Annotated in this window: 49 protein-coding genes; 20 read left to right on the top strand and 29 right to left on the bottom strand. The window is 66.1% G+C overall.

Going from position 1 to position 57,000, the window contains the following annotated elements:
• Window positions 1–304 precede the first annotated feature (304 nt).
• The gene (locus tag AC6LJW_RS17385) at window positions 305–1,747 is read left to right on the top strand and encodes a DUF1254 domain-containing protein (protein ID WP_427988008.1); all 1,443 of its coding nucleotides are present in this window, start codon (window positions 305–307) and stop codon (window positions 1,745–1,747) included.
• Here AC6LJW_RS17385 and AC6LJW_RS17380 read toward each other — a convergent pair.
• The 3 genes from AC6LJW_RS17380 to AC6LJW_RS17370 all read right to left on the bottom strand — a co-directional run bounded on the left by AC6LJW_RS17380 (window position 1,740) and on the right by AC6LJW_RS17370 (window position 4,549).
• Window positions 1,740–2,426 (bottom strand): hypothetical protein, encoded by a 687-nt coding sequence (locus AC6LJW_RS17380; RefSeq protein ID WP_498087851.1) that lies wholly within the window; start codon window positions 2,424–2,426, stop codon window positions 1,740–1,742. The two genes, AC6LJW_RS17385 and AC6LJW_RS17380, sit on opposite strands and share 8 nt — an antisense overlap.
• A 1-nt stretch (window position 2,427) precedes the next feature.
• Window positions 2,428–3,234: a hypothetical protein gene (locus tag AC6LJW_RS17375; protein WP_498087850.1), complete on the bottom strand. Its 807-nt coding sequence runs from the start codon at window positions 3,232–3,234 to the stop codon at window positions 2,428–2,430.
• 127 nt (window positions 3,235–3,361) lie between these two features.
• Window positions 3,362–4,549 carry an alpha-hydroxy acid oxidase gene (locus AC6LJW_RS17370; RefSeq protein WP_056561491.1) on the bottom strand — a complete coding sequence of 396 codons (1,188 nt, stop codon included), beginning with the start codon at window positions 4,547–4,549 and terminating at the stop codon, window positions 3,362–3,364.
• A gap of 157 nt (window positions 4,550–4,706) precedes the next feature.
• On the opposite strand from AC6LJW_RS17370, the gene AC6LJW_RS17365 reads away from it, so the two are divergent.
• The 4 genes from AC6LJW_RS17365 to AC6LJW_RS17350 all read left to right on the top strand — a co-directional run bounded on the left by AC6LJW_RS17365 (window position 4,707) and on the right by AC6LJW_RS17350 (window position 8,534).
• Window positions 4,707–5,606 (top strand): LysR family transcriptional regulator, encoded by a 900-nt coding sequence (locus tag AC6LJW_RS17365; protein WP_056561492.1) that lies wholly within the window; start codon window positions 4,707–4,709, stop codon window positions 5,604–5,606.
• Window positions 5,607–5,738: 132 nt separating this feature from the next.
• Window positions 5,739–6,407, top strand: a complete 669-nt coding sequence (locus AC6LJW_RS17360; RefSeq protein ID WP_056561493.1) for an RraA family protein — start codon at window positions 5,739–5,741, stop codon at window positions 6,405–6,407.
• The gene (locus AC6LJW_RS17355; RefSeq protein WP_498087859.1) at window positions 6,401–7,447 is read left to right on the top strand and encodes a hydroxyacid dehydrogenase; all 1,047 of its coding nucleotides are present in this window, start codon (window positions 6,401–6,403) and stop codon (window positions 7,445–7,447) included. The genes AC6LJW_RS17360 and AC6LJW_RS17355 overlap by 7 nt, the downstream gene beginning before the upstream one ends.
• 97 nt (window positions 7,448–7,544) lie before the next feature.
• The gene (locus AC6LJW_RS17350) at window positions 7,545–8,534 is read left to right on the top strand and encodes a tripartite tricarboxylate transporter substrate binding protein (protein WP_498087849.1); all 990 of its coding nucleotides are present in this window, start codon (window positions 7,545–7,547) and stop codon (window positions 8,532–8,534) included.
• Between the two features lie 109 nt (window positions 8,535–8,643).
• On the opposite strand, the gene argC is transcribed toward AC6LJW_RS17350, so the two are convergent.
• Window positions 8,644–9,570: an N-acetyl-gamma-glutamyl-phosphate reductase gene (gene argC, locus AC6LJW_RS17345; RefSeq protein WP_498087848.1), complete on the bottom strand. Its 927-nt coding sequence runs from the start codon at window positions 9,568–9,570 to the stop codon at window positions 8,644–8,646.
• Between the two features lie 190 nt (window positions 9,571–9,760).
• Between argC and AC6LJW_RS17340 the strand changes: the two genes are divergently transcribed.
• On the top strand, window positions 9,761–10,669 hold the full coding sequence (locus AC6LJW_RS17340; RefSeq protein ID WP_498087847.1) for a LysR family transcriptional regulator: 909 nt from the start codon (window positions 9,761–9,763) through the stop codon (window positions 10,667–10,669).
• Window positions 10,670–10,743: 74 nt separating this feature from the next.
• Here AC6LJW_RS17340 and AC6LJW_RS17335 read toward each other — a convergent pair whose 3' ends face one another.
• On the bottom strand, window positions 10,744–12,549 hold the full coding sequence (locus AC6LJW_RS17335; protein WP_498087846.1) for a chloride channel protein: 1,806 nt from the start codon (window positions 12,547–12,549) through the stop codon (window positions 10,744–10,746).
• An 84-nt stretch (window positions 12,550–12,633) separates the two neighbouring features.
• Here AC6LJW_RS17335 and AC6LJW_RS17330 point away from each other — a divergent pair, with 84 nt between their 5' ends.
• The 5 genes from AC6LJW_RS17330 to AC6LJW_RS17310 all read left to right on the top strand — a co-directional run bounded on the left by AC6LJW_RS17330 (window position 12,634) and on the right by AC6LJW_RS17310 (window position 17,081).
• A complete protein-coding gene (locus AC6LJW_RS17330; RefSeq protein WP_156395096.1) occupies window positions 12,634–13,086 on the top strand; it encodes a MarR family winged helix-turn-helix transcriptional regulator in 453 nt (150 codons plus the stop codon).
• Window positions 13,087–13,205: 119 nt separating this feature from the next.
• The gene (locus AC6LJW_RS17325) at window positions 13,206–14,369 is read left to right on the top strand and encodes an HPP family protein (protein WP_498087845.1); all 1,164 of its coding nucleotides are present in this window, start codon (window positions 13,206–13,208) and stop codon (window positions 14,367–14,369) included.
• 56 nt (window positions 14,370–14,425) lie between these two features.
• A complete protein-coding gene (locus AC6LJW_RS17320; RefSeq protein WP_427987999.1) occupies window positions 14,426–15,865 on the top strand; it encodes a sensor histidine kinase in 1,440 nt (479 codons plus the stop codon).
• Window positions 15,862–16,476 (top strand): response regulator transcription factor, encoded by a 615-nt coding sequence (locus tag AC6LJW_RS17315; RefSeq protein ID WP_105239080.1) that lies wholly within the window; start codon window positions 15,862–15,864, stop codon window positions 16,474–16,476. Before AC6LJW_RS17320 ends, AC6LJW_RS17315 begins: the two co-directional genes overlap by 4 nt.
• Window positions 16,477–16,592: 116 nt before the next feature.
• Window positions 16,593–17,081, top strand: a complete 489-nt coding sequence (locus AC6LJW_RS17310) for a GlcG/HbpS family heme-binding protein (protein ID WP_056566538.1) — start codon at window positions 16,593–16,595, stop codon at window positions 17,079–17,081.
• Here the strand turns inward: AC6LJW_RS17310 and AC6LJW_RS17305 are convergent.
• The 6 genes from AC6LJW_RS17305 to AC6LJW_RS17280 form a co-directional block, all read right to left on the bottom strand.
• Window positions 17,074–18,228, bottom strand: coding sequence for a YeeE/YedE family protein (locus AC6LJW_RS17305; protein WP_498087858.1), 1,155 nt, complete (start codon window positions 18,226–18,228; stop codon window positions 17,074–17,076). The two genes, AC6LJW_RS17310 and AC6LJW_RS17305, sit on opposite strands and share 8 nt — an antisense overlap.
• A 36-nt stretch (window positions 18,229–18,264) precedes the next feature.
• Complete coding sequence (locus AC6LJW_RS17300) at window positions 18,265–19,191, bottom strand: sulfurtransferase (RefSeq protein WP_056561511.1); 927 nt, start codon at window positions 19,189–19,191, stop codon at window positions 18,265–18,267.
• A 161-nt stretch (window positions 19,192–19,352) separates the two neighbouring features.
• Window positions 19,353–20,918 carry a hypothetical protein gene (locus AC6LJW_RS17295; protein ID WP_498087844.1) on the bottom strand — a complete coding sequence of 522 codons (1,566 nt, stop codon included), beginning with the start codon at window positions 20,916–20,918 and terminating at the stop codon, window positions 19,353–19,355.
• A 141-nt stretch (window positions 20,919–21,059) separates the two neighbouring features.
• The gene (locus AC6LJW_RS17290) at window positions 21,060–21,599 is read right to left on the bottom strand and encodes a DsbA family protein (RefSeq protein WP_056561515.1); all 540 of its coding nucleotides are present in this window, start codon (window positions 21,597–21,599) and stop codon (window positions 21,060–21,062) included.
• Window positions 21,596–22,099, bottom strand: a complete 504-nt coding sequence (locus AC6LJW_RS17285; protein WP_056561517.1) for a redoxin domain-containing protein — start codon at window positions 22,097–22,099, stop codon at window positions 21,596–21,598. Before AC6LJW_RS17285 ends, AC6LJW_RS17290 begins: the two co-directional genes overlap by 4 nt.
• Before the next feature lie 64 nt (window positions 22,100–22,163).
• Window positions 22,164–22,682, bottom strand: a complete 519-nt coding sequence (locus AC6LJW_RS17280; RefSeq protein WP_105239085.1) for a Dps family protein — start codon at window positions 22,680–22,682, stop codon at window positions 22,164–22,166.
• 226 nt (window positions 22,683–22,908) lie between these two features.
• Here AC6LJW_RS17280 and AC6LJW_RS17275 point away from each other — a divergent pair, with 226 nt between their 5' ends.
• The 4 genes from AC6LJW_RS17275 (at window position 22,909) to AC6LJW_RS17260 (ending at window position 27,003) form a co-directional block, all read left to right on the top strand.
• Complete coding sequence (locus AC6LJW_RS17275; protein ID WP_200949365.1) at window positions 22,909–24,876, top strand: PAS domain-containing sensor histidine kinase; 1,968 nt, start codon at window positions 22,909–22,911, stop codon at window positions 24,874–24,876.
• Window positions 24,873–25,523, top strand: a complete 651-nt coding sequence (locus tag AC6LJW_RS17270) for a response regulator transcription factor (protein WP_056561523.1) — start codon at window positions 24,873–24,875, stop codon at window positions 25,521–25,523. Before AC6LJW_RS17275 ends, AC6LJW_RS17270 begins: the two co-directional genes overlap by 4 nt.
• Before the next feature lie 116 nt (window positions 25,524–25,639).
• The gene (locus AC6LJW_RS17265) at window positions 25,640–26,020 is read left to right on the top strand and encodes a response regulator transcription factor (protein ID WP_427987991.1); all 381 of its coding nucleotides are present in this window, start codon (window positions 25,640–25,642) and stop codon (window positions 26,018–26,020) included.
• A gap of 146 nt (window positions 26,021–26,166) precedes the next feature.
• The gene (locus AC6LJW_RS17260; RefSeq protein WP_056561527.1) at window positions 26,167–27,003 is read left to right on the top strand and encodes an alpha/beta fold hydrolase; all 837 of its coding nucleotides are present in this window, start codon (window positions 26,167–26,169) and stop codon (window positions 27,001–27,003) included.
• 69 nt (window positions 27,004–27,072) lie between these two features.
• On the opposite strand, the gene AC6LJW_RS17255 is transcribed toward AC6LJW_RS17260, so the two are convergent.
• From AC6LJW_RS17255 to AC6LJW_RS17205, 11 genes are all read right to left on the bottom strand, one after another.
• Window positions 27,073–29,310, bottom strand: a complete 2,238-nt coding sequence (locus AC6LJW_RS17255; protein WP_056566543.1) for a rhodanese-like domain-containing protein — start codon at window positions 29,308–29,310, stop codon at window positions 27,073–27,075.
• A gap of 113 nt (window positions 29,311–29,423) precedes the next feature.
• The gene (locus tag AC6LJW_RS17250; RefSeq protein ID WP_056561529.1) at window positions 29,424–30,353 is read right to left on the bottom strand and encodes a CysB family HTH-type transcriptional regulator; all 930 of its coding nucleotides are present in this window, start codon (window positions 30,351–30,353) and stop codon (window positions 29,424–29,426) included.
• Between the two features lie 10 nt (window positions 30,354–30,363).
• Window positions 30,364–30,714, bottom strand: a complete 351-nt coding sequence (locus AC6LJW_RS17245; RefSeq protein ID WP_427987988.1) for a VOC family protein — start codon at window positions 30,712–30,714, stop codon at window positions 30,364–30,366.
• A gap of 121 nt (window positions 30,715–30,835) precedes the next feature.
• The gene (metC, locus tag AC6LJW_RS17240) at window positions 30,836–32,050 is read right to left on the bottom strand and encodes a cystathionine beta-lyase (protein ID WP_498087843.1); all 1,215 of its coding nucleotides are present in this window, start codon (window positions 32,048–32,050) and stop codon (window positions 30,836–30,838) included.
• Window positions 32,051–32,137: 87 nt separating this feature from the next.
• Window positions 32,138–32,986, bottom strand: coding sequence for an amino acid ABC transporter ATP-binding protein (locus AC6LJW_RS17235; RefSeq protein ID WP_056561535.1), 849 nt, complete (start codon window positions 32,984–32,986; stop codon window positions 32,138–32,140).
• Entirely contained in the window at window positions 32,973–33,791 is an 819-nt protein-coding gene (locus tag AC6LJW_RS17230) for an amino acid ABC transporter permease (RefSeq protein WP_498087842.1), read from the bottom strand. Before AC6LJW_RS17230 ends, AC6LJW_RS17235 begins: the two co-directional genes overlap by 14 nt.
• Window positions 33,781–34,518, bottom strand: a complete 738-nt coding sequence (locus AC6LJW_RS17225; protein WP_498087841.1) for an amino acid ABC transporter permease — start codon at window positions 34,516–34,518, stop codon at window positions 33,781–33,783. Before AC6LJW_RS17225 ends, AC6LJW_RS17230 begins: the two co-directional genes overlap by 11 nt.
• Window positions 34,519–34,557: 39 nt before the next feature.
• Entirely contained in the window at window positions 34,558–35,394 is an 837-nt protein-coding gene (locus AC6LJW_RS17220) for a transporter substrate-binding domain-containing protein (protein WP_498087857.1), read from the bottom strand.
• Window positions 35,395–35,494: 100 nt separating this feature from the next.
• The gene (locus AC6LJW_RS17215; RefSeq protein ID WP_056561543.1) at window positions 35,495–36,517 is read right to left on the bottom strand and encodes a Bug family tripartite tricarboxylate transporter substrate binding protein; all 1,023 of its coding nucleotides are present in this window, start codon (window positions 36,515–36,517) and stop codon (window positions 35,495–35,497) included.
• Window positions 36,514–37,455: a TauD/TfdA dioxygenase family protein gene (locus AC6LJW_RS17210; protein WP_056561545.1), complete on the bottom strand. Its 942-nt coding sequence runs from the start codon at window positions 37,453–37,455 to the stop codon at window positions 36,514–36,516. Before AC6LJW_RS17210 ends, AC6LJW_RS17215 begins: the two co-directional genes overlap by 4 nt.
• 144 nt (window positions 37,456–37,599) lie before the next feature.
• A complete protein-coding gene (locus AC6LJW_RS17205) occupies window positions 37,600–38,433 on the bottom strand; it encodes a DUF4189 domain-containing protein (RefSeq protein ID WP_235512036.1) in 834 nt (277 codons plus the stop codon).
• A 303-nt stretch (window positions 38,434–38,736) separates the two neighbouring features.
• Between AC6LJW_RS17205 and AC6LJW_RS17200 the strand changes: the two genes are divergently transcribed.
• Window positions 38,737–39,303: a hypothetical protein gene (locus AC6LJW_RS17200; protein WP_056561547.1), complete on the top strand. Its 567-nt coding sequence runs from the start codon at window positions 38,737–38,739 to the stop codon at window positions 39,301–39,303.
• A gap of 199 nt (window positions 39,304–39,502) precedes the next feature.
• A complete protein-coding gene (locus tag AC6LJW_RS17195) occupies window positions 39,503–44,893 on the top strand; it encodes an autotransporter domain-containing protein (RefSeq protein WP_498087840.1) in 5,391 nt (1,796 codons plus the stop codon).
• 52 nt (window positions 44,894–44,945) lie between these two features.
• Here the strand turns inward: AC6LJW_RS17195 and AC6LJW_RS17190 are convergent, their stop codons facing one another.
• The 5 genes from AC6LJW_RS17190 to AC6LJW_RS17170 form a co-directional block, all read right to left on the bottom strand.
• Complete coding sequence (locus AC6LJW_RS17190) at window positions 44,946–46,595, bottom strand: PepSY-associated TM helix domain-containing protein (RefSeq protein WP_498087839.1); 1,650 nt, start codon at window positions 46,593–46,595, stop codon at window positions 44,946–44,948.
• Between the two features lie 17 nt (window positions 46,596–46,612).
• Window positions 46,613–46,903: a hypothetical protein gene (locus AC6LJW_RS17185; protein ID WP_056561553.1), complete on the bottom strand. Its 291-nt coding sequence runs from the start codon at window positions 46,901–46,903 to the stop codon at window positions 46,613–46,615.
• Entirely contained in the window at window positions 46,890–47,192 is a 303-nt protein-coding gene (locus tag AC6LJW_RS17180; RefSeq protein WP_498087838.1) for a hypothetical protein, read from the bottom strand. Before AC6LJW_RS17180 ends, AC6LJW_RS17185 begins: the two co-directional genes overlap by 14 nt.
• Before the next feature lie 88 nt (window positions 47,193–47,280).
• Entirely contained in the window at window positions 47,281–49,434 is a 2,154-nt protein-coding gene (locus AC6LJW_RS17175; RefSeq protein ID WP_498087837.1) for a TonB-dependent receptor, read from the bottom strand.
• A 198-nt stretch (window positions 49,435–49,632) separates the two neighbouring features.
• Window positions 49,633–50,520 (bottom strand): LysR family transcriptional regulator, encoded by an 888-nt coding sequence (locus tag AC6LJW_RS17170; RefSeq protein ID WP_056561559.1) that lies wholly within the window; start codon window positions 50,518–50,520, stop codon window positions 49,633–49,635.
• A gap of 97 nt (window positions 50,521–50,617) precedes the next feature.
• On the opposite strand from AC6LJW_RS17170, the gene AC6LJW_RS17165 reads away from it, so the two are divergent.
• The 3 genes from AC6LJW_RS17165 to AC6LJW_RS17155 all read left to right on the top strand — a co-directional run bounded on the left by AC6LJW_RS17165 (window position 50,618) and on the right by AC6LJW_RS17155 (window position 53,886).
• Window positions 50,618–51,367, top strand: coding sequence for an SDR family NAD(P)-dependent oxidoreductase (locus tag AC6LJW_RS17165; protein ID WP_056561561.1), 750 nt, complete (start codon window positions 50,618–50,620; stop codon window positions 51,365–51,367).
• 274 nt (window positions 51,368–51,641) lie between these two features.
• Window positions 51,642–52,976: an MFS transporter gene (locus AC6LJW_RS17160; RefSeq protein WP_056561564.1), complete on the top strand. Its 1,335-nt coding sequence runs from the start codon at window positions 51,642–51,644 to the stop codon at window positions 52,974–52,976.
• A gap of 169 nt (window positions 52,977–53,145) precedes the next feature.
• Window positions 53,146–53,886 carry an SDR family oxidoreductase gene (locus AC6LJW_RS17155; protein ID WP_056561566.1) on the top strand — a complete coding sequence of 247 codons (741 nt, stop codon included), beginning with the start codon at window positions 53,146–53,148 and terminating at the stop codon, window positions 53,884–53,886.
• Between the two features lie 23 nt (window positions 53,887–53,909).
• Here the strand turns inward: AC6LJW_RS17155 and AC6LJW_RS17150 are convergent, their stop codons facing one another.
• Both AC6LJW_RS17150 and AC6LJW_RS17145 read right to left on the bottom strand, forming a co-directional pair.
• Window positions 53,910–55,823: a B12-binding domain-containing radical SAM protein gene (locus AC6LJW_RS17150; RefSeq protein WP_498087836.1), complete on the bottom strand. Its 1,914-nt coding sequence runs from the start codon at window positions 55,821–55,823 to the stop codon at window positions 53,910–53,912.
• Window positions 55,824–55,902: 79 nt separating this feature from the next.
• The coding region (locus AC6LJW_RS17145; RefSeq protein ID WP_498087835.1) for an alpha/beta hydrolase family protein at window positions 55,903–57,000 on the bottom strand (1,098 nt) is incomplete at its 5' end.

Genomic DNA, 57,000 nt, shown 5'->3' with positions numbered 1-57,000 from the left:
CATCGAGGTCGACGACGCGCTTTAGATGCCTGCCTATGGCGACACCCTGCTGTGTTATGCATCATTGCTAGCCAAAAGAACTTCTCCAGACGTCGACTCTTGGACCTTCCTGAGGACGTCGCATTACGTGCGACCGGCCGCGCTTTGCCATACCCCCCTCGAAATCAGAAACCTTATCCGGAACGCTTTACCGGGTGTTTTCTACTCATATCGTCCTGTTGGCGATTCCGATAGAGTGTCGTTTCCATGACCAGTACTTTTCGTGCGGGCGTCGGAAAGCTCGCTCTGACAGGTGAGGCGCTCAATGACCACAAGACGAGAGTTTCTAGGCTCCAGTGCACTTGTAGCGCTCACTGGCGCGACGCTTGGTCCGGGCCGGGTACGGGCACAGGCAAGCGCGGATCGCCCTGGGTTCTTCGGGGCGAAGGACATCGCGGAGGCGGGGTTCATTTACGGCCTGCCTATCGTGATGAACTACGCCGTCATGCATGAGTACGCGGTGGATCGCGGCTCGGGGCAATTCAAGGCGCCTTTCAACCATATCAAGAACGAACCCAACGTATTCACCTACAAAGACACGGCGATTGTCACGCCCAATAGCGACACGCCGTATTCCTTCGTGTGGATGGACTTGCGGGCAGAGCCGGTGGTGCTTTCCGTGCCGGCGATCGACCCGAAGCGCTATTACTCGGTCATGCTCTGCGACGGCAATACCTACAACTACGGCTATATCGGCACTCGCACCACCGGAAACGAGGCGGGCGACTACATGGTGGTCGGACCAGACTGGAAAGGTGCCGTCCCGGCAGGCATCAAGCGGATGTTTCGGTCCAGCACACAGTTTTCGCTCGCTGGCTACCGCACCCAACTTTTTGGTCCAGACGATCTCGACGGCGTGAAGGCGGTCCAGGCTGGTTACCAGGTGCGAATGCTCTCGGCGTACCTGAACCAGGCGTCGCCACCGGCCGCAACAGCTATCAGCTTTCCCATGATCAACAAAGAGTTGGCGAAGACCAACTTCTTCGAGTTTCTGGACTTTGCGCTGCAGTTCGCGCCTCCACAAGCCAACGAGCTTGCAGTCCGCGCGGAACTCGCGCGCATCGGCGTGGGGGCAGGCAAGACCTTCAACTTCAGCGATTTGCCGCTGGACCAAAAACTGGAGATCGGTCTTGGCATGAAAGAAGGCCAGCGCAAAGTGGACGAAGCCGTCGCCAGCACCGGAAAGGCGATCAATGGCTGGCGGCTAAGCGGACTGCCGGGTAACAGCGAGCACTACAACGGCGACTGGCTCAAGCGCGCCGTTGCGGCTCAGGCAGGCATTTATGGAAATGACCCGGACGAGGCGACTTACCCCTTCACCCGCGTAGACGCAAATGGTCAGACGCTGGACTGCAGCAAGCACAATTACACTCTCACGTTTCCGGCCGGCGCGTTGCCGCCGGTTAATTCGTTCTGGTCGCTGACTATGTACGACGGCAAGTCGCAGCTACTGGTCAGGAACCCGATCGACCGCTACCTAATCAACTCGCCCATGCTGCCTGCGATGAAGGTTGACGCGGACGGGTCATTGACACTCTACATCCAGCACAAGACGCCGGGCGGCGACAGGCAAGCCAACTGGCTCCCCGCTCCCGATGGACCGGTCTACCTGGTAATGCGGCTGTACTGGCCAAAGGTCAATCCACCCTCGGTCCTGCCAGCCGGGGAAGGGACGTGGCAGCCGCCTGGGGTGCAACGCGTCATCTAGGTCCCGGAGAAGACAGTGCGTCAATGCCAGAGAAAAAGGCGCACTGCCCCGGAAACCCAGGTCGCGCATCACACGCTTTCAGGCATCCTGCCTTTCCTTCTGGAAACCCAGCCGCAACCGACATCCCAAACCCATACGTCGGCGTCGTCACATCAAACCGGCTCTCGCACACCATCTTCGTGCTGTAAGCAAACGTCATCCCTTCGCGCCGCCCATTGACCGCAAACGACACCTGGAAGCTATTCAAACTGCTCCACCCTGCCCTAGGCAAAACCACGAACCGGTAATGCGTAGCATCCAGGCGTTCACCAAAGATCTTCAGTTGCGCAGACGTCGTGCGTGTCGTAGGCGAGGGGTACGGCAAGGCCAGCAGCGTGCGCGGGTCACCTACCACGCCCAAGTCGAAGCCCACACCCTTCTGATAGAACGGAACGTCGATGCTGGGATAGCCGGAATACTCCACCCGCTTCACCGTCGATCCGTACTCCAGCGTCCGAGGCTCGTAGTCCGGCGCCCTTGCAAACGCCACATCCAGCGTCAACACCACCTCCGCCGGATTGGCATCTTCGGTGCGGATATGTTTTTCATATACGTCGGCGTTGCTTGCGCAGCCGGCAAGGGCCGCCGTGCACAGGAGCGTCAGCCACCGCAACCCACTCACCGTGGAAATCGGCGTCATTTCATTGCTCCTTTCTCGGTTGAACCGGCAGCGCAACGGGCTTTAACCCCTGCCCGATAAATTGCCAGCTGCCCTGCCCTTCCTGCCATCGGAAATTCCGGTTGATCCATTCCGCCTTCAGGTTGCCGTAGAGCCGCCGCTGGTCGATGTGTTTGCCTTCGTCGAGCGCCTTGCGCGCACGCGCGGCGCTTTGATCCCACGCTGATTTGAAGGCATCGCGCTGCATTGCCCGGGTGAACGGGACGCTGGCGTAGGGACCCTCGTCCGCCAAGCTCAGGCGGATCTCGTTGTCGAGCAGCACGGCGCCGTGGCGATTGTCTGGCGACACCGACACCAGCAGCGGGGTCGACTGCTGGCGCTCCTTGGGCTGCAAGTGTTCAAACCACAGGACCTTTCCCGTCGACGTCACCAGGGCCCGCGAACCGGCGGTGAACAGCAGCAAGTCCTGACGTCCGGGCTGCGCCAGACCCATGTCCGGGTCGCGCACATCGACGGAGGGACTCAACACCCGCGCGAGCGGCGTGTCGTTCTGCACCGCGATCAGGATGGTGCCCACGCCCATGAAATCGTTCGAGACCGCCAAAAGGATCGGCTGGCCGCCCTGGGTCGGACCCAGCGCCCTGACGTGCGCGAACTTGTACGCGTTCAGAGGCCGGTATGGCTTGCCGCGGAATTTGAGCTGGTGAAGGGTCGAACCCGGATCGCCTTCCAATTCAAAGTCGCCGCCCAGCGGCTGGACGGCGTTCGCCGAGGACGCCATGACGCTTGCTGGCTCCGCCTGCGCGTGGGTCAGCGTCGGCAGCACCATGAATAGCGACAGCCCTAGTGCGAAGGTCGTGCATACCCGCGCAATGCGCGGACCCGGCGGAACAGTTTTCGTAGGAGGCAGCAAAACGGCATCGGCGGCGGCGCCGCATGAAAGTGGTGCCGGCATTCTAGGTCAAATGCACTATCCGCCGCAGATCGCCGCCCGCGCGCTGCAGAAACCCCGCGCTCAACTCCTTCAAATCAACCACCCCCAACAGTCCCATGTTGCGCCGAACTTCTTCGGTGATCAGAGCGATTGCGTGCGCCACGCCGCGTTGGCCCGCGACCGTCGCGGCGTAGTTGAACGGACGGCCGACGAATACGCAGCGCGCGCCCAGCGCCATCGCCTTCAATACGTCCGTGCCTCTCCGCACGCCGCTATCCAGCATCACTTCCATCGGGCCCGCGGCATCCATGATGGCAGGCAAGGCGTGCAGGGGCGACACACTGCCGTCCAGTTGGCGCCCGCCGTGGTTGGAGACGATGATCGCGTCCATGCCCAACGTGCGGGCGGCGCGCGCATCGTCCGGATGAAGAATCCCCTTCAGCACCATGAGCCCTTTCCAGCGACGGCGGATGGCCGACACATGCTGCCAATTCAGGTGGCCTCGGTCGGAGAAGTCCCGCAGCACACTGGACGACATGATGGGCGCGCCGCGCGTGGCGTAGTTGTTCTCGAAGTGCGGCATGCCGTGGCGTGCCAGCGTGCGCAGGAAAGTGCCGAACAGCCAGCGCGGATGTGTCAGCCCTTGCCACGCCAGGCCAACGCTCGGCCGCAGCGGTGTGGAAAAGCCGGCCCGCACATTGTTCTCGCGGTTGGCGGCGACGGGCGTGTCGACCGTCAGGACCAGCGTGTTGACGCCGGCGGCCGCCACACGGTCGATGAGCGCGGCGATCTGCGCATCGTCGCCGGGAAGGTACGCCTGAAACCAGGTGTCCGGCGCCGCCTCCATCACGGTCTCCAGGCGGATGAGCGACGAGCCGCTCATGATGCAGGGCACCCCGGCCTCGGCTGCCGCGCGCGCCAGGACGACATCGCCGCGGTAGCTCGAGATTGCCGAAATACCCATGGGAGCCACGCCCACGGGGGCCGCATAATCGCGGCCGAGCACCGTGCACCGCGTGGTGCGAGCGGACACGTCCACCAGTACCTTCGGCCGAAAGGCGAATTCAGCAAACGCGTCGCGATTGGCGCGTTCCGATTGGCCGTCCTCCACGGCGCCCGACACGTACGCGTAAATGGGCGCGGGCAGAAGCGATTTGGCCGCGGCTTCAAAGTCGTGCAGGCTGAGCATGCGGCGCAGGGGATCGGACATGTCGGGCTCCTCCGGCGGCCACCCGGCGAGCGGCCGTCTCTTGTTGTCGGTATCGGCGGGGACTATAGGCGGCCCTGTCGTTTGAATAAAGTGACTTTATCGATAGTCTTCCATACACTTTTATTCACTCTCGATACGGATCCAGGCGACTGCCCCCATGACGCTCAAGCAACTCGAGGCCTTCTACTGGGCCGCCACGTGCAAGAATTTTGCCATCGCCGCGAATCGCCTCAATATTTCGGTTTCATCGCTGTCCAAGCGTATTGGCGAACTGGAATCGTCCATCGGGGCTGAGTTGTTCAGCCGCAGCGCGCGCAGCGCGACATTGACAGCCTTGGGCGAACAACTGGTGCCGCACGCCAAGGACCTGCTACGCAACGCCGACCAGTTCATGCAGCAGGCCAGCAACAACCTGAGCTATTCGGGCCGATGCCGGTTTGGCGCGGGCGAGCTGACGTCACTGACCTGGATGGCCAGGCTCATCGAAGTCATCCAGCTGGACCACCCCAACCTGCTAGTCGAGCCGTTCGTCGGCGTCGGGGAACTGGTCGAGCGCGGCTTGGAGGAAGGCGAACTCGACTTCGCTGTGATCGCCGGCCCCTCGTCCCGTCCGTCCATTGCATCGCGCATCATCGGCAGTGCGCAATTCGAATGGGTCGCTGCGCCGGGCGCCGTGCCTAACCCCGCCCAGATCACGCCGGCCGACCTGCCGAGCCTCACCCTGATCACGCTCCCGCAAAGCTCGGGCGCAATCCGCATTCTCGATGACTGGCTGACCGAACAGCGGGTATCGCCCGGCCGCAACCAGTGCTGCAATGGTTGGGGCGGGATCGCGGCCATGCTGCAGCAAGGCCTGGGGCTGGGCTTCCTGCCCTCGGCCTGGGCTCGCATCCTGATCGAACGAGGCCACTTGCAGGCCCTGCCGGCGTTCCCGCCTTTGCGCCCGCTCACCTACACGTTCCAGTGGCGCCGGGACGATACCCGGCCGATGCTTGAGACCCTGCGCGTGCATGCCGAGGCGTGCCTGGATTTCCACGCGCCCGCCGGCATGATCTGACAGCGAGAAACATTGTCCGCACCCCAGGACAGTTTCCGAAAAGCGTTATATCCATCGTCAAATTATTCGCTTTATCTCCTGAATTTGCGGGCGTAGAGTCGCCTCAAACAATCACTCTGGAGACGAGGCGACATGCCGGATTTTGGATTCACCTTGCATGACTGCCCACCCGGTCCCAGCCGCGAGACGCTTGCGGCCTATCAAGACCTGGCGGTGGCAAACATCAGCGACGCGATGAGCCGCAGCACTGGCACGTCGTCCCTGCGGCCGATGCACCGGACCCGACGGATCCTGGGACGTGCCTTCACCGTGCGCACCCGGCCCGGCGACAACCTGATGGTTCACAAGGCCATTGATACCGCACAGCCCGGCGATGTGATCGTTGTTGACGCGGGCGGCGACATGAGCAACGCCATCATCGGAGAAATCATGGTGGGCTGGGCTGCAAAGCGCGGCTTGGGCGGCTTCGTGATCGACGGTGCCATCCGCGACAGCGAAACCATCGGCGAGGGAGATTTTCCCGTCTATGCCCGCGGTGTCGCGCACCGTGGTCCGTACAAGGACGGCCCCGGCGCCATCAACGTGCCGGTGACCGTGGACGGCATGGTCGTGCTGCCAGGCGACCTGCTGGTGGGCGACGCCGACGGATTGCTGTCGATCCGCCCGGACGAGGCGCCAGCGATTGCGGCACGGGTACGCGCCATTGCCGAATCCGAGGCGCAGGTCTTGAAGGATATCGAGCGGGGCACGCTGGACCGCAGCTGGGTCGACGCGGTCCTCAAGACGCGGGGCGTATTGTGAGCGCTGCCACGCCACGGGGCCCCGCCCGCCTGTGCCGTCTGGACCTGTGGCTCAATCCGGTATTCGACGAAATCATTGGCGCCACGCCAGGCATCGCTTTGTCGGTGCTGCCGGCAAAAGGCGACGACGGGCGCACGCTCGCCGGCTTGAGGTCGGCCCACGCCTACCACGTGTCTGCGGCGAAGGACGAGCTGCCGCGCCAATGGTTTGTCAACGCGGCATTGATCGCACAGTGCCCCGACCTCGTGTGTGTGTCATCGGGCGGTGCCGGCTACGACACGATTGACGTGGCGGCTTGCACGGCGGCCGGCATCGCGGTCGTGAATCAGGCCGGCGGCAACGCGGAGTCCGTGGCTGAGCACACGTACGCCCTGTTGCTGGCCGTGCAACGCCGGGTTGTCGAATCGCACAACCGCCTGCGCCATGCCAGCGGATTCTCCCGCGAAGATCTGATGGGCCACGAAATCCACGGCGGCGTCATCGGCCTGGTGGGCATCGGCAAAATCGGCACCTGCGTCGCGCGCATCGCGCAAGGCTTCGGCTTGCGTGTCATTGCCCACGATCCGCTGCTGGACGCCGCGATCATCCGCAGCCGCGGGGCCGAACCCGTTGGGCTGGACGAGTTGCTGTCGGAATCGGACATCGTGTCGCTGCATTGCCCGCTCGACGCGTCCACACGAGGATTGTTCGACGCCAAGGCCTTTGCGGCAATGAAGCCGGGCGCGGTGTTCATTTCGACGGCGCGCGGAGGCATTCACGACGAGAGCGCATTGCACGACGCACTGCTTAGCGGGCATCTGCGGGGCGCGGGGCTCGACGTCTGGGAACAGGAACCGCCCGATCGTTCGGCCCCGCTGCTCGCGTTGGACAACGTGGTCGCCACCTTCCACACCGCAGGCGTCACGCACGAGGCGCGCCGCAGTGTCGCCCGTTCATCGGCGACGCAGCTTGCCGCGATGCTGCGTGGCGAGCGGCCGCCGCAACTTGTGAATCCGGAGGTCTGGCCCCTGGCCGCCAAACGTATCGCCACGCTGACATAACAACGCGGCAGACGCGCCGGCCCCCGCCCCACGGGCCGCGCCGGCCCAGGCACAAGGGCCGGCGCGGTGACCGCCAGAACCCCTGAGGGAGACAACCATGCAACAACAAAACAAACGCCGCACGCTGCGCACTCTGGCCACCCTGCTTGCAGGCGCCGCATTGTTCTCCGGCGCCGTGCAGGCCGCCGGATATCCGGACCGTCCGATCAACCTGATCGTGTCATACGGCCCCGGCGGCGGCACCGATCTGGTCGCGCGGATGATGGCGCCCTACCTGCAAAAGCACCTGGGCGGCGACGCACGCATCGTCGTGCTGAACCGGCCCGGTGCGGGCGGCGCGATCGGCTTTGCGGAACTGGCGCGGGCGCAGCCGGACGGCTACACCATCGGCTTCATCAACACGCCCAACCTGTTGACGATTCCCATCGAGCGCAAGACCGCCTTCACCTGGCAAAGCTTTGACCTGCTGGGCAATCTGATCGATGACCCCGGCGCCTTCACGGTCCTGAACGACAACCCGATCAAGAACCTTGCGGACCTGTCCGCCTTCGCAAAGAAGAATCCGGGCAAGGTCACCGTCGGCACCACGGGCACGGGTTCGGACGACCACCTGGCCATGCTTCGGTTCGAGCGCGCGTCGGGCACGAAGCTAAGCCACATCCCGTACAAGGGCGCCGGTGAAGTGCGCGGCGCGCTGGCAAGCGGCGAGATCACCATCGGCGCCATCAACGTGGGCGAGGCGCTTCAGTACCAGAAAGGCGGCACGCCGCTGCGCTTCCTGGGGCAGATGGGCAACACGCGCTCGGCCGCGCTGCCGGACGTGCCGACGTTCAAGGAACAGGGATTCGATTTCGAATTGGCTTCGCTGCGCGGACTGGCCGCGCCCAAGGGGTTACCGGACGACGTGCGCACGAAGCTCGTTACCGCGGTCAAGCGCACGGTCGACGACCCGGAATTCCAGGCCAAGGCCCGCGAAATGTTCGCGCCGCTGCGTTACTTGCCGCCCGCGGAATACGCCAAGGAACTGAAGGCGGGCGAAACGCAGTTCCAGCAGCTCTGGAAAGAAGCGCCCTGGCTGGACAAGTGATACCGCGTGTCAAGGCCAAGCGGCCTTGACACGGCTGCCGCGATTGGCGGCCTGTTCGCATCAGATCAATGGCGCGGCGCCCGATATCCCGCCGCCGCGCCGTCAGGCATCAGCGCATCGCCGCCAGCATCAAATCCAGATTCTGAACCGCCGCGCCCGAGGCGCCCTTGCCCAGGTTGTCGAACACCGCCGTCAGCAGCACCTGGCCGTGTTGCGCATTGCCGTAGACGCCCAACCGAAGATCGTTGGTGCCGTTCAGCGCCTCGGGATCCATATTCGAGGCGGCATCATCGCGCGGCACGACCTGCACATGCGCCGCGCCAGCGTAGTGCTGTTGCAGGCACGCGTGCAACTGCTCGGCATCCACGCCGGCTGGCAGCAGGCGCAGGTGCAGCGGGATGGTCAGGACAATGCCCTGGCGGAATGCGCCGTATGACGGCACGAATACCGGACGCTGCGTGAGGCCGGCGTGCCGTTCGATTTCGGGCGTGTGCTTGTGCGCCAGCCCAAGGCCGTAGACCTGGAACGCGGGACCGCGCGGGCCGTCGGCGCTTTCGTACGCGTCCACGCTGGCGCGGCCGCCGCCCGAGTAACCGGACACCGCGTTGATGACCGCGGGATAGTCGGCGGGCACGAGTCCGGCCTGGACCAGCGGACGCAGCAGCGCGATGGCGCCGGTGGGATAGCAGCCGGGGTTGCTGACCCGCAGCGCGTGGGCAATGCGATCGGCCTGGCCGGCGCTCATTTCCGGAAAACCGTACACCCAGCCGGCATCCGTACGGTGCGCGGAGCTGGCGTCGATGATGCGCACCTTGGGATTGACGACGGACGCGGCCGCCTGGCGCGCGGGTTCGTCGGGCAGGCAAAGGATCGCGATGTCGCTGGAATTGATCGCGTCAGCGCGGCGCTGCGGGTTCTTGCGGTCGGACTCGGGCAGCGTCAGCAGCCGCAGGCCGCTGCGGCCGTTGAGCCGTTCATGGATCTGCAGACCGGTCGTGCCCTGGTCGCCGTCGATGAAAACAAGAGGTTGGGTCATGATGCTGTCCGGGTGGTTCGGCGTTGCCTGATTCGTTCAGGAATGGACCTTATCTTCGATCTGACGACGAGATAAGAAAAGTCGAATATCATGATCGGTTGATTCAGGTTTTCTGAACGATTCCGACGCGTTTTCGGCGCGGGCGCTTTGGAACACCACATCCGCAACTGATATCCGACCGGAAACTCTCATGCGCGAAATCAGCCTGGACCGTCTTCGCACCCTGGTCGCCATTGCCGACCTCGGGTCGTTCGCCGACGCCGCGCGCGCCTTGCATCTGGCGCCCCCCACGGTCAGCCTGCACGTGTCGGACCTCGAAATCCGCGTTGGCGCACCGCTTCTTACGCGCAAACGCGGTCAGGTCCGGCCCACGGCCATCGGAGAAACATTGCTGGAACGTGCGCGCCGCTTGCTCGCGGAGGCGGACCAGGCGCTGGACGACGTGCAGCGGCAGGTGCAGGGGTTGGCGGGACGCGTGCGGCTTGGCGCGTCCACCGGGGCCATCGCCCACCTGCTGCCGCAGGCGCTGGAAACGCTGGGACGCGACCACCCCGGCATTGACGTGCAGGTGGCGGTACTGACGTCCCAGGAAACCCTGCGGCGGCTGGCCGATGGCTCGCTGGACGTGGGACTTGTGGCGCTGCCCCAGCCTCCCCTTGACGGTCTGGTTCTGCGTCCGTGGCACCGCGACCCGGTGATGGCCTTTCTGCCCGCGGCATGGAAAGCGCCGGCGCGCCTCACGCCCGCGTGGCTGGCCGAAAGGCCGCTGATTCTGAACGACGCCAGCACGCGGCTGTCGCGCCTGACCGGAGAATGGTTCGCGGCCGCCGGACTCAATCCTCGCGCGCGCATTCAATTGAACTACAACGACGCCATCAAGAGCCTGGTGGCCGCGGGTTATGGCGCGACGCTGCTGCCGCATGAGGCCACCGCGCCGCAACCAGATCCCCGCGTCATCATGCGGCCCGTGAGGCCCGCGCTGTGGCGTCCGCTGGGCATCGCGCATCGCGCGGGGCAAGTGGAAGCGGCCACGCAGCACGTGCTGGACGTGTTGTGGGCGCTGCGCGCATCGGGCGGTAAAAGCTTTGCGGCGGCCTAGTCAAACTGGCGTCTGATCCTGCCGGCCGGCATGGCAGCCCGGCGTGGCAGACCAATAAGGCCCGCCGGGCATCATCACCCCGTCTTCCCCAGCCTCCCGGCCGCCGCCGGCGCCCGGCGGAAGAACGCCGCCCGCTGGCTTTCCTCTCGCAACCGGCGCGCGCGCGACCTGAACAAATCCTTGCGGCCCACGATCCCCAGCAGCCGGCCGCTATCCCGATCGACGATAGGCACCCGCCCCGCCCCGGACAAGGCCATCCGGTCCGCGATCTGACTGGCCAGTTCGTCGGCATGCCCGTACACCAGCTCGCGCCCATCCAGCGCTTGCGCCAGCGTCCGCTCGTCAGGCTCGCCTTGCAGCGCCCACGCCAAGGTGTCGGCGCGCGTGACCTCGCCGATCACGATGCCCTCGCCGTCCAGCACCGGATAACTCGTATGGACCGGCTGCGCGGTGGTGAAATGCGCGACGGCGTGCGCCACCGTCATCGTGTCCGGCAGCGTCTGCACGGGCGATGTCATCACGTCTGCGACGCGCAGCAGGTCGAAGGGATCCACGCGGTACTCGCGGCTGATATGGTGACCGCGGCGCGCGATCTTCTCGGTCAGAATCGAACGCTTGAGCAATAGCACCGTCACGCCGTAGGCAAAGACGCAGGCCGCCAGCACTGGCAGCAGCGCGTGCATGTTGCCGGTCAGCTCCACGGCAAACAACGTGGCCGTCAGCGGCGCGCGCATGGTGCCGCCCATCATCGCCGCCATGCCCACCAACGCCCAGAAGCCGGGATCGGCGTGCGGCAGCGCGGGAGACGCCAGTGCGCCCAGCGCGCCACCGAAGATCAGCAGCGGAGCCAGCACGCCGCCAGAGGTGCCGGAGCCCAGCGCGATCGACCAGATGGCGACCTTGACCACCAGCAGCACCAGCACGGCCTGAAAGGCGAGATCGCCCGCCAGCATGTGTCGAATGTTGTCGTAGCCCACCCCGAGCGCCGCGGGCTCGATCAGCCCGCCAATACCGATAACCAGACCACCGATGGCCGGCCACCACATCCAGTGGATGGGCAGCTTCTCGAACAGGTCTTCGGCCGAGTACACCAGCGAGGTCAGCACACCGGACCCCAGGCCCGCCAGCACCCCCACGGCGGCGCAGGCCACCAGATGCCACGGCGTGAAGGCCAGCGTGCCGGCATACGCAAAGATCGGGCCGGGTTCCATGATGAAGGCGCGCGTCGCGGCCGCCACCAGCGCCGCCACGGCCACGGGCAGGAAGCTGCGCGGCTTCCACTCGAACAGCAGCAGCTCGACCGCCAGCAGCACCGCGGCCAGCGGCGTGCCGAAGATCGCGGTCATGCCGGCCGCCGCGCCTGCGACGAGCAGCGTCTTGCGTTCGCCGTCGTCCAGGTGGATGGTCTGCGCCAGCAGCGAGCCGATCGCGCCGCCGGTCATGATGATGGGCCCTTCGGCGCCGAACGGCCCGCCGGTGCCAATGGACACGGCCGAAGATACGGGCTTCAACACGGCCACCTTCGGGTGGATGCGGCTCTTGCCGATCAGGATGGCTTCCATGGCTTCAGGGATGCCGTGGCCACGAATCTTCTCGGAACCGTAGCGCGCCATGAGGCCGATGATGAGGCAGCCGACGACCGGAATGAACACAGAGCCGAGTCCGAGCCGCCCTGTCGTGATAGGCAGGTCGGCAAACGAAAACAGGCCGTGATAGGCCAGATTGGTGCACAGTGCGATGAGGCGGAGCAGAAGCCAGGCGGCAGCCACGCTAGCCAGTCCGACCGGTATGGCGAGGCCCATCAAGAGGACGACGCGACGGTCGGTAGTGAAGTCGCCAAGCCGCAGTCCGGGCTTGGCGGAAGAGGAAATGGGGGGCATGGTCAGGGAGTGGTTTGGAAGAATTCGCGCGAAGTTTGCGAAAAGTCATATATATCGTAGCACGACATATATTAGAATCGCCCGGTGAACGCCTCCACGACTCCCACTCGCCTGTCCCCCGCCGACTACGAACTGCTCGCGGATTTCCGCTATGCGCTGCGAAAATTCGCGGCGTTCAGCGAAAGCGCAGCCGCGGGCCTGGACCTGATGCCGCAGCAGCATCAGGCGCTACTTGCCATCAAGGGCACGCGCAAAAACGCGCCCGGACGGCGCGGACTCTATGTCGGCGAAATCGCCGAACGCCTGCTGATCCGGCCGCACACCGCCGCCGAACTGGTGGGTCGACTGGCGCGATTGGATCTCGTCAGCCGCGAAGCCGACCCCGAAGACGGACGCCGCGTCGAGGTCGTGCTGACAGCCAAGGCCGAACGCATGCTGGAAGACCTGTCCGCTTCGCACCTCGAAGAACTGCACGCCATGCGCCCGCTATTGACGCGGCTGTTGACGCGCATGGGCGCCGAGCCCGGCAAGGACTGACCCACCGGCTTTTCATCCAAGATTTGGTCTGCGCGGCATAAGCTCATGCCGCCAGGAAATAAGCCTCGTGATAAATTGTCGCCCCGCGACATATCAATGCGTCGCGAGGAGAGACTGTCTTGGGTGTGTCAATCAAGCGCTGGCTGGGGTCGTTCGCGCCAGCGCCCGTGGGCGTCAATGGACGCGAAAAACTTTACGGTGCGGTAGGCGCCCTGCTCGGTCTGTTCTGCACCGAGTGGGTGGGACGCCACGCGCTGGGCGCGGACAATCCGTGGTTCATCGCCCCAATGGGCGCATCGGCCGTGCTGCTGTTTGCCGCGCCGGCCAGCCCGCTCGCCCAGCCCTGGTCGCTGATGGCCGGCAACCTGGTGTCTGCGCTGATCGGCGTCTTCTGCGCCCAATTCATTCCTGTTCCCGGCATCGCCGCGGCCGTCGCCGTGGCGCTTGCGATTGGCGCGATGTTCTCCCTGCGCTGCCTGCACCCGCCCAGCGGCGCCGTGGCGCTGACCGCCGTGCTGGGCGGTCCTGCCGTCGCCAAGCTGGGTTATGCCTTTGCGCTGTGGCCCGTGGCGTTGAACTCCGTCATCCTGCTGTGCATCGCCGTGGTCTTCAACGGCGCGCTGAAACGCAACTACCCCCGCCGCCATGCGGAGCCGGCCGCCGGCCACAACACGCGCGATCTGGTCCCCAGCGCGCGGCTGGGCTTTTCGCGCACCGACCTGGATGAGGCGCTGACCCAGCGCGGTGAGCTGCTGGACATCAGCAAGGAAGACCTGGAAGAGATCGTGCTGGCTGCCGAGCTGCGCGCCAGCGTGCGCCGCTTTGGCGAGGTGCGCTGCGCCGACATCATGTCGCGCGACGTGGTGACGGTAATGGAAAAGGATCCGCTGGACTATGCGGTCCGCCTGTTCGACAAGCACCGTGTCCAGGCCCTGCCCGTGCTGGATTCGGCGGGCCGCTACGCCGGCATGATCGCCCAGGGCGACGTGCTGGCCAGGAAGAGCCGCCTGACGCCGGTTGCCACGGATGCCGAATCCGCGCCGGACCTGCTGGTGGCCGATTGCATGCGCAGCGAAGTGCCGTTTGCCACGCCCGGATTGCCCGTGATCGAGCTGGCGCGTCCGATGTCGGACAGCCTGCATTGTGTGCCGGTGCTGGACGAGGCACGCCATCTGCAAGGTCTGGTGACGCAGTCGGACCTGGTGGCCGCGTTGTATCAGATGGCGGTGTCCGCCAACTCGCAGCCAGCGGACGGCGCCGGGCCACACAAGCTGGCCGCCTGACCCTCCGTAGCCCTACGGATTCCGGCGCGCGTTACCCGCAAGGCATAATTGCCGGCGTGAATCCCCTCTCGCGCACGCGCGCTTTCATCTGCTGGCTGGTGCTTTTCTGTCTGGGCGCAATCTGGATCGCGCGGCAGGAATACGTGGACCAGTACGAGCGCTTCTTCCAGAGCACCAGCATCGCCCAGCGCATGCTGAGCCAGAAGACGGTGCAGCATGAAGCCGTCCTGGCCACGTTGGCCGCGTTGTCGCATCCCCCCGCCCCCGAACGCCTCTTTCCCAGCCTGCAGCCCGCGATGCCGCAGTTGCTGGGCTTGGGCCACCTGCCCGGCGGCGTCTGGGCGGGCAGCCTGCCCGAACCCGCTGGCCTGTCCCAAGCGGTGGAGCGCGCGCGGCAACTGGGTCGCCCCGTGACCATCGCCGTGGACGACGCGCGCTACTGGTTGGTGTCGCCTTCCGGGTGGAGCCTGCTGATCGACGCGCGCCAGCTCGTGCCGGCCGCCGACTTTCCGCCGGGCCTGGGCAACCTGACCCTGGCCGTGGACCGCAATCCGCTGCCTTTGCTCGACAAACAGCCCCACGACGCGTTGCCCGGCTGGACCCTGGCGCTGCAAAAGCCGCTGGGCGCGGCCAGCCAGCCGTTTCAGATGCGCAGCACCCGCACGCTCACCCCCGGATTCTGGCCATGGACCGCCTGGCTGGCCTGGGCCGCGGCGAGCGGCCTGCTGATGGCTGGCGCCGCCGCCTGGCAACGCTCGCGCGCGGAAGCTCGCCGGCAACAGGAACAGGTGCGTCTGGCGGCCATGGCGCGCCTGAGCACACTGGGCGAAATGGCTGCAGGCATCGCGCACGAACTCAACCAGCCGCTGACCGCCATCCTGGCGCAAACCCGCGCCGCCGCACGCCTGTTGGATGACGAGGACGAGCGTCCAGTCGTGCGCCACGCGCTGCTTGCCAGCGCCGAGCAAGCCAAGCGTGCGGCCGACATCATCAGCCGCATGCGAGCGCTGGTGCAGCCCAGTTCGCCCGCGCGGCGCGAAGCCATCGACCCCGACGCGCTGGTGGCGTCGCTTCGCTTTTTGCGCGAGCCCGAGCTTGCCAGACAGGGCATCCGCCTGACCTGGACCAACGCCAGCCCCGGCGCGCGGCCCCTGGGCGATCGCGTGGCCCTCGAACAGATCCTGCACAACCTCGTGCAGAACGCGGCTGACGCGCTGGACGGCGCTTCGGGTGCGCGCCAGATTGCACTGGAAGGCCGCGCGGCCGACGGCAGCTACCAGTTCAGCGTCAGCGACACCGGCCCGGGCATTGCGGCGGACGCAATGCCGCGCCTGTTCGCCCCGTTCTTCACCACCCGCGACCAGGGCATGGGCCTGGGCTTGGCGCTGTGCGATACGCTCGCTGGTTCGATGGATGGCCGCATTGCCGCGCGCAACCTCAGCCCCGCTGGCGCATGCTTTACCGTCAGCCTGCCGCAGGCCGGAGCCGCCGCATGAATCCCAACGATCATTCCCCGCTGGTCTACCTGGTGGACGACGACGACGCGGTCCGCGACGGGCTTGGGCTGCTGCTGCGCAGCGTCGGCCTGCGCAGCGCGGGCTTTGCGGACCCGATGGCGTTTCTTGCCGCGCTGGCGCAACCGGTGATCGGTTGCGTGGTGCTGGATATCCGCATGCCGGGCATCAGCGGACTGGACGTGCTGGCCCAGCTGGCCGAACGGTCCGACCTGCCCGTGGTCATGCTGACCGGCCACGCCAACGTAGACCTGTGCCGCCGTGCCTTCAAAGGCGGCGCCATGGAGTTCCTGCAAAAGCCGGTCGACGACGACGTCTTTCTCGATGCCGTCCAGGCGGCCGTGCGCACGCACATCGCCAGCCGCGAGCGCCTTGCCGTCACACAGGCGGCGGCGGACCGCCTGGCGCGCCTGTCGGGTCGCGAGCACGAGGTGCTGGAGCGCATCGTGCGCGGCATGAGCAACAAGGAGATCGCGCGCGAGTTCGACCTGTCGCCGCGCACGGTCGAGACCTACCGCGCCAACGTCTTTGCAAAGCTGGAAGCCGAGTCGCTGGCGCAACTCATCCGCCAGTACGCGACCCTGCTCGATTGAAGCGTCGCCTCCGTAACGCTACGGAGGCGCGCGCGTAGTCGGGCGTATACCGCGCCCGCGGCCTTTTGGCCACACTGTCTGCTCCTACCGCAACACCCCCGAAAAGGATGCAGACCATGAAGAAACTGTCGCTTGCCGCCCTGCTCTCCACGCTGGCTTTCGCCGGCGCCGCCAACGCTGCCGTGTTGAGCGAGAACAACCTGTCGATGGCCGATGCGCAAAAGCTCGCGACGGCCACCGTCGCTGCCTGCCAGGCCAAGGGCTACAACGTCAGCGCGTCGGTCGTGGACCGCGCCGGTCTGCTCAAGGCCTTTGCGCGCGCCGACAACGCCGGCCCGCACACCATCGAAGCCAGCCGCGCCAAGGCCTTCACCGCGGTCTCGGCCAAGACTCCCACGCTGACCATGATGGAAAACGCGCAGAAGAACCCCGGCGCGGCCAACCTGACCGACATTCCGGGCTTCCTGCTGCTGGGCGGCGGCGTGCCCGTCAAGGCCGGCAACAGCGTGATCGGCGCCATCGGCGTGGCCGGCGCACCGGGCGGCAACCTGGACGCGCAATGCGCCGACGCGGTGCTGGAAGAGAACGCCGCGCTGTTCAAGTAAGCACCGGCGCAGCTGCGGGCGATCTTGCCACCCGCAGCCCCGCCCAGATGCCGGCCAGGCAGGCGGCGCCGAACACCCATCCCGACGCCGCGCCGGCCATCACGCCGGACAACAGCGTCCCGACGGTGCAGCCCAGCGCCGTCATGCCGCCCCAGCCCATCAGCACGCCGCCCGCGAAGTTGCGGGCGATGTCCTTCATGGATGGCAAGCGAGGCCGGAAAGCGCCCGCCGCCAATGCCGCTGCCCACGCACCCGCCACCAATGCCATCACGAAGACGCCGTTGTTGGACAGCAACGCGCGTTTGACCACGGTGGCGCAGCCCGCAAAGGTGTCCAGCCCTTCAAGCCTGTCCGGCAGCCACCCCGACGCCGCCGCGGCCGTGCGGGCAAGGCTCCCCAGTTCCGCCGTGACGCCCAGCGGCGCGATGCGCAAGTAGGCGATAACGCCGATGAAGCCGATCAGAAGACCGCCCACCGCCGGCGGCCAGCGGTCCTGAAGCACGGCGCGCCAAAGCGGTACGGCCAATTGCGGGGCGGATGTCGCGGGCGACGACGCGCGCCGCCCCGCGCGGCTCAATGCCCATGCCAGCGCCACCAGCGCGCCGCACTGAACCAGCACACTCCCCCCGTAGCCCAGGTGCCGAGGCAGCCAGACCACGGGCGCACCCTGGATCAGCGACAGATACAGCGCATTCCACGACGCGAAGCCCAGCACAAATCCCAACGCCGCGCCGAGCAAGGCAAAGGGCGACGCGAGCGCACCCTCGCCCAGCCGGTAGAAATGCGCGCTGATGCACGACCCCGAGATCCGCATGCCGATGCCGAAGACGAACGCGCCCGCCACCAGCGCCAGGCTGACCGGCCCGATGTGCGCGCCGGGCGGCAGGCGATCCGCCGACGGGATGGGCAGGAAGGCGCCGAACACGGCCGCGTAGCCCAGCACGCCGGTGCCTAGCGCGATCAGCACCGCGTACAGGCCCGCGGTCTCGCGGCGTTCGATGAAGTCCCGCGCGATGCAGTAGAAGCAAAAGCGCGACCGCTGCAGCACGACACCGAACGCCGCGCCCAGCAAGAGCGAAAGCGACAGGCTGCGTCCGCCCTCGGGCTGCGACGACACGAACCATGCCGCCAGAAAAATGGCCGCCATCACCGCGGCGGCCGATACAAAGCGCAAGGCGTTCACTCAGGTCTTGCCCCACACGGTGCCCGCCGGATTGCTGATGGGCGAGCCGACGCTGTTGCCGTATTCCGTCCAGGACCCGTCATAGTTGCGCACGTCGTAGCCCAGCAGCTTGCTCAGCGCAAACCACGAATGGCTGGAGCGCTCGCCGATTCGGCAATACGTGATGATGGGCTTGGTGCCATCCACGCCCGCCGCCTGATAGATCGCCTTGAGCTCGTCCGCGGACTTGAACGTGCCGTCCTCCGCCACCAGCTTGCTCCAGGTGACGTTCACCGCGCCCGGCACGTGGCCCGCGCGCACGGCCAGCTCCGGCACGCCATTGGGCGCGAAGATCTTGCCGTTGTATTCGTCCGCCGACCGGATGTCGACGAGCACGCCGTCCTTCTCCTTGCGTGCGACGGCCAGCACGTCCTGCAGACGCGCGCGCAACGCGGGGTTCGCCTCCTTGACCTTGACCGTGCCGGCCGCGTGGACCTTCACGCTGTTTGACAGGGGCCGCCCTTCGGACTCCCACTTCTTGCGGCCGCCATCCAGGATCTTGACGTTGTCGACGCCATAGATGTCGAATATCCAGGCGCCCCATGCGGCGAACCAATTGTTGTTGTCGCCGTACAGAATCGTCGTGGTGTCCGCGTTGATGCCGGAGCGGGCCAGCAGCGCCTGGAACTGCGGCGGCGGCGCGATGTCGCGGTTGACGGTGTCGACCAGGTCGGTGTGCCAACTGGCGTTGGCCGCGCCCGGGATGTGGCCGCGTTCGTACAGGCCCGGATTGACGCTGACCTCCACCACCCGCACCTTCGGGTCATTGAGGTTCTTTTCCAGCCAGTCCGTCGAGACCAGATACTTGGCGTGCTGCGCAACGGCTGGCGCCGCGGCCAGGGTTGCCGCTGCGGCAAAGGCGCCGGCCAGCAGAGTGCGTAGGGACATCGGATTCTCCTGAAATGGGCTGCTGACGAGCCCTTGGAATCCGGACGATATCGGGTCGCTTCCCAGCCGGGAACGACATTGTTTTTATATTCTGATTACCGATTCAGGTGATTGTCAGGTCATGCATCGGGCAAGACAGCCGGCCTTGCCCGATTCACCGCTCAGTCCTGCCGCTCTCGCGCCACCGCGCGGGACAGGGCCAGGTGCTTGCTCAGCAGCATCGCATCTGCGGCCGCCGGGTCACGGCGCTGCAGGCGTTCGCTCTCCGAAGGCTCCCGCTCCGCGGCGCGCACCAGCGACAACAGGTCGCGCGTCCGGGTTTCGATCACAGGGGTCAAGGTGTCTTCGATCAGCTCGCCCTTCACGTACGCCTGCACCCGCGTCGACAGATTCCGCGTATGCGTGAAGGTCGCTTCCGCCAGCCCGCCCAGTTCGTACCGGATACCGGTCTGACTGGTGACCTCGTCCTTGATCTGGAAGAACTTGTAGTTCTGCGAGTCCTTGTCGTTGGACAGCTCCAGCTTCTGCTGCGGCGTGAATGCGGTATGGAAGCTGGCGGTCAGATTGGCGCGCTGCTCCTGCTTGACGGCCAGGTCGAATAACGGCCGGCCGCTGACGTTGCTGTTCTGCGAGACCTGATAGGTGAACTGGTCGACTTCGCTGGTCTTGTACGGATTGCTCGCGTCCATGGTCTGCGAGATCGAGGCCGAGAAGTCGGCCACGCCCGACAGCAGGCTGCGGTACGTGTAGCCGGCCGCCACGATGCGCGGGGACTGGCTGGACGGGGCGGCGCCCGCTTCATAGCTTTGGTGCAGTTCAGCGAATGCGTCCTTGAACACGGACATCAAGGCCTCATCGCCTCGGCCCCGGCTGCGCGCGGCATCGAACTGCTGCAGATAATCGCTGACGGCCGCGGCGCGCTGCTGCGCGTTGCCAAAGAGCGCGGCCTTGCTCACGTCGACGTCGACCTTCACCACGCCGTCGGCGTTCTTGATGGTCAGCGACCGCTGCTTGCTGTCCGCGGAAAAGTCGATGGACTGCGAGACGACGCCATCCGTCGTGGTCGTGGCTTGCAGCGACACCGACGACAGCACCGCGGAATCGAACTTGGCCAGGCTGGACCACGCCATGCGCGGCGGCACCGATGCCAGGCCGTCCACCGTGTCCTGGAACGCCTTGGACAGACCGGCGATGGCCTTGCGCTCGGTCTCGGACAGCTCGCCCTCGGCCACGTCGATCTGCACCCCAATGCCATCCGCGGAGTTGGTCAGGCTGACCTGGACTTTCACGCCGCTGGCCGTCGTGATGCGCAGCGTGTAGGCATCCTCGGCCTGCGCGGCCGATCCTGCCTGCACCGTGCCCAGGGCGTCGATCTGCCCGGCGCCCGGCGACATCCTTGCAGACTGCGAATAATTACCGCCGTCGGTCTGGAACCTGTCCAGCAGCGCCGCGGCCACGCCTTCGAGACGCCCGGCAAGCGTGCGGGCGGAAAGCGTGTCGGCGATGACGGAGGACACCTTGTCCGCCGCCTGGCGCTCCCAGACCACGCCCGCTGCCGCAGGCTGCGACGTGTAGGTCAGCGCGGGGGACGTGCCCTGGCCGAGCGTGACCGTCGTGGATGCGGGCACGGCCGCATTGTCGGCCTTGTCGCCGGCGCGGGTCACGCCGGTGGCGGGCGGCGCCAGACCGATCGTGGTCACGGGGCCGATGGAGGCAACGGATGTCATGGCGTCTCTTCCTCTTGGAGGCCGCGGGCAAGCCTGCACCCCCGGCCGGGTTTCCTTCGAGAAATGTAACGGCAGCAAATCGCCAGACTTAAGCCCATGGCGTGAACGGGTAGCGGCCGGACGATGCCTGCCGCTACCCGTTCACGCATGCACCGCCGCGCCGCGCGCCGCTTGCGTCAGTGCATCGATGAGGCTGTCCGCGTCCCGCGGACCGTCATACCGAAGGCCGTTGATGAAGAGCGTGGGCGTGCCGTTCACGCCGCTGCGCACGCCGCCGCTGAAGTCCACTTCGATCTTGGAATCGAACGCCCCGCCGAACGCACGCTGCAGCACTTGCGGCGACAGGCCTATTTCCTCGCCGTAGGCGAACAGATCGCTCTCCTTCAACGCGTTCTGGCGCTCGTAGAGCATGTCGTGCGCCTGCCAGAACTTGCCTGCCTGCGCGGCGGCCTCGGCAAACTCCGCCGCCGCGACCGCATCCGGATGCAGTTCCGAAATGGGGAAGTTGCGGAACACGAAGCGCAACCGGTCGCCCAGCGCCTGCTGCACCGCCTTCAGCACGGGATAGGCCTCGCCGCAATACGGACACTCGTAATCGCCATACTCCACCAGCGTCACGGGCGCGGTGTCCGGCCCTGCGGCGTGGTCCTGTGCATTCACGGGAATGAAAAGGCGGCTCATGATTGCACTCCTTGCAAGGCGGGGGCCAGCTTGTCGAGCGCGTCCAGGATGCCGTCGGCGCCCGGGTTGATGCCCAGCGGCGACACATAGCTCCACCGGATGACGCCGTCGGCGTCTATGACGAACAGCGCCCGATCGGCGATGCCCTCCTGTTCGCGGTACACGCCGTAGCGCCGGGCGACCTCGCCCTTGGGCTCGAAGTCCGCCAGCAGGGGGAAATGCAGCTTGCGGTCCGCGGCGAACGCGGCGTGACACCAGACCCCGTCCACCGAAATACCGACCAACTGCGCGCCGGCCTTGTGGAACTCAGGAAGGATCTGGTTGTAAAGCGCCATCTGGTCGCCACAGACAGGACTCCAGTCCGCGGGATAGAACGCCAGGATCAGCGGCCGGCCGCGCAATTCTTCCAGCGCGACCGTCTGGTCCGGCGTGGCGGGCAAGGCGAAGGACGGAGCGGTCGTGCCGGCAGGCAGGACGGCCGCGGGATAGTCGTATGACATGAAACGTCTCCTGGACGCGCCGCGCGCGGCGCTAGGGTCAGGACAGCAATTGACCGGGTTCGGCTCAGCGTGCGGCGCGGGTCGATTCGTACAGGAACCAGGTGCGGCGCTCGGCCTCGTCGATCCAGTTTTCGATCAGGCTGGTCGAGGCGACGTCATTGTGTTCCTCGCACACAGCGTGGGTGGCGCGCAGGAAGCCCGTCAGGCGGCGGTTGTCGTCGGCCAGTTCGGCCAGCATGTCTTCGGGCGTCACGTAGTCGGCGTCGTTGTCCAAGAGACGCTGCAGGCGCTGGATGTGGCCGATCGAACGCAGCGTCGTGCCGCCCACCTTGCGGGCGCGCTCGGCGATGACATCGGTCGTGGCATAGATTTCGTCGCCCTGCTCGTCCAGCATCAGGTGGTAGTCGCGAAAATGCGGACCCGACATATGCCAGTGAAAGTTCTTGGTCTTCAGGTACAGCGCGAACATGTCGGCCAGCAGACCCGTGAGGGCCGCGGCGATGTCGACCCTGGCCTCGGCGCCCAGGTCGGTGGGCGTGCGCAGGGGAGCGGTGATGCGGGTTTGAAGCGAAAGATCGTTCATGGAATTTCTCCGGGTTGGCTTCACGATTCGGGCGTTGATTCCCGATGGAAACCAGAATAGCCACGGCGATCCGCCAGCAAAATCGGCTGATCGTTTTCTCGGGTCATACCAAGGTTTACCCAGGAAATACGCGTGTCTTCTTCCAAAGATCGCTGATAATGTGCGGGTCTCATTGCGTGCCCCCGGATTTCTGCCCGGCTTGCGCGCCCTTACCCAGAGGTGGATCTTGCTCACGTCGACACTCGGCCGCGCACCTGGCCAGCCGCCGCAGCAGTCGCGTCCCGGCGCCCCGGAGACCGCGGGCCCGCATCGCATGCAGTTCCTGTTTCGCGCGGCCGCCCTGCTGCTGGCGCTGATCATTGCGGTGGTCGATACGTTCACCGACTTCGACGGCGCGGTGGCCGTGCTGTATGTCGTGGTGGTGCTGCTTGCGGCACGCACGTTCCGGCGCCTGGACATCATCGTGGCGGGCACCGGCGGCATCGTGCTCACCATCGCGGCCTATCTGAATTCCCACGGTCTGAATCATGTGGGCTCGCCCACGGTCCGGGCGCTGGTCAGCCTGGCAGCCATCGGCATCACCGCGCTGCTCGCGCTACAAAACCAGAGCGCCACCCGCAGGCTCGCGGCGCAAGCGCGCCTGCTCAATCTGTCGCACGACATGATCTTCGTGCGCGACCATCAGGGCGTGATCAACTTCTGGAACCGCACCGCCGAGGACGCCTACGGCTGGCCCGCCAGCATGGCGCTGGGACGCGTTGCCGATGATCTGCTGCAGACCCGCTACCCGGACCGGCGCGAGGCCATCGAGGCCGAGCTCCTGACGACCGGCAGCTGGGACGGCACGCTGGAACAAAAGACCCAGGCCGGCGCCACGCTGGTGCTGGAAAGCCGCTGGGTGCTGCAGCGGGATCATCATGGCCGCGTCACCGGGGTCATGGAAACGCACCGCGATGTCACCGATCGCAAGGCCGCCTACACCGCGCTGGTCAGCAGCGAACGACGCTACCGCCGCATGTTCGACGCCAGCCGCATCGGTGTCATCCAGGAAGACTGGCGCGCCGTGCGCACCGAGTTGACCGCCCTGGGGTTGATGGACGGTCCCGCGCTCACCGCCCACCTTGCCCAGCATCCCGAATTCATCGGCCAGGTCCGCAAGCTGACCGCGGTCGATGACATGAATCCCGCGTTTCTGGCCATGGTGGGCCGGCCGGGCGCGGCGCCCGAACCCTACTCCGTGGACGACATCCTGTGCGAGGACGACCGCATGTTCGCGCGATCCCTGACGGCATTCGCCCAGGGCGACGCCTTCCACGAGGGCGAGACCGAAGTCGTGCACGCGGACGGCTCGCGCGTGCCGGTGCTGTTCACGATCACCTTCCCGCCCGCCGATGACCTGGACGGCTCCGTGCTGGTCTTCGTGGTGGACATCACTGAACGCAGGCAGGCGCAGGACGCGCTGCTGCTGGCGCAGACGGAACTGGCGCACGCGGCGCGTGTCGCCACGCTGGGCGAGCTGACCGCATCCATTGCGCACGAAGTCAATCAGCCCCTGATGGCCGTCGTCACCAGCGGCGACGCGGGCATGCGCTGGCTGCGCCGTCCCCAGCCCGATCTGCATGAGGTCGAGCTGGCGATGGAACGCATCATTTCCGAAGGCCGGCGCGCCAGCGAGATCGTCAAGCGCATTCGCGCGTTCCTCAGCAAGGCGCCGGTGCAGCAGGCAGCGCTGGATATCGGCGCTGTCATCGAGGAAGCCACGCGCCTGGTGGCGCACGAGCTCACGCGCGAGCGCGTCGCGCTGCAGGTGGACATCGAGCCGGGCCTGCCGCTCATCATGGGCGACCGGATCCAGCTTCAGCAGGTGCTGGTCAACCTGATGGTCAACGCCAGCCAGGCCATGTCCGGCCAGTCTCAGGCACGCCAGTTGTCAGTCAGCGCGCGGCGCCACGACGACGACGGTCTGGTCGCCGTCACCGTGGGCGATACCGGTCCGGGCATCGCACCTGACGACCTGGAACGCCTGTTCGACCCTTTCTTCACTACCAAACCGCAAGGCATGGGCATGGGCCTGCCGATCTGCCGCACCTCGGCGCAGGCCCATGGCGGCAGCCTTACCGTCGATAACACGCCAGGCGCGGGCGCGGCCTTCACGCTGACGCTCGCCACCACGCAGGGGAATCTTTCCGCATGAACAACCGTACCGCCCCCGGCGCATCGCCCGCCGCTGCGCAATCGCAGGTGATCGTCGTCGACGACGAAGCCAGCGTGCGCGCGTCGCTCGACAGCCTGTTCCGCTCGATCGGCCTGCGCACCACCCTGTGCGCGTCGCCCGCCGAACTGCTGCAGACCCAGATCCCCGACGCGCCCGGCTGCATCGTGCTGGACGTGCGCCTGCCGGGCATCAGCGGACTGGACTTCCAGGACCAGCTCATCCGCCAAGGCATCGACCTGCCGATCGTGTTCATCACCGGCCACGGCGACATCCCCATGACCGTGCGCGCCATGAAAGCCGGCGCGGTCGACTTCCTGTCCAAGCCTTTTCGCGAACAGGACATGCTGGATGCGGTTTCGGCCGCCATCGAACGCGACACCCAGCGCCGTTCCCGCGATGCGGCCATGGATGGCCTGCGCGCCCGCTACGAGACCCTCACCCCGCGCGAACGCGAGGTCATGGCGCACGTGGTGTCGGGCCTGATGAACAAACAGGTGGCGGGCCTGATCGGCCTGAGCGAGATCACCGTCAAGATTCACCGAGGCCACGTCATGCGCAAGATGGGGGTCCGATCGCTTGCCGATCTGGTCCGCCACGCCGAGGCGCTGGGCATTTCCGCGCCCTGACCCGTTGATGGGACAAACCTCCGTATGATTTTCGAGGCCGTCGCAAAGGTTCATAAAGGAACCTGCCGGGCATCGGATGCGTATCGTGATCCGACAGGCCCGAAGGATTTTCTTACATGAACCACACTCCCACTATCGCGGTGGTCGACGACGACGATGGAGTCAGGATCGCGCTGTGCAGTCTGCTTCGCTCCCTCGGTTACGAGGTCCGGCCCTACGGCTCGGGACCCGAGTTCCTGAACGACGCGCGCGGCAGCGACCCGGACTGCATGATCACCGATGTGCAGATGTCGCCCATGACGGGCGATCAGCTCCAGGCCGAGCTGATCGCGGCCGGGCGACGCTTTCCCCTGATCTTCATGACGGCCTTCCCCACCGAGGCGGCGCGGCAGCGGCTGCTGGCCCTGGGCGCCTGTGCGTACCTGGACAAGCCGGTGGACGGCGAAGCCATGGCGCGATGCGTGGCCCACGCGCTGCAAGGCGCCCAGTCCGCGTGATCGCAGGTGGTGGCGTATTGGACACATCCGCCACGAAACCCTGCATATACCTTTGTATGACGCGCCAAGCCCAGCGTAGGATGTCCCGGCGGCGCATAAGGCCCTAGTCTATCTCTGCGGTCCAACTAACCCCCGGAGAATCCGACATGAGCACGATCACCACCCCCGACGGCGTTGAAATCTTCTTCAAGGACTGGGGCCCCAAGACGGCCCAGCCCATCATGTTCCACCATGGCTGGCCGCTGTCCAGCGATGACTGGGATGCACAGATGCTGTTCTTCCTCGCCCAGGGCTATCGCGTGATTGCACACGACCGGCGCGGCCACGGCCGCTCGACCCAGGTCAGCGACGGCCACGACATGGACCATTACGCCGCGGACGCCGCCGCCGTGGTTCAACATCTGGACCTGCGCAACGCCGTGCACATCGGCCACTCGACAGGCGGCGGCGAAGTCGCCCGCTACGTCGCCCGCCATGGCGAGCCGCAGGGCCGCGTCGCCAAGGCCGTGCTGGTCAGCGCCGTCCCGCCGCTGATGGTCAAGACCGAGTCCAATCCGGGCGGCACGCCCATCGAAGTGTTCGACGGCTTCCGCAAGGCGCTGGCCGACAACCGCGCGCAGTTCTTCCTGGACGTCGCCTCGGGCCCGTTCTACGGCTTCAACCGCGACGGCGCCAAGGTCTCGCAGGGCGTGATCAACAACTGGTGGCGCCAGGGCATGATCGGCGGCGCCAAGGCGCACTACGAAGGCATCAAGGCCTTCTCCGAAACCGACCAGACCGAAGACCTGAAGGCCATCAGCGTTCCGACGCTGGTCCTGCATGGCGACGACGACCAGATCGTGCCGATCGACGACGCGTCGCGCCTGTCGGTCAAGCTGCTCAAGAATGGCACGCTGAAGGTGTACCCGGGCTTCCCGCACGGCATGCTGACGACGCATGCGGACGTGATCAACGCGGACCTGCTGGCGTTCATCAAGGGCTGATCCCGCAAGCGCGAATTGAAAAAGGAAGGCAGTTGCCTTCCTTTTTTTTCGCCTGGCGGGCGGTTCGCGTTATGCCTGCGGGATCAACCTGATGCCGGCCGTGCCGTCGCGCTCCAGTTGCGCAACCAGCCCAAGTTCCCAATCCAGGTAATCACGGAACCCCTGGTCTCGCGCCGACAGATCGTCGTAAAGATAGGGACTGATGGCCTGATCGTCGTCCCCGGTCAGCACGCCGTCGGCGCCCGTAGCCAGCGCCAATCCCTGTTCCTTCCACCCGCGGGTTCCCGCCAGCAGGTACTGCACCGGCCGCCCGGTCTGATGCGCGAGTTCGGCCGCCACCACGCTGGCCACCACGCCATCCGAAGACGTCAGTACGATGGCGCGCGAATCATCCGCCGGTAGAAACTCGGCCAGCCGATCCGGCGCGGCGAATCGCGCGCCCGGCACGTGCCCGCGCTCATATGCGAGCCGCGACTCCACATCGAACACGACGGCCTGCCCGGCATCCAGCGCGGCAAGGAGCGCCACGACGCGCAGACCCGCGGCCGGCGGGCGGTGGTGCAGCACGCGTACCGGCTCCGCGCCGCGCTGCTGCGGTGCCAACGCGGGCGGCTCATACAGATAGACCTCCACGGCACCCAGTTGTGCCAGCCACGCCCCGGTAGTCAGCGCACGCACGCCATCCCAGTCCGCAAGCACCACCCGCGCGCCCCGGGTCGCCAGGTATTCGTCGGTGGCCTGCACAAGCTGGCCGCCCGGCGCCCAGCGCCAGCCCTCAAGGTGCCCCGCCTCATACTCCTCGCGCGTACGGACGTCGAACTTGTAAAGCGTCCGAGTCCCCTGCTCCGTCTCGAATTCCTGAAGCGTCGCCGCGTCGATGTGACGGATGCCGGCACGCCGCGCCACGTCGCGCGCCTGCTCGCGCGCGGCGGTCAGAGCCTGCGGGCCGGGCTCCGGCAGCGCGGCGTGGCGGCCATGCGCAAGTTCCCGCCCCGACAGCAGCCATTCCATCGTGCCGTTGCGCAGGGACGCGACACGGTTGGGAATGCCGGCATCGATCAACGTCTGCGCGCCCACGATGCTGCGCGTGCGCCCGGCACAGTTCACCACCACGAAGGTGCCGGGGTCGGGCGCGAGCTCGCGAATACGGTAGACCAGTTCCGCACCCGGCAGGCTGTGTGAAAACGGCAGCGTGAAGTTATGGAATTCCTCGGGCGTGCGGCTGTCCACCACGACGATATCGTCGCCCCGCGCCACCCGCGCATGCAGGTCGTCCACGTCGATCCACGGCGTGTGCTTCTCGTGCTCGATCGCCTCACCGAACGCCTTGCTGAGCACGTTGGTGCCCGAGAACACCTCGCGGCCCTCCTGCTCCCAACCGTCCGTGCCGCCCGCCAGCACGGAAATGTCCGACCAGCCCAGCCGTGTCAACTTGGCCGCTGCCTGGTGCGCCAGGGTCTCGTCGTCGTCGACCAGGACAATGCGCGTGTCACGGCGCGGCACCAGCCGGTCTGCCAACAGTTCCAGGCGCCACAGGGGCGCCGATGCCGCATGCAGCAGATGACGGCGGGCGTAGCGGCCGGACTCGCGCACGTCCAGCACGGCGATCTCCTGCCGTTCCCGCAAGGCATCCTGCAAGGCCTGCGCGGACAGCCGGGCATGGTAGATCGCGGCCGGCGGTGAGAACGTGCGGTAGGCGCCGCCCGTGGTGCTCTCGAACACCACACGGCCGTGCAGGCGGTCCAGCGCCAGGCCATAGAAATGCAGGTGCGCGCCCGGCTCGTTGCCGATCAGCTCGATCGTGTGGACGTCGGCGGGCCCAAGCGCGATCGAGCTGCCCGGGCCCACGTCCACCCGCCGCACGTGGCTGAGCGTATCGCGCTGAGGATCCGCGCTCTCCGAACGCGCAAAGACCTCATTGCGCTCGTTGCCCCTGACGCCCGCGATGATGGCCCAGGTGGTGTGGTCGTGGGGGGGCTGCGCCTTGCCAGGGTTGCCCAGCGACAGGTAAAGCGCGTAGCCGCCGTCGATGTCTTCAGCCAGCCGGTAGATCGACGTCGGGCGACCCGGCACCACGGCAAACGTTTCCGGGTCGAAGAGCTCGCGCCGCAGACCAAACGCCTGCAGCCTCTGGGCGACTTCCTCCAGTTGCGCCGGCGTGGCGTCAACCGGGTTTGGGATCAGCCGCCTGGCCTCGGCGATGAAGCCGCGCACGGCGTGTGCGCGTTCAGCGTGTTTGGGATCGGCCTGCGTGCGTTCGGGCTGACTGCTTTGCGCCGCAACTGCGGCATGCGATGAGTTGTCCATGGTCTGATCCAGCATCGGTGAAGGATGAGTGGCCCAGCCTAAAGTGCGGGACCCGCACCGGACAACGTAAAAATCTGTCTATGGATATGCAGCGCGCGCTGCTCGCCCGCGCATCAGCCCTCGCCCTTGAGCTCGCGCTCCACGACCTCGCGCGTCAACGTGGGCACGAACATCTCGATGAAATGAAAGGCGTACCCGCGCAGCCAGGCGCCCCGGCGGATCGCCAGGCGCGTGAGGTTGATCTCGAACAGATGCCGCGCGTCGATGGCGCGCAGCCGGCTGTCACGTTCGGCGTCCCAAGCCACTGCTGCCACGATGCCCACACCCAGCTCAAGCTCGACGTACGTCTTGATCACGTCGGCGTCCATCGCAGTCATGACGATGTCGGGGGTGATGCCGGCCCGCGCGAAGGCCTCGTCGATGTGCGCCCGCCCCGTGTAGCCGCGCCCGTACGTAATGATGGGATAACGCGATAGCTGCGACAGCGTGACACCGTCGTGCTGGCGCTCCAGCGGATGGCCGCGCGGAACGATGACGCTGTGGCTCCACCGGTAGCACGGCAGGTTCACCAGGCCCGGATAATCGGCCACGGCCTCGGTCGCCACCCCGATGTCGGCCTCGCCTTCAAGCAGCATCTCCGACACCTGCTTGGGCGATCCCTGGTGCAGATGCAAGACCACTTCCGGGTAGCGTTGACGGAATTCCTTGATGACGGGTGGCAAGGCATAGCGCGCCTGAGAATGCGTGGCGGCAATCGACAGCACGCCCGTCCGGCTGTCCGCGTATTCCGCGCCTGCGTGGCGGATGTTGTCCGCGCATTGCAGGATCTGCTCGACCAGCGGCAGGATCAGCTCGCCGGGCGGCGTCAGACCAATCAGCCGCTTGCCCGACCGCACGAAGATGTCGACCCCGACTTCTTCTTCCAGTTCGCGGATCTGACGGCTTACGCCGGGCTGTGAAGTGTGCAGGCTTTCGGAAACGTCGGTCAGGTTGAAGTCGCAGCGCACGGCCTCGCGCACCGATCGCAATTGCTGGAAGTTCATGCTGCGCGCCTCAGTCCAGGATGGCCAATTGATTGCCCGACGGATCCTTCACGTACATGACGCGCGGCAGCACATCGGGCAGCGAGCAGACGGGATGATGGCCCGCCAGGCGGAGCCGCGAGAGGATGTCGTCGTAAGCGCTGGCCTTGATGGCCAGGTAGTCGGGTTTGATGGCGCGCGTGACAGCCTCAACCGGCGACAACGACAACGTCGCGTCACCAAGGGCGAAACGCAGGCGATCATCGTCGGCGCCCGCCACCTCCTGCAGTCCGATAACCCGCTGGTAGAACTCGCGGACCGCCTCCTGCCGATGCGACAGAAAGGGAAGTTGTACCGATTCGATGGAAAGAATAGAAGACATGCCCTGCCGCCAGCGATGGAACAGGGCAAATGATAGTACCCGGAGGTACAACCGGACAAAGAGGTTGTAATTGCTTCTACATAGCCATAAGCCTTAAAGCGCGCACCTCATTTGCATATGCTCAGGCACTGCGGCGCAAGGGGTCGCGCGTGGCGGCAAAGGCGTGTTCAAGATCATCGATCAGGTCCAGCGGACTCTCGAGGCCCACATGCAGCCGCACCACCGATCCGCCCGCATCCCCTTCCCGCCCGTAGCTGTGTTCGGCAAGCCGTTCGGGCACGGCCTCGAGCGCCAGGCTCTCGTATCCGCCCCAGGAAGCGCCGATGGAAAAATAGGAAAGCGAATCGATGAAGCGCGCGGCGGTTGCTGGATCCGGATGCGCGAAGGCGAATGACACCAGCCCGCTTGCGCCGCTGAAGTCTCGCCGCCACAGCGCATGGCCCGGGTCTTGCGGTAGCGCGGGATAGTAGACCCGGGCCACGTCCGGATGACCGGCCAGATGCTCGGCCACGCGCAGAGCATTCTGCTGGTGGCGCGCGAGCCGCACGTCCAGCGTGCGGATTCCGCGCAGCGTCAGGTACGCATCGTCGGCGCCGACGGACAGGCCCAGCGCATCGTAAGCCGCGCCGATACGCGCGGCCAGGTCGGCGCTATCAACCGTTACCACGCCCATCATGACGTCGGAATGACCCGCCAGATACTTGGTCGCGGCCTGAATGGAGATGTGCGCGCCCAGCGCCAGCGGCTGGCAATATAAGCCCCCGCTCCAGGTGTTGTCCACCGCGACCAGCACGTCATGACGGCGCGCTTGCGCCGCAAGCGCCGGAAGGTCCAGCACTTCGTAAAGCAGCGAGCCGGGAGATTCCAGATAAAGCAGGCGGGTATTGGGACGGATGCGCGATTCAAGGTCGTCATGCGTGGCCGAGAAGTACTCGACCTCGATGCCATAGCGCTGCAGCAGGGACTTGTCGACCTTGCGTACCGGCGAGTAGACGCTGTCCGACACCAGCGCGTGGTCGCCTGGCGCCAGCGTGGCCAGCAGGACCAGAACGATGGCCGACAGGCCGGACGGCGCCAGCACCGTGCGATAGCCGCCTTCCAGCGATTCCACGGCCGCTTCCAGCGCCTGATGCGTGTCCATGCCATGCCGCCCATATGTGGCGACGCGCTCGCCCGCCGCGCGCCGCCGCTGCAATGCGGCCTGCGCGGCAGTGTCCGCGAACCGGACCGTGCTGGTGCGAACCACCGGCACGTTTACCGGGCCCGAACTGCCCTTCAATGCTGGCGAGCCGGCGTGCACGAGCCGAGTCTCCACGTGCGCGTGACGGCGGCTCATGCGCGCACCGCCATGCGCTTGGGCCGTTGCAGCCGGGCCTGGCCTTCGACCAGGGAAATGAGGTGATTCATGCTCGACTCCAGAAGTTCACACTGCCAGACGCAGGGGATCAAATCGCAGGTACTCGGTAATCGGGTCGGGTTGGCTGACGCGCGCCACGGCCCCCGCCGAGCGTCGTAGAAAGGCCCGCGTGCGATCGCTGTCCGGCGATCCGAAAATCCGCGACGGCGGCCCCGACTCGACGATGCGCCCAGCCTCGGTGAAGTACACGGTATCGCTGACCTCCTCGGCGAATCGCATCTCGTGCGTCACCAGCACGCAGGTCAGCCCGTCGTCGACCAGATCACTGATTACCGTCAACACCTCGCCCACCATCTCCGGGTCCAGCGCAGACGTCACCTCGTCGAACAGAATCAGTTCCGGCCGCAGCGCCAGCGCCCGTGCAATCGCCACCCGCTGCTGCTGCCCACCTGACAGTTCTCCCGGATAGGCGCTCTCCTTATGGTCCATGCGCACCTTTGCCAACAGCTCGCGCGCTTGCGCCACGGCCTGGCCGCGGGGCTGCCCGGCCACCTTGATTGGAGAGATCACCAGGTTCTCCAGCACGCTCAGGTGCGGGAACAGGTTGTATTGCTGAAACACGAAACCCACCCGCTTGCGCAATCCGATGAACTGCGCCTCGGTCGTCAGGGCATCCACACGGACGCCGTCCACGTCGATGGCGCCGCGCTGTGGCCGCAACAGGCCGGTGATGCAGCGAAGAATGGTCGATTTTCCCGACCCGGACGGGCCGATGATGGATACCGCCTCGCCGCGCCCGACATCGACGTCGATTCCTTTCAGGACTTCGGCGTCGCCAAAGGCGAGATGGACGTCGCGCAGGCTCACGAGCGGCGCCCGCGAAGCCGGCTTCGCGGCGGTTTCAATGATGCGCATGGCGACGCTCCAGGTGGCGCGTCCAACGCGCGATGGGATAGCAATAGGCGAAGAAAAGCGCCAGCAGCGTGAAATAGATCAGAATCGTGAAATCGGTGCGATTCACCGTATTGCTGGCGATGGTGGCGGTGTCGACTAGGTCGTGGACGCCGACCAGCGAGGCCAGCGATGTGCTCATGGTGATGCTGGCATACAGGTTCATCCACGACGGCAGCATGCGCCGCACGCATTGCGGCAGCACGATCATCCGGAATATCTGCCCGCGCCTGAACGCAAGCGATTGCGCGGCTTCCCACTGCGCGCTGGGGATCGACTGAATGGCCCCGCGGAATATCTCCGCCACGATGGCGCTGGCCGGCAACCCCAATCCGATGACGACCTTGATCCAGTCGGGAAACGGCACGCGCCAGGAAGCAAGGCTTAGCTCGAACGGAAAGACATACGTCGTGAAGTACACCAGCACCAGAATCGGCGCATTGCGAAAGGCCAGGACGTAGCCGCGCGCGAGCCGCCGCAGCAACGATGACGGCGACAACGACAACGCACCCACGAACAGCCCGAGCACCGTGCCCAGGGCCATCGCCAGAACGCTGAGCTGGATGTTCATTCCCAGGCCCCGCAGCAAGGCCGGCGCCCAATGCCAAAGCAGCTTCACCGCCGCCGGCGTGGTGGCGGTCGCCGTCCAGGTCACGCCCAGCACGGCCAGCGCCAGCAGCAGCACTAACCAGGGATCGCGCAGCGGCGCCATCAGAACGCCCGGGCACGCCTCACGCTGCGGCTTCTTCCACGCGAGCTCATTGGCCATAGCCGGGCATCCTCAAACGATTTTCCAGCCAGCGCCCGCCCGCCCCCACCAGCCATGTCAAAAGGCCGAAGTACAGCAGGATCAGCAAAAGCAGCTCAAGCACGTTGTCGCGGTACGACCAGATCATGATGGACTCATAGGTCACATCTCCCACGGCAATCGCCGAGGCGATCGCCGTCATCTTCACCAGATCGACCAGGTTGTTGACCAGCGCGGGCAGCGCAAAGCGCAGCGCAAGCGGCAATTGCACCTGCGTCAATATCTGGCGGCTGGAGAATGCAAGCGAGCGCGCGGCCTCCAGCGTGACCGCCGGCACGGCCTCGATGCCCGCGCGCAGCGCTTCCGCATGGAACACGCCTTTGTGCAGGGCCACCACGACCACAACCCAAGCGAAGGGCGAAATCGGGCTTGCCCCGCCCAGCTTCTGCGTGATGAGCATGTTCAGCACCAGAAAGGCGCAGTACAACTGCACCAGCGTGGGCGTATTGCGGGTGACTTCCACGAAGGCCTGCAGGGGCCGGGCCAACCATGCGCGGCGGCTCGTCAACCCCGCGGCGATCAGCACGCCGGACAGGAGGCTGACGGGTATGGTCCACGCGCAGAGCTGCAGCGTCACCAGCAGACCGTGCGCGAAGGCGGACCGCTCCGCCGGCTCCAGCACGAAGGTGTAGTTCAGGCCCAGCGGCCGGAAAAAGCTCACCCACGCCTGCAATACCGTTTCGATCATGCGCCCGCCTCCCTTTGCTGCGTCGATGCGTCGCGGCGCTCAGCTGCCCTGCTTGAACTTGGCATTGAGTTCCTGCAGCAGCGGCTGCGGCGGCTCGATGCCCAGGCGCTTCTCCGTGCCGATCAGCCAGCCGGTGCGATGCCAGTCCTGGATCACCTCGTCGACGGCGGCGATCGTGTCCGTCTCGCCCTTGCGTGTCCATACGACGGAGTTGGCAGGCAGCACCTCGGTCGCGATGGGTGCGTGATACTCCGCCCACTCCGGGTTGCTGCGCAGCAGCGGGCGGATCAGCGTCGAATCATGCACCGCCGCCACGCATTGGGCGCCCCGTAGCGCCAGCAGCGAATCCGAAGAACTCTTGTAGCCCTTGATCACGGCGCCGTAGTCGGCCGCAAGCGGACGGGCGAAGCTGCTGCCTTGCGATACGCACACGGGCTTGCCGCGCAGGTCTTCCCACTTGGCGATGCCGCTGGTCTTCAATGTAGCGGCGGCGCCTCCCACCCTGAAGAAAGGCGTGGGCGCATATCCCAGGATCTCGGCGCGCTCGGGGTTCAGTTCCATCGAGGCGATCAGCAGATCGACCTTGCCGGAGATCAGGAATTGGGTGCGCGTGGCGGTCTGAACCTGCACCAGCTCGGCCGTGACGCCGAGGCCCTTGGCGAGCTGCCGCGCCAGCTCCGGATTCCAGCCCACCAGTTGCTGGGTTGCCGGATCCACCGATCCGAATACGCCACCGTTGGCCAGCACGCCGATCGTGACCGTGCCGCGCTCCTTGATCTTGTCGAGCGTCGCATCGGCGTGCGCGGCGCCGGCGGCAAGCGCCAGCGCCAGGGTGAATGCAGTCCGGGCCGCGCCCGGTGTCTTGTGAATGGCCATATCGGAAGTCATCAGCAGTAGAAGAATCTCCATGCTGAATGCCGCACGGCGGCAAGACAATGAATGCTTTCAGATATGGATATGCGGCGCGTCGCAGGCGCTATTTGAGCTTCACGTCCGCCGTCGCGATGACCTTGCGATAGGTTGCGATGTCCTCGCGCACTGTCTGGTCCACCGCTTCCGGCGTCGTGGCTGCAATGGTGAACCCCAGGTTCTCCAGCAGCGTCGCGGTATCGGGTTCGCGCAGCACGGCCACGACGTCGCGGTTGATGCGGTCCACGATGGCCCGTGGCGTCGACGCCGGCACCGCAAAACCCTGCCAGCTCTCCACCACGTAGTCCGGCAGGCCGGACTCCTGGATCGTCGGCACATCCGGCAAGGCCTTCGAGCGGTACGGCGTGGTGACGGCCAACGCCACCAGCTTCCCATTACGCACGTTCTCGGTCGCCGCGGCCAGCGTGATCAGCATCGCGTCCACATGACCGCCCAGCACGTCCAGCGTTGCAGGACCGCCACCGGGATACGGGATCTGGTTGGTCTTGGCGCCGATCCGCTCGTTGAGCAGTTCGACGGCCAGATGCTGCAGGCTGCCGGTGCCGCCGGGCAACGCTAGCGAGATTTCGCCGGGCCGTCGTTTGACCAGCGCCACGAACTCCTGGAAGGTCTTGACGCCGAGCCCGGGCCGCACGACGAGCAACTGCGGGTTGACGACCGCCTTTGTCACCCCCTGCAGATCGCGCACCGGATCATAAGGCAGCTTGCCGGGCTGCAACGCATTCAGCGACAACGCATCGCCGCCAAGCAGCAATGTGTAGCCGTCGCCCTTTGCATGCGCCACGGCCGCGTTGCCGATGGCGCTGCTGGCGCCCGGTTGGTTCTCGACGACGACGCTCTGCTGCCATTTCTCGCCCAGCTTCTGCGCCACGGTGCGCGCCAGCTTGTCCGCGCTGCCGCCCGCCGACACGGGCACGATTATCTTTACCGGGCGGTTCGGATAGCGGTTGACGTCCTCGCCCGGCAGTGGCGCCGAGCCCGCGAAGTTGCTCAACAGTCCTGCACCCAGCACAACTCCGGCAACCAACCCCAAGCCCGCGCGCACGGCCGATTTGCGTTTGATGCTCATGCCGTTGCTCCCGCCTGCGCGCCGCGCTCGACGCCGAACGCGCCAAACGGCTTGCCCAGCACAGCGGTCGAATGCCGCCCATCGATGCCCACGGGCACCTCGCCTTCCAGCGTGATGCGATAGAGCACCCGTTCCGCGTCCAGGTAAGCGAAATCTCCCGGCCCCTGATGCGCGGTCGCGCGGTTGTCCCAGAACGCGATGCTGCCCGGCTCCCAGCGGAAACGCGCCGTGTATTCGGGCCGCGTGATCTCGTCGAAAAACAGGTTCAGCAGATGGCGGCTTTCCTCTTCGGTGACGTCCTTGATGCGGCGGGTGAATCCCGGGTTCACGAACAAGGCGCGCTCGCCCGTTTCAGGAATCACACGCACCACGGGATGCTCAGACACCAGCGGGCTGGCTTGAACGCGCTGCGCATAGACCGTCTGATTATCGAAGTCGCCGTTGTAGCCACCGAACTGATGCCGCGCCCACAGGCCGTCGGCCAGTGCGCGCACCGCCGGAGACAGATGTTCATAGGCCGCCACGAGGTTCGTGAAAATCGTGTCGCCGCCATAAGCCGGAACCTGATGTCCCGCACGCAGGATCGACCCGGCCGGCGGATTGACCACGCCCGTCACATCGGTGTGCCAGCGCTCGCCGCGGCGCCCGGTGATTGACTTGGACGAGATGGTCCGGATCTGCGGAAAGCCCTCCGGCGGATTTGCGTCATACGGGTGCGCGGACGTCGGACGTCCGAACCGCGAGGCAAACGCCAGGTGCTGCGCATGGTCGATGTGCTGGTCCCGAAAGAACACGACCTTCCACCGCAGCAGCGCGGCCTTGATCTGTTCGACTTCATGCGCCGTCAGCGGCTGCGTCAGGTCCACACCGTGGATCTCCGCGCCCGTGAAGACGGAAAGCGGCCGGATATCCAGCCGGGTACGTTCGATTGTGGTCATGTGCTGCACCGTTCCGTGTTGTGTAAAAACAGAATAGGTGCGCCTGGCAACCCCAACAAATACCGATACGCAATGTGAAAATAATGGGAGCAAAAACAAAAACGGGCCCATCGGCCCGTTCTCTAGTTCACGCCCGCCGGCAGATCAGCTCGGCTTTTCATCCTCGCCGGCGTAGCCGTCAACGTACGGGCGGCCGGAGCAACGCACCATCGCCACGCAGGCCGGGCTGCCGGTCTTGGCGGTGCAGGTGGCGCGCGATTCATCTCGAGCCGTCTTCGGATCGGGATTGAGCACAGTGAAGCGGGTGCCGCGCCCCTCGGCGCCCTTGGGCCAAGCCATGCCCACGCAGCTATCGGTGTAGGTCAGCACCTTGCGGCAGCCCTTGCAATCTTCCCAACTCAGCAGCTGGGACAGCGCATCGTTCTCGTTGGGGTAGCCGTCTGCATAGACGAGTCCGCCGTCTTCGCCTTCGGCAATGGCGCCCCAGTATCCCCGCTGGTCCAGCTTGGAAGACAGGCGCTCCAAATCGGCGGGCGTGGCCTTCACGGGGGCCTGCATGTCGGCGGCGCTGTAACCCGGGCCCACGCATACCGGCATGGTGGTCAGTTGGCATTTGCCGTCGGGGCTGGCGGCCGTGCAGCGCCGGATCGCCTTCTTGGCTGCCATTTCGGGCGACACGCTGTTGCCCGGGTACAGATTCTGAACGGAGTTGCGCGCGTACACGATGCAGCTGTCGGAGAACCAGCTCAACACCTTGCACCCGTTGCCGCCGGCCTTGCGACACTCGGCCAGCGCAGCGGCTTCGGCGGCCTTGCCATCGGTTTCGGGCAACACCCAGAAGATCCGGGAGTGCTTGCCGTCGGTGGCGATGCCGCCGTAGAGCTTTTCGGCGGCGTGCGCCGAGGGAAAGGCCAGCCCCGCCACCAGGGCCAAGGCGGCAAATGCGGCGCGGATCAGGAATTGAAAGCGAGCGGGCATGATCGTCGTGAAGTCCAGTGGATTGGGCGGGAACGATGTTAGCCCAGGGTTCCAGGGTTCCGTCCCTCTATGAAGCCACTCTGTCGGCATATTAGGTAACAAATTTCACAGGTCGGCTTGCGAACTCCGGCCCCTTTTTTCGGTAAAAATGTCGCACTTTCTGGCGCCGGCCGTCCTAGTCTTGGCCGCGCATTTTGCCGCCACGGGCGCCAATCACCGGCAGCCCCGTCACGAACAGAAACAATCCGCGCCGTGTCCTCGCCTGTCGAGGGACCTGCCACCCGGGAGCCTGGACAACACACCATGAAGCCGACACAGCATTCCAACCAAAACCGCGGAAAGTTCCTTCTGTTGACCGGCCTGCTCGTCACGCTGGGACTGACCGGATGCGCGCCGATGCCCACGGGCGGCAGCTCCACGATGCCCTCGCTCAGCCAGGTCTTCAAATCGGGCCTGTCGTTTTCGCCCAGCGTGAACGTGGCCAAGAACATGGAGGGCCGCTCCATCAACGACGCAATCGCGGCGCTGGGCGAGCCGTCCAAGATCCGGGCGGTCGGCAACACGATGGAACTGGAATGGTCGGACTACCAGTCCGCCCCCTACACCGAGTGGGTGGTGGACAGCACCAGCCAGCAGGTCGTGGGCATGATCCCCGCCACCAACACCACGGCGGCCACGCCGGTGTTCCAGAACAGCAGCACCGGCCACTACGCCAACCGAACGCGCATCTATGAATGCAAGGTGCTGATGCGGATGCAGGACAGCGTCATTACCGACACCAGCGTCGACGGCAACGTATGCCCGGAGTTCATTGGCGCGCTGCGCAAGTGGGCGGGCGAGGCCGAGGCGAAGAATTACGTGGTGAATTGAGAAAGGGGCGCGCAAGGCGCCCTTTTTTGCCTCCTTACCACGCAAGACCAAGTACTTTTACTCACTCGCGGTTACTATTCCGAAACTAATTCACACAGGTTTCGCGAATCCGCGCATGTGCGCGTTGGCGTGAAGCTGCCAGCGCGCCGGCCGCCTGCCCGACGGCCCGCCGTATCAGGCGCATCGAGGAGGACTTGTCTTGAATCACATCTACCGGCTCGTATGGAACCGCAAGTTGCGGGTATGGCAAGCGGCGTCGGAATTCGCCTCGCAGTCTCGGGCAGGCCGCTCTTCCTCGTCGGGCGCCCTGTCCCGTGTCTCGCCTCCCAAGGCGCTCTGCCTCGCGCTGACGATCGGCCTGTCGGTGCTGAGCTCGGCAGTTCAAGCCGCGTGCGTACAGACGGGTGTGGACGTGACATGCTCCGGCGAGCCCAACCCGATTTTTCCCAACTTTTCCAGCCCCGACGACAATCTCATCGTCCAGGTGGCATCGGGCGCCGGCGTGTCTCGCCCAACAGGCTCCGGCGGTTGGTCGATGTCTCTCACCGGCAGCAATGCGACGGTTACCAATAGCGGCACCATTGACCCCGCCCTGCTCAGCAATCCCATCGTCGCTGTTGCAGGCGGCTTGCAGATCGGCAATGCGACCACCCAGTCCATTTCTTTCGTCAATTCGGCAACGGGCCGGCTCGGCGGAAGCACGGGGCCGGGAGGCGTCCTGCCAAGCCTGCAAGGTATGGCGCTGTCCGTCCAGAACGGGGTGGGCGGAGTCAGCGCCCTGACCAATGAAGGCAGCATCGCAAGCGCGCCCCTCATAGGGGTCTCGGTCGCGTCGCCGGACATTCCCGTTGTTGCCGCGACCGGTGGCGGTCAAGTGCGCTTCGTGAACACTGGCGCAATCACCGGCCGCATAGGTTTCGAACAGTCCCGCTCTCCTGGAACAGGCCATAGCTTCGTCAATGCCGGAACCATCGTGGGCGGCGTATCGCTAGGCCTGGGCGGAAACAATACTTTCACCGCAGTATCCGGTTCTTCGGTGACACGCGGCGCCGGCGCCGCCACTCTGGACCTGACCGCGGCCTCCGACCCGGATCTGCGCTTTGCACCACCCGGAGAAGTCGATGGCGGCGCGGGTGGAGGCAATACGCTGGTGCTGCAGAACGTGATGCCGTCGGCGGGCACGGGCAGCGGCACGGGCGGTGCAGTCACCGGCATTTCCGGCGGCGCCTACATCAACTTCCAGAATTTGCGCGTCAACAGCGGCTCCTGGTATCTGACGGACGGTCCTCTGGCCAATGGCGGAAACGTCGAATTGAACGGCGGCGCGGTCCACATTGCCAACAACGCCGTGCTGGGCACGGGCACGGTCAGCGCGAATGGCGGGGCCATTGGCACGACCGCCGACTTGACACTGGCCAATAACTTCGTGCTCGGCGCGCAAGGTCTGACCTTGCAGAGCGGCAACCTGCTAACACTGACTGGCGTCGTGTCCGGTGCGGGCGCACTGACGCTGTCCGGGTCCAGCACGGTCACCCTGAGCGGAAGCAACAACTATTTGGGCGGCACCTCCGTCGGGATTTCTCAGACGCTCGTGGGCACCACCAACAGCCTGCAAGGCAACATCACCGCCAATGGCCTGTTGAGGTTCTCGCAGGCTAACAACGGCACTTACGCGGGCAACATTTCGGGTACTGGCTCCCTGTCCAAACAAGGCGCTGGCACGGTAACCCTGACCGGCGCCCATACCTATGCGGGCGCCACCAATGTCACAGCGGGCACCCTCGCACTCGGTGCGACGGGCAGCCTCCCGGCAAGCCTGGTGTCCGTGCAATCCGGCGCCATGCTGGACCTGAGCGCTGCCGGCAGCCAAACGTTGGGCGCGTTGCAAGGAACCGGCGGCAGCGTCCAGTTGGGTGCGAATCCGCTGACGCTGAATGGCGCCTCGCCCGCCAGCTATTCCGGTGTCATCTGGGGACCCGGCGCGGTGATCAAGACGGGTTCCGAACAGCAGACCCTGAACGGCTCGAATACGTTCGCGGGCGGCCTGACCGTAAACGGCGGTGTCCTGGCGCTTGGGACAACCGGCAGACTGGCGGCCAACTCGGCGGTCACCGTCAATACGGGCGGCACATTCGACGTGTCCGCCTCCTCGCCTCCGACGATTGGATCCCTGGGAGGCAACGGCGGCAGGGTTGCGATCGGCGCCAACATGCTGGGCGTCGGTAGCGGCGCCTACGCGGGCGTCATAGATGGCACGGGAGGCATCGTCAAGTCGACCGCCGGCACCCTGGCGCTCAACGGCGCCAATACCTACACCGGCTCCACACTGGTGACGGCCGGCGCGCTGCGCATCGGCGGCGACACCTCTCACTCGGCAGCCAGTGTCAGCAGCAACATCAGCGTGGACAGCGGCGCCTCGCTGGGCGGTGCCGGCGTCGTCAACGGCAATGTCGGCGTCGCGGCCGGCGGCAGCCTCGCCCCCGGCGAACCCGGCGGCATATTTACCATCAATGGCAACCTGACCATGAATCAGGGCAGCCAGGCCGACTTCACCTTCGGGGCGCCGGGAATCGGCTCCTCGCGCGGCGTTGGGCGCAGCGTGACTGTCGTCGGCAACCTGAATCTCCACGGCGTGCAACTGAATGCCCTGGATGGCGGCGGCTTTGGCCTGGGCCTGTACCGGCTGTTCGACTACACGGGAACCCTGTCCACGACGAACGGCGGAATACTGCCTGGCGCGGCGGGTCAGACGATCCAGACCCTGACCACCAGCAAGCAGATCAACCTGATCAATACCGCCAGCCTGGAACTCAATCTCTGGAACGCCAACGGCTTGGCCAGCCCCTCCCGGCTGGGCGGCGGTTCCGGGGTCTGGTCGCGCACCAACGCAAACTGGACCGACGCCAACGGTAGCCTGACCGCTTCGCGCCAGCCAGCCGATGCCTTCGCCATTTTCGGCGGTGATGCGGGCACGGTCACGGTGGACGCGACGGCGGGCGCGATTACGGCGAAGGGCATCCAGTTCGCCGGCGACGGGTATCACCTGATCGGCGACCAGCTGGAAGTGGCCGGCGCCATGACGGGCGCGCTGGGCGAAGTGCGCGTGGGCGACGGCAGCCTGCCCTCCATGGCCTGGACGGCCACCATCGACAACGTGCTGACCGGCGCGGGCATCAACAAGACGGGATATGGCACGCTGGTGCTCAACGGCGCCAACGTCTACACCCAGGCCACCCGCCTGAGCGCGGGCACGTTGTCCGTGTCCAATGACGCCAGCCTCGGTGCGCCGCTTGTCCCGCTGGAGTTCCGGGGCGGCACGCTGCAGGTGACCGGCACGACCTTCCACAACACCGACCGGGTCATCAGCCTGGACGGCGCCGGCGGCGGGTTTGATATTGCCGATGCGGGCAACACCTTCACGATCGATCAAGACCTTCCCGGCAACGGCACGCTGTCCAAGCTTGGCGCGGGCACCTTGGTGCTGACCGGCAACAACACCTATGGCGGGGGCACGGCCGTACGGGCCGGCACCTTGCAGGTGGGCGATGGCGCGGTCTCGGGCAGCATTGCCGGCATTGCCCAGATCGAAAGCGGCGGCACGCTGGCCTTCAAGCGCAGCGACCGCGTGGTCTTCGGCGGCGACATCGTCGGGGCGGGTGCATTGCGCCAGTCCGGTACGGGCACGCTGGTGCTGACCGGCCAGAACGCGCTCAGCGGCGTCACCACCATCGACGCGGGCACGCTGCAGATTGGCGATGGCGGCACCGCCGGCTCTATCGCGGGCAATATCGTCAACAACGCCGGCCTGGTCTTCAACCGCGCGGACGATCTCAGTTACGCAGGCGCGCTGTCGGGCGCGGGCGCGACCAGCAAACTGGGTGCGGGCACCCTGGCGCTCTCAGGCGACAGCAGCGCCTACACCGGCACGACGCAGTTGTCGGCGGGCACGCTGCAGGTCGACGGCAAGCTGGGCGGCCGCGTGCAAGCCGCGGCGGGCACGACGCTGACCGGGACGGGCACGCTGAATGCCGTCACCGTCGGCTCGGGCGCCACGCTGGCGCCGGGCAATGCCGCGGCGCCTTATGGTCAGATGGCCTTGACCGGCGACCTGAACTTCAAGCCGGGCGCGGCCTACCGTGTCGCCACGGATGCCAGTGGCCTCAGCAGCAGCGTGCGCGCTGCCGGCACCGCAACGTTGGCGGGCACGGTGGTGCAGCTTGCGCAGAACGGCAACTATGCGCCGTCCACCACGTACGCCATCCTGAATGCGGACAGCGGGGTCCGCGGCCAATTCGACGCCGTCTCCAGCAACCTCGCCTTCCTGACGCCCTCGCTGTCGTACGGCGCCAACCAGGTCAATCTGGTCGTGGACCTCAAGCAAGTGCCCGTCGATAACGGCAACGGCGGAGGCAATGGCGGCGGCGACGGCGGCACGCGTCCCATCGAGTTCGCCGACGCGGCCGTCTCGGGCAATCAACGCGCCGTGGCGCGGGCGCTGCAAAGCCTGCCCGCCAACAGCGCGCTCTTCCGGCATGTGCTGAACCTGCCGAATGGCGCTCCCGAGTCCGCCTTCAATGCCCTGTCCGGTGAAGCGCACGCCAGCACGATGTCCGGCCTGCAGTACACAGCCGCCACCTTCACGCAGGCGCCGCTGACGCGCTTGCGCGCCAACCTGAACGCCGGCTGGATGCCCGGCACGCCGACCGCGCAGCTTGGCCTGGGCGACGCGTCCGCCCTGCCCCGCTCGGCCGCACAGCCGTTGTGGACGCAGGTGTTCGGAAACTGGACCACGCTGGACGGCAACGGCAACGCCGCAAAGACCACGCAGTCGGATGCCGGTGTCACCATCGGCGGCGATCACGCCATCGGCGGCGGCTGGCGTCTGGGCGGCGCGCTGGGCTACACCGACAGCCGCAGCCGCCTCGCCGACCGCGCTTCCAGTTCGGAAGCCGACAGCTACAGCGTCACCGTCTACGGCGGCAAGGCGTTCGAGGCCGGCGCGGGCAAGCTCAACCTGAGCCTGGGCGCGGCGTACACCTGGCACGATGTCAGCACCCAACGCAGCACGGCCGGCGCGGGATTGGACCAGACGCTGAAAGCCAGCTACGGCGCAAGCACGGGCCAGGTTTTCACGGAGGTCGGCTATGCCGTGCCGTTGAATGACCGCGTGACGCTGGAACCCTTCGTCGCCGCCAACTACAGCGACCTGCGCACGCGTGGCTTCTCGGAATCGGGCGGTGATGCGGCGCTGCGCGGCGAAAGCAGTAGCAACAAGGTCACCACCACGACGCTGGGCCTGCATGCGCTGACCACGTTCGAGAGCGCCGGTGCTCTCGGCCACGTACACGGAACGCTCGGCTGGCGCCATGCGTTTGGCGACCTGGACCCGGCCAGCACGCTGTCCTTCGTGCAGGGCAGCGAATCGTTCACGGCCACCGGCGCGCCCATCGCCCGCGACGCGGCGGTGATCGAGCTGGGCGTGGGAATCGAGGTCAGCAAGCGCACCACCGTCGGCGTGGTGTACGGCGGCCAGTTTGGTCAAGGCAACCGTCAGAACTCGGGGACGTTGGACGTGCGATATCGGTTCTGACGGCTGGCGGTCAGCGGCGGACAGAAAACCCTGGGCAGCCAGGCCCTGGGTTTCAGCCCTGGGGTTCAGCCGCGGGATCAGCCCCGGAACGCAGGCGCCGCAGCGCCCACGCGCTGTCCGCCTCGCCGCGCCCCAACCGCCGGTGCGTGACGACCGCCATCCACGCGAACCCCAACGCCATGGCCAGCGCCGTCGCATCCACACCCAGCGTTGCGGCCGACGTGTGCGCCCACAAGCCGGTTGACGGCGCCACCGCGCCCAACAGCGAGGTCAGGGGAATCGCCAATGTGAACGCGGCCGCCAGCCACAGCAGATGCACCGCCGCCCTTGCCCCGCCACGCAGGAACGACCAGGCGATGGCCGCGAAAAACGCCGCGTAGTACAGCCCCTTGATCCACGCGTTCAAGTCGGCGACATGACCGTGCAGACCTTTGGCGGCGACCATCATGAGCGACATGCCGCACACGCTGCCCAGGCACACGCCTACCGTCGCGGACGCCATCAACCGAGTATCGAGCCGCTGCACCGGCACCGCGCCGGTCCGCCGATCCGCGCGCTTGCGGCGCGATTCGATCCAGAGCAGGTTGCCGCTGTAGAACAGCCACGCGCCCGCCAGCCCCAGCACGAAGTACAGCCACTGCACCGCCGCGCCGCCGAAGGACGCCATGTGCAAGGCAAAAAAGCTGCTGACCCACAGGTTTGCCGCATCCTGGCGGCCCGGCAGGTAGTCGGTGTTGAGCACCTTGCCGCTGTACGGGTCCATCGCCACGAAACCGCCGCGGGCGCGCGGCGACACCGCGGCCGGGTCCTTGCCCCAGATACGGACGATGGCGCGAGGCGCCGTCACCTGCGTGTACTGCAACGCGCTGGGCTCGAACGTTGGCGATACCTTGCGCGCATGCTGCAGCAACGCCTTCGGCGTCAGCATGACCGAAGGATCGCGCGGCGCAGCGTGGGGCGTGGCTCCACCCCCGCGCTGGAATACCGATTCCAGCTTGCCGGCGTACATCAGCCGGTCCTGAATGTCGTAGATCCCGTCGTGAAAGGCGAACACGACAGAGCTGAGCGCCATCACGATATGGAACGGCAGCGAGACAATGCCCACCACGTTGTGCGCGTCCAGCCACATGCGTTTGCGGTTCTTGCCCACCCGCAGCGCGAAGAAATCCTTGACCAGCGAAGGAAGCAGGACGATGACGCCGGACACCAGCGCGATCCCGTACAACGACGCGACGATGCCCATGAACCAGCGGTTGGGATCGCTGTCAGCCGGCAGACCCACCACGCGATGCAGCACGTCGATGAAATTGCCCAGCCCGCTGGGCGCGGCCTCGCCGATCTGCACGGCCCCGCCCGCGTCCAGGCGCGCGACATAATGCCGCACGGAGGATTCGTCATGATCGTCGGCTTGCGGGTCGCGCACTTCCCAGGCCATGCGCGCGGGCACGTTTTCGGTGGGCTGCAGATGGATGGTGAAGCCCTTGGCCACGTCGGGCCGCGCCGCCAGCGTCCTGGTGATCAGGTCGGGCGCGGTATCAAGCGGCGACATCGCCACGTCTGGCCGCGGCGACGCCCAGCGCGCGATGGGTTCCTTGAACAAGGTCAGCGCGCCCGCGTAAAACGCGATGAAAAGCGCCATGCCGGTCAGGATGCCGGTCCAGGTGTGCACGGATTTGTAGATGCGGATGTAGTCGGCTCGCATGATGGCGATCCTCCTGCTTAAAGCGCGCCGGCCGCGTACAGCCCGCCATAGAGCGCCAGGCAGGTCCCGCCCAGCCAGCACCAGGCGCGCAGACCGCTGCCGAAGAAGTAAACGGTGGACGCGATGCCCAGCCACACGGGCGGCACCAGCCACATGGCAAGCTGCGAGCGGGTCGCAAGCGGCACCGAGGTCGTCAACGCGGCCAGCAGCGCGCTGGCGCCCAGGGCGATTGCGAATCCCAACAACGCGCCGGCCAGACTCTTTGAGACCCAGTCTCGCTGAATGGGCGCGGGCTTAGCGGGCTTCATCGCGTTCTCCCCGCTGCATGCCCCCGCCGTTTATCCGGCGCAGTACAGCCAGATACGGAATCAGGCAGAAAAACAGCATCAGCGCCGTACAGAACACGAACACTGCGGTCACCACGGTGAATCCGTAAAGACACCCCGAGCCGCCCAACGTCAGCAGCGCGATGCCCGCCGTGCGGGCGGGCGCGGCGGCCCAAGGCGCGCTTGCCCACTGCTGGTTGGGCGAAGCGCGATAAATGCAGAAGCAGCCGGCGCACAAGGCAATCAGGCTGGCAAGAATGAGGACTGGCATGGTCGCCCCGGGATGAATGGTGTTTGGGCCCGCCGTGCGCCAGGATCGGTGGATCCGGCGGCGCGGCGGACGCCTCGCAAGCCGCGTTTCAGAACGTGATCGCAGCGGACGCCATGACGCTGCGGGCCGGTCCCAGCGTCGCAATCGGCGTGGTGTCGCTGAAGATGCCCGCGTAGTAATACTTGTTGAACACGTTGTTGACGTTCAGACGCAGTACCACGTCGCGGCCGTTGATCTGCGTCGCATAGCGCGCGCCTAGGTCAACCTGGCCCCAGCCGGGAATCTCGATGTTGTTGGCCGAATCCGCGTACTGGCGCGACGTCGCCTGGATGCGTCCGGTCAGCGTCAGGCCGGGCACCCACGGCGTATCCCATTCCACCGCGGTGTTGACCTGCCAGCGCGGCGCGCCGACGGCGGTATTGCCGTCGTACCGGCCATACGAGGTCTTGACCTGCGTGCCCTGCGTGTACGTGACACCGCCCAGCACGCGCACGCCCTGAGCGATCTCGCCAAACGTATTCCACTCCACGCCGCGCACGCGCTTTTCGCCGCCGTCCGCATACGTGGGCCGTGCCGTCGAACCTTCGGTCACGAGCATTGGCTTGTCGATCTCAAAAAGCGCCAGCGTGTTGGTAAAGGTGCCGGCGTTCCATTTGACGCCCAGTTCCTTCTGCTTGGTTTTGTATGGAGCGAAGACTTCACCAAAGTTGGTCGCGGTCGTGTCGGTGACGCTGTCGCCCTTGCTGAGGCCCTCGACGTAATTGGCGTAGAACGAGAGGTCGGGTCCCCACGGCTTGACGACGACAGCCACGGCCGGCGTCACGGCGTCTTCGTCGTAGCGCGCCGTGGTCTTGCCTGTCTTGTCGAAGTTGCTGGTCTTCACGCGCTGGTTGCGCACACCGCCAGTCACGCGAAGCTTGTCGTCCAGGAACGACATGGTGTCGACCAGCGCCAGGCTGGTCAGCGTGTTCTCGCTGGTCTTGGGCGGGCTGCCCGGCAGCGCCGGCATGACCGGCGTGACGGGGTTGTAGATGTTGGACCGGAATACCGAAGCGGGACCGGTGGCCGATCCGTCCTCGAGCTTCAGGTAGGACGCCTGCAGCACGAGTTCATGGCCCACGCTGCCCGTCTTGAAGCGGGTGCGCAGGCCGCCCTCGGCGGTGGTGGCGTCGGTGTAGGCGCGCTGGCCCACGATCTGGCCAGTGAAGTCGCCGTTGGGCTGGATCTGCCGGGCATGCGTCCCGTTGATGAGGCCGGACTGGTCGCTGTCGCGCCGGCCCACGCCCGCAAACGCCGAGACGTGCTCGTTGAAGCGGTACTCTGCCTGGCCCATGATGGCGTTGCTCTGGATGCTGCCGTACGCGGTGCTGAACTGGTTGATACGGGGATCGGGCGCCACCGGCACCACCGGACTCGCAAACCAGAACATCGCTGGTGTGCCACCCGTGAACGATTCCTGGCTGTGGTACGCGTCGATGGATGCCGTCAGCGCGCTGCCGCGGTAATCCAGGCCCGCCGAGAGGAATTCGCGCTTTCTGGATTGGCCGTCCAGCGTGGTGGCGCCGTCGCTGAACGAACCGTTTACGCGCGCGCCCCATTCGTTGCTGGCGCCAAAACGCCGGCCGGCGTCGATGGTCGTGCCCAGTTGCCCATCGGACAGCCAGTCCACGCCGAACGTAGCCGTGGGCGTGTCGGTCGCGCGCTTGGTGACCAGATTGACCGTTCCGCCGACCGCGCCGCTGGGCGCCATGCCGCTGAACAGCGCGTTGGGCCCCTTCAGCACCTCAACCCGCTCGACGAACTCCACGGGCGTGCGGCCCATGGGCGCCAGGCCGTACAGGCCGTTGATGGCCACATCGTTCTGGTTGACGTCGAAGCCCCGGATGCGGAAGTTCTCGTAGGCGTGGCCGCTGGAGGTCGTGAAACGCACCGACGGATCGTTCGCCATCACATCGGCCAGCGTGCGCGCCTGCTGGTTCTTGATGAGTTCGGACGTATAGCTGGTGACGTTGAACGGCGTGTCCATGACGGACTGGTTTCCCATGAGGCCGAGCCGCGCGCCTTCGGCGACCTGCCCCCCGGCATAGACCGGCGGCAGATCCGCGTCGCCCACCGCGCCGGCAGTCACGGTGACCGGCTGCAGCGTAGTCGCCTGCCGCGCGTCCTGCGCGTACGTTGCGTGCAGCGGCAACAACAGGGTCAGCGCCACGCAAGGCGCGATTCGCGCCGCACGCGAATCCATCGAAATCAATTTTTCCTCAGACACTTTCCACGCCCTCAAGTTCAATGCAAATGAGAATGATAGGCGCTTATCTTACGAAAAATATCGTTAACACGGCAGTGGTCAACCCGTCGCTCGCGCAGAATTTGCGCTGGCGCAAACGATTCGATATGGACCTGTTTTAATTCCGCCACACATCCTGCGCTCGATCGGGCAACGCTACGCCAGCGACTGCAATTGCTCCGCCATGAAGTCGATGAACAGCCGCGCCCGCACGGGCGCGTGTCGGCCGAAGGCGTGCAGCACAGACACCGGTACACGGGGCAGATGCACCTCGGGCAGCACTTCGGCCAGCCGTCCGGCCGCAATATCTTCCGCCACAGCCAGCCGCAGGATCTGGATGATGCCCAGGCCACCCAACGCGGCAGCGCGCAGGGCCGTGCCGTCGTCGGTGTCGAAAACGCCCTCCGGGCGAATGACCTCCCCCGATACGAACGAGATGGGAAAAGGGCTTCCGGCCAGCAGGTAACGCACGTGCGCGTGACCGGACAGATCCCCGATGGTGCGGGGCGTGCCGCACCGCTTCAGATATGCGGGCGATGCCACCAGCGTCAGCCGCAGTTGCGCCAGTTGCCGCACATTGAGTTCCGAGTCCGCCACACGGCCCGCGCGAATCGCAAGGTCGAATCCCTCGCGGATCAGATCCACATGCCGGTCGGCAAGGCTCATTTCCAGCTTCAGATCCGGATGCGCAGGCAGAAAGCGGTTGACGATGGGCGTCATCAGCAAGCGCCCCAGGTCACCGGGCGCCGTAATCCTTAGGCGCCCTTGCGCGGTGGCTGCCGGCTGCATGACCTCGCTGGCGTCGTCCAGCGCACGCAGAAGCGGCGCCACCCGCTCGTAGTAGGCCGCTCCCTCGGGCGTCAGCGACAGCACGCGCGTCGACCGCTGAAACAGCCGGATGCCGAAACGCCGTTCCAGCCGTGCGATGGCCTTGGACACGGCAGAAGGCGACGTGCCGAGGATCCGGCCGGCACTGCTGAAGGAGCCGGATTCGACAGCGGTAGCGAAGGCGACCAGTGCTGACGCGTCAGGCAGCATGTCCATTGATGACCTCCAGGAATAGGTGCTTGTACATAGAACGACTATTTAACGCTTATTGGAATAGATAGAGTGGGCTTTCCTTCATCTTTCTGGAAAAACCATGACCCATCTACAGGGGAAAGTCGCTCTCGTCACCGGCGGCAACAGCGGCATCGGACTGGCGTCCGCCCTCGCCTTCGCGCAGGCCGGCGCGCAGGTTGTCATCCTGGGCCGCCGGCAGGACGCGGTGGACGCGGCCGTGCGCGCCATTGGCCATGCCGCGCTGGGCATCACGGGGGACGTGGCCGACCTGGACACGCACGACCGCGTGGCCGCCGAGGTGCAGCAACGCTTCGGCGGCCTGGACATCTACCTGGCCAACGCGGGCGTCGCCATCCTGGAACCCTCGGCGCAGGTGTCCGTCGAGCACTACGACCGACAGTTCTCCACGAATACGCGCGGCGTGTTCTTCGGCGTGACCCGAGCCCTGCCCGTGATGAACGACGGCGCGTCCATCATCCTGGTCAGCTCGATTGCCAGCGCCAAGGTGCTGGAAGGCCATGCCGTCTATGCGGGAAGCAAGGCCGCCATCGAAGCCATGGCCCGCAGCTGGGCGCTGGAACTGAAGGCGCGGCGCATCCGCGTCAACGTCATCAGCCCCGGTCCGGTGGATACGCCCATCCTGGAAAAGCTGGGGCTGCCCGCTGATCAGCGCGCGGGCCTAGCCGACGCCATGGCCGCCGCCATTCCGCTGGGCAGGATGGGCCGCCCCGACGAACTGGCGCGTGCCGCGCTGTATCTGGCCAGTGACGAGAGCAGCTTTGTCACGGGCGTCAACCTGCGGCTGGACGGCGGGATGGCGCTGACCTAATGCGCTGCCGCGCCGGGCGGGCGGCGCGTCGCAGAGCGGCTGGTTCTCAAAGCCCCCAGACGATGTAAATTTGTCCAGCCAGGGCTCCCCTCAATCAGCGCTACAATCCGCGCCGGATTCCCGCCGTGCGTGCCCCGCGCCGCCCGGCCCGCGCCCAAGCGCATGGCATTTGCCCCCCTCAAGCCAGGCGAACCATGACGCACTCCCCCAAACCCCATTGATCGTTTGTCCGGTCGCACCGGATGCTTTTGCTGTTCTGGAAATCGAGGATTTCATGTCTCGGCAGTTGTTGGGCCTGGTGCTCGGGCCCCTACTTGGCTTGTTCGTTGTCTGCATCGGCAACGCTTTCATCTCTTCCCTTACGACCTTGCAGTTGGACGCCGCCGGCGAATCGGCCACGGTGGTCGGCATCATTTCGTCGTCGTATTTCATCGGTTTGACGCTGGGCGCGATCTTTAATGACCGCCTGATCCTGCGCATCGGTCATATCCGCGCCTACAGCAGCTTTGCGTCGCTGATCGCCGTGACGGTGCTTCTGCAGGGCCTGATCTTCGATCGTGAAGCGTGGTTCGTGCTGCGCCTGATCAACGGCTGGGCAAGCGTCGGCGTGTTTCTGGTGGTCGAAAGCTGGCTGCTGCTGGCGGGCGATGCCAAGATGCGCGGCCGTCTGCTGGCGCTCTACATGATCGCGCTGTATGGCTCGGGCATGCTGGGCCAGTTGGAACTGGGCGCGATCACGCGGCTGGGCGACATGGCGCCGTTCATGGTGGCCGGCCTGCTGGCGTCGCTGTCCGTGCTGCCGATGGTGATCATTCCGCGCGTCTCGCCGCTGGTGGAACGCGTCGAGCCGCTGCTGCCGCAGCATCTGGCGCGCATGACGCCCACGGGCGTGATGGGCTGCTTTGGTTCGGGCGTGGCGATTGCCGCCGTCTACACGCTATTGCCGCTGTATCTGCAGCGCATCGGCCTGGACGTTGCCGAGGTCGGCAAGATGATGGGCGCCGTCATCCTGGGCGCCATGGTGCTGCAGTATCCGGTCGGACGCTGGTCGGATTTGCGCGACCGGCAAGTCGTGCTGATCGCGCTGGCCGTCTTTTGCGCCGTGCTCAGCCTGCTGATCCTGATGCTGCCGCCTGGCTCGTCCCTGTTGATGCCGTTGCTGTTCCTGCTGGGCGGCGGCGTCTTCGCGATTTATCCGGTCGCCGTCAGCCACGCGGCCGACCGCGCGCCGGCCGACGCGCTGGTGCGCATGATCCAGGGACTGCTGCTGATCAACTCGCTGGGATCGGCGCTGAGTCCGCTGGCGATCTCGCCGGTGATGGCGAAGTTCGGCGAAGCGGGCCTGTTCTGGTGCTTTGCGCTGCTGAATCTGGCACTGGTGACGTTCTTCGTCTGGCGCCGTAACGAACGGCCCGCGCCCGCCCCGGTCGCGCCCTTCGCGGCGGCCGCGCAGATGTCGCCGGTGGGCGTGGAGCTGCGCGTGACCGATGACCTCATCCAGGGCGCGCTGGATCACGAAATGACCGAAGATCTGACCAACGCGGTCCACGGCGCCGAGGCAGCCGAGCCGGTGCTGTCCACCGTGCCGGACGCACCGCCGACGGCCTGACGGGCAGTATCAAACGGCTAACAACCGCTCGCCTTTGCGCGAAAAATGCGGGCAATCGTACCGGCATGTATCGGCGATTCCCGCCGCACACAGTGCGACATGAAATCGGGCGTGCGCCGGCACGGGTTCAGCAGGATGATGCAAGCACCCTTTAACCCCGGTGCACATCATGGAAAACATCCCTCCCCTTGAATCCCCCGCCGCGCTCGTATTCGGCGGCTCCCGCGGCATCGGCGCCGCCATTGCCGCGAGGCTGGCGGAAGCCGGCTACGCCGTGGCGCTCACCTATGCCAGCCGCGCGGACAGCGCCAACGCGGTCGTCGCGTCCATCGAGGCCAGCGGCGGCCGCGCGCTGGCCATTGAAGCCGACAGCGCCGACCCGCAAGCCATCGCATGCGCGGTGAATACCGCCGTGCAGCTGTTCGGGCCGTTGAGCGTTGCGGTCGTCAACGCCGGTATCTACCGCGCCAACCCGATCGGCGCGGTCCCGCTCGACGAACTGGACCAGATGCTTGCGGTGAACGTGCGCGGCGTGTTCCTGGCCATCCAGGCGTCGGCCGCCAACATGCGCGACGGCGGACGGATCATCACCATCGGCAGCAACACCGCCGTCCGGACCGGCTCGCCCGGCAGCAGCGTCTACGCCATGACCAAGGCCGCCGTCGCCACGCTAGTCAGCGGCGCGGCGTTGGACCTTGCGCCGCGCGGCATCACCGTCAACAACATCCAGCCGGGTCCCATCCAGACGGACCTGACGGCGGACTGGACGGCGCAGCTCATCCCCCGCATCCCGCTTGGGCGCATGGGTAAATCGAGCGAAATCGCGGGCCTCGCGGCATTTCTGGCCGGGGCCGACGCTGGGTACATCACGGGCGCCAGCCTGACGGCGGATGGCGGCTTCGTGCTGTAACCACGCGAGGCGCGCCTGGGCCGTTATCCCCGCTGGCTCAGCGCGCGCGCGATGCGATTGCGCGCCACCGTCGTGCGCGGCACCTTGAACGGGAACCAGCTGCGCACGTCCTCTTCCAGGCCGATGCCGTGCATGAAGTTATAGATGGCCTTCTTCAAGCCCTTGCCCAGCGCGTCGTGATCCACGCCCGTGGGGTCGTGAAAACCCACGTCGTTCTTGGCGAACGTGACGTCGGGCAAGGGCTTGAGCTTGATGCCATACTCGTCGGGGTTCAGGCCCACGGGCGAATGCACCGTACAGGCGAAGCGGTGAAAGAACCCGCTCTGGATGCAGTCGTTTTCAAATAGCTGGCGCACATATTCCAGCGCGTCGACGGTGTCCTGCACGGTCTGCGTGGGAAAGCCGTACATCAGGTAGGCGTGCACCAGCACGCCGGCATCGCTGAACGCGCGCGTCACGCGCGCCACCTGGTCGATCGACACGCCCTTCTTCATCAGGTTCAGCAACCGGTCGGACGCCACCTCCAGTCCGCCGGACACCGCAATGCAGCCGCTGTCGGCCAGCAGTTCGCACAGTTCCGGGCTGAAGGTCTTTTCGAAGCGGATGTTGCCCCACCACGAAATGCCGGCGTTGCGCTCGATCAGCTCGGCCGCCAGGGCCTTCAACGCCTTGGGCGGCGCGGCTTCGTCGACAAAGTGAAAGCCGGTCTGCCCGGTTTCAGCCACGATGGCCTCGATGCGATCGGCCAGCACGGACGCCGACGCGCCCTCGTAACGGCCGATATAGTCCAGTCCAACGTCGCAGAAGCTGCACTTCTTCCAGTAGCAGCCGTGGGCGACAGTCAACTTGTTCCAGCGGCCGTCGCTCCAGAGCCGGTTCATCGGGTTCAGCATGTCCAACAACGACAGGTAGCGGTCCAGCGGCAGGCCGTCCCATGTGGGCGTGCCCACCTCGGCGAACGCGACGTCGGGTTCAACCAGGTTGACGTACCGCACCGCGCCGCTGTCGGCATCGCGCACAAAGGTGCGCACCAGGCGCTGGCGCGACCGCTTGCCCTGCACATGCTCAAGCAGCGCAAGCAAGGGCCGCTCGCCGGCGTCCAGCGTGACGAAATCGAAGTAATCGAACACGCGCGGGTCTTTCAGTTCGCGCAGCTCGGTGTTGACGAAGCCGCCGCCCAGCACCGTGACGATGGTGGGATCCTGCGCCTTGATGGCCTGCGCAATGCGAAAGGCCGCGTACACCGCGCCCGGAAACGGCACCGACAGCAGGACCATCGTCGGCTTGTGGCGCGCCAGTGCAGCGTCCGTAAGCTCGCGCAGCGTTTCGTCCACCAGGTTCATCGGCGCGGCCAGCGCCTCTGCCAGCGGGTCGAACGTCGGCTGGCTGCCCGCCAGCGATTCGGCATAGCGCACGAATTCAAAACGCGGGTCGATGGCGTCACGCAGCACGTCGGCCAGGTCGTTCAGATACAGCGTGGCCAGGTGCTTGGCCCGGTCCTGCAGGCCCAGCGCGCCAAACGCCCACCCCAGCGGATCGCCGCCGTCCTCGTCCAGGTAGACGTCCAGCGAGCTGAATCGCGGCCCCTCGGGCAGATAGTTGCGCCCGGCAATGCGGTGCGCCAGCGTGGGATCGCGGCCTTGCAGAAAGCCGATCACCGGCCCGATGGTGGCCAGATAGCGCGCCTGCATGGCGACGAAGGCCTGGACCGGTTGCGTGTGTTTTTCAAGGGGCAGCGCGTCGATACGCTGCGCCACGGCGCGCAGGCCGTTGGCCGACAGCAGGCGCAGCACCAGGGCAAGCGCCAGATCCTCCTGGAACGCGGTGACCTCGCGCGAACGCAGGAAGCCGGTGAGGTAGGCGGTGGACGGGTACGGGGTATTCAGCTGTGTCATCGGTGGAATCACCGACAGCACGCGCAAAGGCAAGGTCGACATGAGGCACGGCAAGACTGCCGTCTAAAAAGCGGGGATCGGTGCAATTATAGGCAGCGCGGCGGGCGCGGCCCGACCCGCCCTACAGCACGCCGTCCAGCCAGTCCAGCACGCGGCGGTTCAACAGCGACCGGTTGGCGGATTCGCAATGGTCCCCCGCGCCCTCTTGCGCCGTGAAACGCAGCAGCGTCTTGGGGCAGCGCAACGCGTCGAAGAACTGCTGGGTGCCGGCCGCCAACGGGTCGTTTTCGGCCAGCGCCATGAGCATCGGGCACGTGATCTGGTCGACGCGGCCCTCCAGGGTGAAAGGCTCGACCGCACGCAGGTAGTCTCGCAGATTGTCCACGCCGTGCACCCAGAAGCCGCGCCGCATCACCTTCCACGTCAAAGCGGGGCTGGCCATGACGAATTGCTGCAAGCGGTCCACCACCGGTTGCTCCAGCTCCCCCAGATTCGCCGCGCTTTCCGTGCTGACGCCCAGCTTGACTGCCAACGGCCGGAACGGGCCCGCGAGGCTCCATTGACCCGGGTCCGCTATGCAGGCCGCCAACCGAGGTTCGCCGGACGCCGCACGCGGCGCCAGATGGCCGCCCAGGCTCCAGCCGCTGAGCGCAATGCGCTTTGCGTCCACGATGGGCAGCGTCACGGCGTAGTCCACCACAGCACCGACCACCGTCTCCCAATCAGGCCGCATTGTCACGCCCTGTTCGTAAAGCATGCCGCCCTGCCCAGGCCCGTCGAACACAAGGGCGTGATAGCCCCTGCGCGACGCGGCGACGGCGCTCGCAAAATACATATCGGTCACCGTGGCGTCATAACCGTTGGTGAAGATGACAAGTGGCCTGACAGCGGTCTCGTGACCGGCGGCCGGAATCAGATATGCCGGCATGCGCGCGCCGTCCAACGGGATGCCCGCCGGCTTGACCGGATGCTCGGACAACGCGAGGCCGCGGTCGAAAGCCGCGATCTGTTTACGAAAGGCCGCCAGCAACCGCGCATCCGTCGGAGCGCCATACAGCGGCCGGTACGCCGTGCAATAGAAGGCGCTGGCGCGCAGGTACAGTTCACGCGCGCTGGCAACACGGTTGCGGCGTTCGGCGTCATGCGCCTCGGCGGCCAGCCGATCACCCGCCGCCATCCAGGCCTCGAAGAATGCGGTGTCGTCCCCGTCCCCCACCAC

It is taken from the genome of Achromobacter sp. 1012554356 (assembly GCF_059760815.1).
Note: the sequence above shows the minus strand (reverse complement) of the source record. Positions and strands in the feature narration are given on the sequence as shown.

Excerpts from the sequence above, each read along its gene's own strand:
- AC6LJW_RS17385 (WP_427988008.1), top strand. The coding sequence starts at position 305 with ATGACCACAAGACGAGAGTTTCTAGGCTCCAGTGCACTTGTAGCGCTC.
- AC6LJW_RS17380 (WP_498087851.1), bottom strand. The coding sequence starts at position 2,426 with ATGACGCCGATTTCCACGGTGAGTGGGTTGCGGTGGCTGACGCTCCTG.
- AC6LJW_RS17375 (WP_498087850.1), bottom strand. The coding sequence starts at position 3,234 with ATGGTGCTGCCGACGCTGACCCACGCGCAGGCGGAGCCAGCAAGCGTC.
- AC6LJW_RS17370 (WP_056561491.1), bottom strand. The coding sequence starts at position 4,549 with ATGTCCGATCCCCTGCGCCGCATGCTCAGCCTGCACGACTTTGAAGCC.
- AC6LJW_RS17365 (WP_056561492.1), top strand. The coding sequence starts at position 4,707 with ATGACGCTCAAGCAACTCGAGGCCTTCTACTGGGCCGCCACGTGCAAG.
- AC6LJW_RS17360 (WP_056561493.1), top strand. The coding sequence starts at position 5,739 with ATGCCGGATTTTGGATTCACCTTGCATGACTGCCCACCCGGTCCCAGC.
- AC6LJW_RS17350 (WP_498087849.1), top strand. The coding sequence starts at position 7,545 with ATGCAACAACAAAACAAACGCCGCACGCTGCGCACTCTGGCCACCCTG.
- argC (WP_498087848.1), bottom strand. The coding sequence starts at position 9,570 with ATGACCCAACCTCTTGTTTTCATCGACGGCGACCAGGGCACGACCGGT.
- AC6LJW_RS17340 (WP_498087847.1), top strand. The coding sequence starts at position 9,761 with ATGCGCGAAATCAGCCTGGACCGTCTTCGCACCCTGGTCGCCATTGCC.
- AC6LJW_RS17335 (WP_498087846.1), bottom strand. The coding sequence starts at position 12,549 with ATGCCCCCCATTTCCTCTTCCGCCAAGCCCGGACTGCGGCTTGGCGAC.
- AC6LJW_RS17315 (WP_105239080.1), top strand. The coding sequence starts at position 15,862 with ATGAATCCCAACGATCATTCCCCGCTGGTCTACCTGGTGGACGACGAC.
- AC6LJW_RS17310 (WP_056566538.1), top strand. The coding sequence starts at position 16,593 with ATGAAGAAACTGTCGCTTGCCGCCCTGCTCTCCACGCTGGCTTTCGCC.
- AC6LJW_RS17305 (WP_498087858.1), bottom strand. The coding sequence starts at position 18,228 with ATGGCGGCCATTTTTCTGGCGGCATGGTTCGTGTCGTCGCAGCCCGAG.
- AC6LJW_RS17300 (WP_056561511.1), bottom strand. The coding sequence starts at position 19,191 with ATGTCCCTACGCACTCTGCTGGCCGGCGCCTTTGCCGCAGCGGCAACC.
- AC6LJW_RS17295 (WP_498087844.1), bottom strand. The coding sequence starts at position 20,918 with ATGACATCCGTTGCCTCCATCGGCCCCGTGACCACGATCGGTCTGGCG.
- AC6LJW_RS17290 (WP_056561515.1), bottom strand. The coding sequence starts at position 21,599 with ATGAGCCGCCTTTTCATTCCCGTGAATGCACAGGACCACGCCGCAGGG.
- AC6LJW_RS17285 (WP_056561517.1), bottom strand. The coding sequence starts at position 22,099 with ATGTCATACGACTATCCCGCGGCCGTCCTGCCTGCCGGCACGACCGCT.
- AC6LJW_RS17280 (WP_105239085.1), bottom strand. The coding sequence starts at position 22,682 with ATGAACGATCTTTCGCTTCAAACCCGCATCACCGCTCCCCTGCGCACG.
- AC6LJW_RS17270 (WP_056561523.1), top strand. The coding sequence starts at position 24,873 with ATGAACAACCGTACCGCCCCCGGCGCATCGCCCGCCGCTGCGCAATCG.
- AC6LJW_RS17265 (WP_427987991.1), top strand. The coding sequence starts at position 25,640 with ATGAACCACACTCCCACTATCGCGGTGGTCGACGACGACGATGGAGTC.
- AC6LJW_RS17260 (WP_056561527.1), top strand. The coding sequence starts at position 26,167 with ATGAGCACGATCACCACCCCCGACGGCGTTGAAATCTTCTTCAAGGAC.
- AC6LJW_RS17255 (WP_056566543.1), bottom strand. The coding sequence starts at position 29,310 with ATGGACAACTCATCGCATGCCGCAGTTGCGGCGCAAAGCAGTCAGCCC.
- AC6LJW_RS17250 (WP_056561529.1), bottom strand. The coding sequence starts at position 30,353 with ATGAACTTCCAGCAATTGCGATCGGTGCGCGAGGCCGTGCGCTGCGAC.
- AC6LJW_RS17245 (WP_427987988.1), bottom strand. The coding sequence starts at position 30,714 with ATGTCTTCTATTCTTTCCATCGAATCGGTACAACTTCCCTTTCTGTCG.
- metC (WP_498087843.1), bottom strand. The coding sequence starts at position 32,050 with ATGAGCCGCCGTCACGCGCACGTGGAGACTCGGCTCGTGCACGCCGGC.
- AC6LJW_RS17235 (WP_056561535.1), bottom strand. The coding sequence starts at position 32,986 with ATGCGCATCATTGAAACCGCCGCGAAGCCGGCTTCGCGGGCGCCGCTC.
- AC6LJW_RS17230 (WP_498087842.1), bottom strand. The coding sequence starts at position 33,791 with ATGGCCAATGAGCTCGCGTGGAAGAAGCCGCAGCGTGAGGCGTGCCCG.
- AC6LJW_RS17225 (WP_498087841.1), bottom strand. The coding sequence starts at position 34,518 with ATGATCGAAACGGTATTGCAGGCGTGGGTGAGCTTTTTCCGGCCGCTG.
- AC6LJW_RS17220 (WP_498087857.1), bottom strand. The coding sequence starts at position 35,394 with ATGGCCATTCACAAGACACCGGGCGCGGCCCGGACTGCATTCACCCTG.
- AC6LJW_RS17215 (WP_056561543.1), bottom strand. The coding sequence starts at position 36,517 with ATGAGCATCAAACGCAAATCGGCCGTGCGCGCGGGCTTGGGGTTGGTT.
- AC6LJW_RS17210 (WP_056561545.1), bottom strand. The coding sequence starts at position 37,455 with ATGACCACAATCGAACGTACCCGGCTGGATATCCGGCCGCTTTCCGTC.
- AC6LJW_RS17205 (WP_235512036.1), bottom strand. The coding sequence starts at position 38,433 with ATGCCCGCTCGCTTTCAATTCCTGATCCGCGCCGCATTTGCCGCCTTG.
- AC6LJW_RS17200 (WP_056561547.1), top strand. The coding sequence starts at position 38,737 with ATGAAGCCGACACAGCATTCCAACCAAAACCGCGGAAAGTTCCTTCTG.
- AC6LJW_RS17190 (WP_498087839.1), bottom strand. The coding sequence starts at position 46,595 with ATGCGAGCCGACTACATCCGCATCTACAAATCCGTGCACACCTGGACC.
- AC6LJW_RS17185 (WP_056561553.1), bottom strand. The coding sequence starts at position 46,903 with ATGAAGCCCGCTAAGCCCGCGCCCATTCAGCGAGACTGGGTCTCAAAG.
- AC6LJW_RS17180 (WP_498087838.1), bottom strand. The coding sequence starts at position 47,192 with ATGCCAGTCCTCATTCTTGCCAGCCTGATTGCCTTGTGCGCCGGCTGC.
- AC6LJW_RS17175 (WP_498087837.1), bottom strand. The coding sequence starts at position 49,434 with ATGGATTCGCGTGCGGCGCGAATCGCGCCTTGCGTGGCGCTGACCCTG.
- AC6LJW_RS17170 (WP_056561559.1), bottom strand. The coding sequence starts at position 50,520 with ATGGACATGCTGCCTGACGCGTCAGCACTGGTCGCCTTCGCTACCGCT.
- AC6LJW_RS17165 (WP_056561561.1), top strand. The coding sequence starts at position 50,618 with ATGACCCATCTACAGGGGAAAGTCGCTCTCGTCACCGGCGGCAACAGC.
- AC6LJW_RS17160 (WP_056561564.1), top strand. The coding sequence starts at position 51,642 with ATGTCTCGGCAGTTGTTGGGCCTGGTGCTCGGGCCCCTACTTGGCTTG.
- AC6LJW_RS17155 (WP_056561566.1), top strand. The coding sequence starts at position 53,146 with ATGGAAAACATCCCTCCCCTTGAATCCCCCGCCGCGCTCGTATTCGGC.
- AC6LJW_RS17150 (WP_498087836.1), bottom strand. The coding sequence starts at position 55,823 with ATGTCGACCTTGCCTTTGCGCGTGCTGTCGGTGATTCCACCGATGACA.